A 57,671-nucleotide genomic window follows, 5' to 3' on the forward strand; every position below is an offset into this window, starting at 1 on the left:
AACCGCAGGCGGGGTTTCTTTTCTATTAATGCGCTTTGGAAAAATAAAATTGCCGTTCTTATCGGTGATTTTTTATTGTCTAAAGGACTGCTGCTCTCCATTGATAATAATGATTTTGATCTCTTAAAAATTATTTCTGTTGCGGTAAGAGAAATGAGTGAAGGCGAATTACTTCAAATCGAAAAAGCTAGACAACTAGATATCACTGAAGCTGTTTATTACGAAATTATCCGACAAAAAACAGCCACCTTAATTGCCGCTTGCTGTAGTTTGGGTGCCGCTTCTGTAAAGCCTAATTCACCAGAAGTAGAAACCATGCGAAAGTTTGGTGAATTGATAGGGATGGCATTTCAGATTAAAGATGACCTATTTGATTACGGAGATGATGCCATAGGAAAACCTACCGGAATAGATATTAAAGAACAGAAAATGACCTTGCCGCTGATCTATGTGCTTAATCATTGCACAAAAAAGGAAAAGTCTTGGCTAATTAACTCCGTTAAAAACCATAATATGGATAAGAAGCGGGTTAAAGAAGTCATTGCTTTTGTAAAAGAAAAAGGAGGCTTAGAATATGCCGTTGCAAAAATGAAAGCATTTCAGAAAGAGGCTTTAGATATCTTGGCCGCCTATCCAAATTCAGCTTATAAAGCGTCACTAAAACTTATGGTGGACTACGTAATTGATAGAAAAAAATAAACTTTATATTTCTGTATTACAGGGTTTTGCTTTTTATTTTGATCTTTTTTTTATACCCTAGGCAACCTTTGATCCTTAAATTGCGTCTTTATAAATAGAAGCGTAATTGTACTGACAGAAAATGAAAGTTATTCAACTTTATAAAGATGAAACTCAACTCTTAAAAAGGGCAGCGAAAAACAATCGTGAAGCGCAACATCTGCTTTTTGAGTTGCATGCTCCTAAAATGCTTAGTGTCTGTCGGTATTATATTAAAGACGTACATCAGGCGGAAGAGGTCATGTTAAATGGTTTTTTTAAAGTGTTTCAATCTTTAAAAAAGTTTAAGAATACTGGGAGCTTTGAAGGTTGGGTAAGACGTATTATGGTCAGAGAAGCCATTTCGTACTTAAGGCAGAAAAAAAATCTTGAGTTTCCTGTAGAGGCTGATTATTTAGAAACAGATCAAACTTCAAATAATATAAATACACGTATTGAGTTGGCTGAAATTCAACAACTCATTGATAATTTACCTGAAGGGTATCGGATTGTGTTTGTAATGTACGCTATAGAGGGGTATAAGCATCAAGAAATTGCCAGCCTATTAGAAATTTCTTTAGGAACCTCTAAGTCGCAATTATTTAAAGCGCGACAAATGCTTCAAAAACGAATTATTGAATTAAATAACCCAAATTATGGCACCCCTTAAGTTTGAAGATACTATAAAATCTAAGCTTGAAGAGCGTAGCTTAAGTCCTTCGGCTGAAGCATGGACAAAATTGTCTGATCGGCTCGATGCGGAAACGCAGTCCACTAAAAAATCGAAGTATTGGTGGTGGAGTATCGCTGCAAGTTTACTTATAATGCTTGCTGTTTCTGTGCAGTGGTTGCAAAAAGAGGAAACTAAGCAATTGGCTCCGGTGGTTGTGCAAGAAACAATAGCGATACCAACACAAGAGACGCCTAAGGCTTTAAGTTTTGAGCAAATTCCAGTAGATGTCACAGAGGATGCTAAACTAAAGCAGGCTAAAAAAGTGCGTATCAACCGTGAGCAACCTTCAAATTTAGAAAGGAAGACTCCGGCAGCTCTAAAAGCGTCTTCGTCTTTAGAATTGACCTCCGAAACTCAAACGTCTCCCGTTGACGATAGCTTACTTTACGATGAAACAGAAGCTTTGTTAAGAGCAGCGCAAATAGAAATGGCTATAGGAAGCGCTAAGGAGGCTATAAAGTTAGAGCATAGTGCGGTTTCAGATGCTGAAATAGATGCTTTGTTAAGTCTAGCCAGTCAAGAACTCTTTAAGGAGCAATTGGAACCTGAAAGGATTCAAACTGCAGATGCCACGCGTTTGTTAGAGCTTGTAGAAGCTGAAATGGGACAGTCGTTTAGAACCAAGGTTTTTGAAGCTTTAAAGGAAAGTTTTGAAACGGTACGTACAGCGGTGGCACAACGTAATCACTAATAAGCTTTTTCTTAAGGATTATAATATGGAACTCGGACTGTAGTTCGATAAGCAATTCAATCAAAATTCATCATAATCATCATCATTAATCAAAAAACGAACATTTATGAACACCATTACAAAAGTTGTAGCCTACGTCATCTTAATAACCCTTTTTGGAAAATTACAGGCGCAAACGATCCCGTTAGATAGTATTAGATCGGCAGAAGTTTCAGTTAAAATTCAACATTTAAAACAGCAAAAATCGACGATAGAAGAAGAAGAACGGGAGATTTTAAAAGGCAAAATTGCTAAAATAAATAAGCAATTAGATCTTAAAGAAATTACGGCTGAAACAGCAGAAACATTAAAGAAAGAGGCAGCCAAGGTCGCAGTCTTAAATATTGAAAATCGCATTGATATTTTAAATAAAAGAATAGCCTTATTAGAACGCAATGGATACGGAGGAGATCACTCGGTTGAGACTATAGATGAAGGCTATACCCTGAGAATAGGAGGCAATGAGGAAATAAGTGATAGTTTTATTTATCTTGGCAAACCTTCAGGCGATGAAAATAGAAAATACGACAAGCGGACTTCTACAGATATTGTCTTTGCATTCGGATTTAATAATACCTTAATTGAAGGCGAATCACTTAGCGATTCTCCTTACAAAATTGGTGGGTCTGGTTTTATAGAACTCGGCTATGCATGGAAAACAAGAATTTTTGAGAATACTAATTTTTGGCGATTAAAGTATGGATTTTCATTTCAGTGGAATAAATTAAATATTAAAAACAATAAGTATTTAGTGAACACGGATGGTGTTATTGCCTTACAAGAGTATCCAACTGATGTTAATAAAGTGAAATTTAGAACTACAAACTTAGTGTTCCCAATGCACTTAGAATTTGGGCCTTCTACTAAGATTGAAAAAGAAAATTACTTTAGATATTCTACCCGTGAACACTTGAAAATAGGTTTAGGAGGTTATGCCGGAGTTAATTTAGGGAACATGCAAAAAGTAAAATATAAGGATAATGGTAAGCGTGAGAAAGATAAGCAACGTAATAAATTTGAAGTGAATGAATTTGTCTACGGGGTCAGTGGCTACATCTCATTAGGCGGGGTTGCTTTATATGCTAAATACGATCTTAATCCGTTATTTAATAATCAAACTGTAGATCAGAATAATATTTCTGTGGGTTTGCGTTTTGATATGGATTAAGCTCATCAATCAATCAATCAATCAATCAATCAATCAATCAATCAATCAATTTTTGAGTAGGAAAAGGCCTTTATCTATTATAGATAAAGGCCTTTTTTGTTTTAAGACGTTACTAATTTTAATCCCACTATTGAAATAATAAGGGTAGACATAAAGAAAAGGCGCCAAAATGTGGCAGGCTCTTTAAATATAAAAATACCCACAAGCACGGTGCCTACAGCGCCAATACCAGTCCAAACAGCATAAGCAGTTCCTATAGGAAGTTGTTGCGTCGCTTTTACTAAGAGAAGTATACTCATGGTTAAACAGGCTAAAAATCCAAGATACCAATAGGTTGTCTCTAGGCCTGTAGAGCCTTTGGCTTTTCCGAGGCAGGTGGCGAAGGCTACCTCAAACAGTCCTGCGATAATTAGTAAAATCCAACTCATAAAATTTAGAGGTTTTAAAATAAAGGTTCTAATTTATGCCTTTAAGATAAAAATACGTGTTTATTAAGAGTATAAATTTTTAAAACAATTTCTTTAGCTTAAATTTGTTTTTTACGAGTCTTTTAGGGGTTAAAAATCCCCACAAAGACGCCGTTAAATTTCTGCTTCTAAAGGAATAACCAAACCTATGATATCACAAAATTCTATAGCAAAAGTATTTGAAACCGCTCGTGTGGAAGAGGTGATAGGCGATTTTGTTCAGCTTAAAAAAGCCGGGACAAATTTTAAAGGCTTAAGTCCGTTTAGTGAGGAACGTTCTCCGAGTTTTGTGGTTTCTCCTGTAAAGCAAATTTGGAAGGATTTCTCTAGTGGAAAAGGCGGGAATGCGGTGACATTTTTAATGGAGCACGAGCATTTTACCTACCCAGAGGCCATAAAATACCTCGCCAAAAAATACAATATTGAGATTGAAGAAACGGAGCGTACAGACCAAGAGAAAGCTCAAGCAGATACTCGCGAAAGTTTGTATTTGGTCAGTGAGTATGCCAGTAGTTATTTTCAAAATGTATTACATAAAACAAACCCTGGTAAAGCCATAGGTTTAAGCTATTTTAAAGAGCGTGGTTTTACTGAAGAGACCATAAAAAAGTTTGATCTTGGTTATGCCTTAGATGAGTGGCAAGGCTTTACAGATGATGCTTTGGGTAAAGGTTATAAGCTTAAGTTTTTAGAGCAAACAGGTTTAACGATTGTTAAAGGCGAAAAGCGTTTTGATCGTTTTAAAGGCCGTGTCATGTTTCCTATTCATAGTATGAGTGGGCGTGTTCTTGGTTTTGGAGGACGAATTTTAACCAATGATAAAAAAGCAGCTAAATACCTTAACTCACCTGAGAGTGAAATTTACCATAAAAGTAAAATTCTGTATGGGTTGTACCATGCCAAACAAAGCATAGCAAAAGAAGATAATTGTTATTTGGTTGAAGGCTATACGGATGTTATTCAGTTTTCTCAAACCGGAATTACCAATGTGGTTTCTTCTTCTGGGACGGCTTTGTCTCCTGATCAAATACGATTAATCAATAGGTTAACCAACAATATTACCGTGCTTTTTGATGGAGATGCCGCTGGAATTAGAGCCTCAATTCGTGGAATTGACTTGATCCTAGAGCAAGGGGTTAATGTGAAGATTTGTACATTTCCTGATGGTGAAGATCCTGATAGCTTTTCAAAATCTAATACCTTAGAAGAACTCAAAGCCTATTTAGAGGAGAACGCTAAAGATTTTATTCAGTTTAAAGCGTCTTTATTGGTGCGAGAAGCCAATAACGATCCTATTAAAAAAGCGGAGACTATTCGCGAAATTGTTAATAGCATTGCTAAAATTCCAGATCAAATAAAACGTGAAATCTACATTCAAGAATGTGCACGTATTATGGATATTAGTGAGAACGTACTGTTCACCACTTTAGCGCAAATTAATAATAAAGGTGCGCAAGTGAATTCTGGAAAATCAAGGTCTTTTAATGCTGAACAGCCACCACCATTTGAAGTGGTTAAAAACGAGCCTACTCATAAACCAAAAATAGATGTTCAGTATGAACTTGAACGCAAAATAATTGAGATCCTGATGCTTTACGGCGATCGAGTAGAGCAGTTTGAAGATGTGGTCTTGCAGGTCGATGAAGCCACTGGCGATTTGGTGTCTAAACCGACCCAACATGAGGCTAGAGTTTTTGAAAAAATATACTTAGACCTTCAAGAGGATGAAATGCAATTTTCTAACCCACAGTTTAAGGCCCTTTATTACGCGATTATTGATAAATTAAATCAAGATGAAAATTTTTCAACTAAAAACTTTATCAATCAACTCGATCAAGATTCGGCCAGTGCTGTAACCAGTATTTTAATGGAAGACGAGCGCTATTACCTCCATGATTGGGAACGCAATCTAATTATTCCTAAGAATAAAAAAGATTCCGTAGCACAACTGGTGAGTCAGACTATTTTGAGTTTACGTTGTCATCTTATTGACAAGAAGGTGATAGAGTATAAAAATGAGACCTTAAAAGAAAATGTAGACACACGGGCTATTATAGAAGATGTAAAAGACTACGTAGGTCTTAAAATGTTATTATCGCGTAAATTGGGGAAAGTAGTAGGTTAAATAGGTGATTAGGGTTAAGCTAAATTATGATGTTTAGCTTGGTGTATTAAATCGACAACATTAGTGACATTTAATTTTTTGAATAAGCGCGCTTTATAGGTGCTTACCGTTTTTTCATTAATGTCTAGTTCCTCGGCAATCTCTTTGTTTTTTCTACCAATAGAAAGTAGTTTTAAAACTTCAACTTCTCTCGTAGATAGTTTTTTAAACATACGGCTTCGGCTTTTCCTGGTGTCTTCATAACGGAAATGTTTATCCATTTTCTCGCTAAGTGACGTTTCACCGTTGCTAATTTTTCGGATAGCCGCTTCAATGTCTTCTACGCTGGCTTCCTTATTTAAGTAGCCTGAAGCTCCCGCTTTTATAGTACTTATAGCATAAATTTCTTCAGGTTGATGACTGAACATCAAAACCTGGACGGATTTGTTCTCCTTTTTTATGGCTCTAAGAGCGGTTATTCCGTTAAGTTCTGGTAAATCTATTTCAGAAATAATAACGTCTACATTGTGGCGGCGTACAAATTCGAAAATTTCTATTCCACTACTTAGACTACCAATAACCTTGAGGTCTGGCTTACTATTTAAAAATAATTCTAATCCGGTTCTGACAATGGGGTGGTTGTCAACAATCAAAATCTGTATCATGACAATTGTATTATGGGTTTAAATGCTTAGGGTAATTTATAATCTCAATACAATGCAAGGGGATATGTATAAAAATAGTAATAAATTAACTAATTTTATTAAATTTACTCTTTTTATTAATAAAAAGCAATAATTATTTTAAATTTTTAGGAATATCGCAAACGGGGATCGCGATCATCTTGTGTTTATTAGCGGTATTGTAGCGTTTGAAAATCTCAAAAACCTCACGTTGACGTCCTTCAAAGTCGTTGGCAGTTTTACCTTCGTCTTTCATTTGCATAGCCCATTCTAACTCTGGGTAGGTCGCTCCAATTTGATCTTCGTCCGTTCTGTCATCACCCCACAACCCATCGGTAGGGGCAGCGTCTATAATTTCTTGGTTAATTCCTAAGAACTTAGCGATTTCGTAAACTTCACTTTTTAGTAAATCGGCAATAGGACTTAAATCTACACCGCCATCGCCATATTTAGTGTAAAAACCAACACCGAAATCTTCAACTTTATTTCCGGTACCAGCAACAAGATATTTTTTTAACGCAGCAAAATAATAGAGTGTGGTCATTCGTAATCGTGCTCTAGTATTCGCTAAGGCCATAAAACGACTCTCTTCATTGTCTACACCTGGTAATTCAGAAATTAATTGATCAAATACTGGAGTAAGATTTACGGGAGTCATGCTAACAGCAGGGTATTTGGCTTTTAACCATTCAATATGATTTAAGGCACGGTTAACCTGACTTGGAGCTTGGTGAATAGGCATTTCTAAACACAACAAGTCCAAACCTGTCATAGCACACAAAGCAGATGTTACAGCAGAATCTATTCCGCCAGATACGCCTATTACAAATCCATTCATTTTTGCACTGTTTGCATAATCTTTTAGCCAATCTACAATATGTTCTACAACCTTTTCTGTCTGCATAATTTTTAATTTTTAATACAAAGAAGTGTACCTTTGCGTAACAAAAATAGCGGAAACGTATTAAGTTTAAAAATGTTTTACCAAATGAAAGTAAGAATTTATATTATTTTATGCCTGGCGTTTACTTTTATGGCTTGTGAAGAGGAATCTAAAGTAGAAGCCGCGATTGCCAACATTGAGGTTGATTTTAAGGTGGAGCGTTTTGATACTGATTTCTATAAGGCTAAAGCCGAGGATTTACCACAATTGAAAACCGACTATCCGTTTCTGTTTTCTAAACGTATTCCAGATTCTGTTTGGGTAGAGCAGTTAAATGATACGCTACATGATGAAATTTTAACGGAGGTGAACCGTAAGTATGCTAACTTTGATAAAACGAGTTCAGAGCTTAAAAGTTTATTTCAGCATTTGAAGTACTATGACCCTGTATTCTCTGTGCCTCGAGTAGTCACCTTAACCAATTATGTACAATATAGAGATAAGGTTGTTGTAACGGATACCATAGCGCTTATTGCATTGGATAATTATTTAGGAGAAGATCACCGATTTTATCGCGATGGTAACATCCCCTTATATTTATCTAAGAATTTTAGACAAGAACAGATTGTGGTGGATTTGGCAGAAGCTTATGCTGAAAAATACACCTTTCAGCAACAAAGAAAGTTTTTGCTAGATGAAATGATCTACTATGGTAAATTACTCTACTTTAAAGATAAAATGATTCCTTTTAAATCTGATGCTGAAAAAATAGGTTATACTAATGATCAGCTGGGTTGGGCAGAAGCTAATGAAAGTCCTATGTGGAGTTATTTTATAGAGAAAGAATTATTGTACAATACCGATAATAAACTTCTAAGTCGTTTTATAACGGATGCACCTTTTTCTAAATTTTATTTAGAATTAGATAACGAATCTCCTGGTCAAGTGGGGCAATATATAGGCTGGCAAATTGTAAGAGCTTATGCCGATGCCACAGGTGAAGATCTCATGACCATTTTACAAAAAGAACCTGAAGAAATTTTTACAAAATCTAAATTTAAACCAAAGAAATAATGTCTAAAGTTATAAAATCTAAAATCGTACTCAACGTGGAACTTGATGAAAACCGAGTGCCAGAAAAATTAAATTGGTCGGCTCAAGATGGAGGCGTCAATAACGAAGAGGCAAAGGCCGTTATGTTATCCGTATGGGATAGTAAGGCTCAAGAGACCTTAAAGATTGACTTGTGGACTAAAGATATGCCCGTAGATGAAATGAAATTATTTTTTCATCAAACCTTAGTAACCATGAGTGATTCGTTTTTTAGAGCGACTCAAGATCAGAAAATGACCGATACTATGAAGGATTTTTGTGATTATTTCGCGGAAAAATTAGAGCTTAAAAAGCAATAATTACTCTAAGTCTTTACGCAACGCATTAGTCACCTTGTAATAAGGTTGAATATCAAAACTATCTGAATTTACATTCAAATAGTTTTTTTTATGCCTTCTTTTATGGATGAAAAAATTAGTAGGGTCGTAAATTTGCCAAACGGTTAGTTCATTATTGCGCCCTGTGGTCGTTTTCATGTCCGTTTCTATTTTCAGGATTAAACGATCTACCGTCTTTTGGTCTGCCATTTTTAATAAGGTCTCCGAGCTAGAACCATTGTTCACTTTATAAAGAATCCAATATTTAACAGCGGATACTTTTGGTTTAGCAGGCGTCGCCAAGTGTTTTGAATTTAGAACATTGGCTTTTTTTCCAGCTAACCTTAAATCGCTGGTATATGTCGCGTTTTCAGAACCATAAGCCTTGGTTTTAGGAGCTGTAAGATCATTAGGTAAGGCTGTTGTTGTCTTTTGTTTATGAGAGGTATTAGGTTTATTCGGTTTAAAGGAGCTATTGCTAGCTAAGAGATCCGGATTTTCTATTTGTAACTCTGGAGCTGGAGGAATATTAGAGAAAATCTCGTGTCTTAGTAAAGTGATAACAATCAGTTTGTCTCTTAAAACGGCTTCTATAGCATAACGTCCCACAGGAATATCTCCAATAAGTAGCTTTGCTTTAGAGTCTTTAACTTTAATAATACGCTCAAAATCATCATTAAAAATCATGACCTCGTAAATAGTGCGTTCGCCTTCAAAAACAATACTGTCTTGTGAGATATTTAAATAATGTTTTAATTCTAATGCTCTTGAATTGGTGTTTTTAAGCAATACCGATTTTTGACCATACAAAAATGTGGTCAAAAGTAGGAACACCGATGTATATAATAGTTTCATGAGTAGGATTTTAAGTGTTTGGTTAACAAATGAATACTATGCCGTTATCTTTTGTAATTTTAATAGGTTACAAAAGTAGGGGGTAAAGGGTTAAGCGCATTGTAAATCAGATGTGTAACCCCTTTTTATGGTTAAGTTGTTGGGGCTATCGATGTAACTCAAAAATCTAGGCAGAAATGTAAGCCGTCTGTTGACATTAAGTATTATCGTTTATAAAGCCGTTGCGATGATAAGGGCATTACCGCCTACAAGAACAAGATTACATTCTGGATACTTGGGTTTTCTAAAATTATAAATTAATAGATTTTGTACGCGTTTTGTAATATGGCGTAGGGTTAAATACTTCAGTAGATTGTGAATACACAAAATTTGAATTAGTCATTTGATGCTCTATAAATTTTCTAGTATTGTAAACTTCCCATACCGTTAGTGTATTTTGTTTCCCGGTATAACATTTTATTTCTAGTTGATGCTTTAAAATCAATTTGTCTACGAGTTGTTGATCGGCGAGTTTCATGGTTTTGCTCGAGCCCACTTCATTTACCGTTAGGCTTTCAATCCAAAAATATTTTTTTGCTTTTGGCGCCTGAGGCGATTTTTTAGTCCGTGTTAGCAGAAACTCTATACTTTTATGGGGAGAGGCTTTAACGATTTTCAAATTCTCGTCAAGCATCATGCCCATGCCTTCTGCTATAGGTTCAGATTTGAAGGCTGATAAAGGGCCTTCATTACCCCGATTTACCAGATTCATGCTAATAATTTTATCCGGAAGTTGTACTTCAATTACAAATTTCCCAGAAGGAAGATCATTTAGGGGAACTTTAGTATTCATGGTGTTTACTATAATACTGCTATCGTATTCTTCATTGAAAATATCCACTTTTGTTAAGGCGCTCGAGCAGCGTAATATTAAACTATCTTTAGTCGCATTTAAAGCATGATGCAACTCTTTAGCTTTAGGATTTGTGTTTTTTAATAAAATGGCGTTCTGGCTAAAGCTAAATACAGAACATAACAGAATAAGTAGCGTGCTTATGTTTTTAATCATAACGTTCACTTTTAGGGGTTAGAGAATAGAGGTATGAAACGCCCACTGTAGGGGTTTATATTAGTTTATATCCTAAGTTACAAAACAATAGGCTAAATGTTAAATTTTAAAGATGTTCGGTTTATTTAATAGATAACCGACTGTTTATGACCTAATAATGACTAAAAAAGAGGGGTGTTTAGACGATTTTAAGATAATTTCACTCCTAATTTTAGTACATTCGCTTATGCGAAAAATACTACTAGGTGTTATTATTAGTCTCGTTGTTGTATTCACATTTAGATATTGTGAAAACAAACAAGAAGATAAAATTATGCTCAAAGAAAGCAGTGCGCTCATTCAAGAGCAAATAAAAAATGTTGGTAAATTGGTGGTTACAGAAGGTCACTTCAGTGAGGTGTTTACCTATAAGAATTCTAAAGGTGTTTTTGGAGATTTAATTTCAGCAGAAAAGAAAGCCGTTGTCATTGTCAATGCAGAGGTGACTATAGGTTACGATTTAAGTAAAATTGAATACCATATTGATGAGGTGAATAAAACACTTCAAATTCTAAGGATTCCTGAAGAAGAAATAAAAATTAGTCCAGATTTTGAATATTACGATATGCAGGCCGATTACCTTAATCCGTTTGAAGCTAAAGACTACAATAGTATTAAGAAGACCGTCCGAGAGTCTTTAATGAAAAAGGTCGTAGCGTCCGAGTTAAAATCTAACGCTCAAAATCGGCTTATCAGTGAACTTTCCAAGTTTTTTATAGTAACGCGTTCGCTGGGTTGGACGCTAGAATACAACCAAAAACCGATTTCTAATTTAACTGAACTTAATAATATAGACGCTATACTTCAGTAAGGGTTAGGCTAATTTTCTCTGTAAGCTACCAATTCCTCCTCCGTTTATAGCATCAACAGCTTTAGATTTTAATAAACTAGCTGCACTAGCAGAACGCATACCACTGGCACAATAGGTAATCACGGGTTTGTTTAATTTTTTCACTTCGTTAATGCGCTGTCCTAACTCCTGAACCGGAATATGAATGGCATTCTTTATATGGCCACCTTGGTATTCACTTGCCGTTCTTACATCTAACAGCACTGCACCTTTTGCAACATATTCCGCAACGTTATTTGTCGATTTTCCAAATAGAGCATTTAATAATCCCATAGTATTTATTTTTTGGCAAACTTCTGAAAAGTTCACGGAAGCATTGGTAACCAAAGTTACATTATTATAACGTGGCACATAAATTTCTTGCTATTTTAGTGGTTTAAATAGTTATGGAAAACGAAACACGACAAGAGGAGATTATAAGAGTTGCTGCGAAGCTTTTTAAGGAAAAAGGCTATAGTGCGGTGACCATGCGCGATTTAGCGACGACCATGAATATGAAAGCCGCGAGTCTTTATAATCATATCAACTCTAAGCAAGAGATTTTAGAAAAGATTATCATGAGGATTGCTCGCAAATTTTCAGTCGGAATGACCACTGTAAAATCTAGTAATGATTCGTGTATCGTAAAATTAAAAAAAATCATAGCACTTCATGTTGAGGTGTCGAGTCAGAATATCTATGGTATGGCAGCTCTAAATCATGATTGGGTGCATCTAGAGGCGCAATTGGGGCCTTATAAAAAGTTGCGTAGTGATTACGAAAATGATTTTAAAGAGATTTTAAAGGAAGGCATAGCGGCAGGAGAAATTAGCCCTATTAAACCTGATGTTATGATGTTCTCCATACTCACAACCCTACGTTCCTTATACCTATGGATTCCTAAAAAGGAGGTGATTCATCTTGAAGAATTAACAAATAACCTGAGTGAAATTCTCATAAACGGCATCATAAAGGAGAATTAAATTTATTTCTTAACTTTGTCTAATAGACTAACAAGTGTTAGTTTTATGTTTTAAACATTCGTATGGCAGAGTTCTATAAACTAAAGATTAAAGAAATATATAAGGAAACCAAAGACACTTCGGTGATTACTTTTGATGTTCCTCAAGCATTATATGAGACTTTTAAGTTTCGTCAAGGGCAACATTTAACCTTAAAGGCAGACCTTAATGGACAAGATGTTCGTCGTTCGTACTCGCTTTGTTCAAGCCCTTATGAACAAGAATGGAAAGTCGCAGTAAAGGCAATTCCAGAGGGTAAATTTTCAACCTATATTAATGAAAGCTTAACGGCAGGAGATGAACTAGAAGTGATGTCGCCAAGCGGAACTTTTGGTGTGGAATGCAATCCTAATAAAGCAAAAAACTATCTCTTTTTTGCAGCAGGAAGTGGTATTACACCTGTTTTATCCATGTTAAAAGCGCATTTACAAGCCGAACCGAATGCAACTTGTAAGTTGTTTTATGTCAATAAAACCGCAAAATCCATTATCTTTAAAGAAGAACTAGAGCAATTGCGTAATACCTTTTTTGGTCGATTAGAAATCTATTATTTCTTAACCAAAGAGCGTAGAGATATCGAGTTGTTTAACGGAAGATTTGACGACGATAAAATGCAAGTCCTCACAAAAACCTTTATCGATATTCCAGATACAAGTGAAGTGTTTTTATGTGGACCAGAAAAGATGGTCAACTACGTGAGCGAGTATCTTATAAATGCAGGATTGCCAAAAGAATTAGTGCATTTTGAACTCTTTATAACTGGGCTTTCAGAAGAAGACATTAAAAGAGCTGAGCGCTTATCGCAGCAAAATGTAGAAGGAACAGAAGTTGTCATTGTAGATGGTGGAAAAGAATTTGCGTTCACCATGACCACAGCATATGATAATATTCTCGACGCAGCCTTAGGCGCAGGAGCGGACTTGCCATTTGCCTGTAAAGGCGGTGTGTGTAGCACCTGTAAATGTGAAGTCAAAGAAGGTAGCGTTGAAATGAAAATAAATTACGCACTAGATGATAAAGAAGTATCACAAAACCTAGTGCTCAGCTGTCAGGCTGTACCAACATCAGATAAAGTCGTTGTTGATTTTGATGTATAATAAATTCTTTAGAAACAAGGAGTTTCAACAATTTGTCATTTCTGTGTAAGCAGGAATCCACTAATCATGAAATACGATTCACTAACAACTATATATTATGAGTGAAGAACAAATAAAAAATCTAGAAGCGCAATTCGAAGCACGTATTGCTAGAGACGAGAAGATCGAACCAAAAGATTGGATGCCAGAAAAATATCGTAAAACGCACATTAGGCAAATGTCGCAACACGCACATTCCGAAATTGTAGGGATGCTTCCAGAAGGCAATTGGATTACAAGAGCACCTTCCTTACGTCGTAAAGTAGCTTTATTGGCAAAAGTACAAGACGAAGCAGGACATGGCTTGTATCTCTATTCTGCATGCGAAACCTTAGGGGTTTCTCGTGAAGAACTTTATGAACAATTACATTCTGGTAAAGCTAAATATTCTTCTATTTTCAATTATCCAACAGTAACTTGGGCAGATATGGGAGCTATAGGTTGGTTAGTAGATGGTGCAGCAATTATCAACCAAGTGCCTTTGTGTAATACCTCTTACGGACCTTACGCTAGAGCCATGGTGCGTGTGTGCAAAGAAGAAAGCTTTCACCAACGTCAAGGTTATGAAATCATGATAAAATTGGCAAACGGAACAGCAGAACAAAAGGAAATGGCGCAAGACGCTTTAAACCGTTGGTGGTGGCCAAGTCTTATGATGTTAGGCCCAACAGATGCCGAGTCTATTCATACTGAACAATCCATGAAATGGAAATTAAAACGTAAGTCAAATGACGATTTACGTCAGCAATTTATAGATCAAACCGTACCACAAGCCGAGTTAATCGGTCTTACCATTCCAGATCCAGATTTAAAATGGAACGAAGAAAAAGGCGTTTACGATTTTGGTGAAATCAATTGGGATGAGTTTTGGCAAGTGGTAAAAGGGCATGGCCCAATGAATAAAGAACGTATGAAAGCAAGAGTTGATGCCTGGGAAGAAGGGCAATGGGTACGTGATGCCGCTATGGCTTATGCCGAAAAGAAACAAGAACGAAAAGAAAAACGAGTAGTTTAAAAGTGTTGTCAGTTCGAGTGAAATTGCCTTTTAGCAATTTTATATCGAGAACAATATCTTATCAAATAACAATAATATTATGTCAAACAAAAAAAACTGGCCACTTTGGGAAGTCTTCGTAAGAAGTAAAAACGGATTAGAACACAGGCACTGCGGAAGTTTACATGCCGCAGATGAAGAAATGGCATTAGAAAATGCTCGAGATGTTTACACAAGACGTAGTGAAGGCGTCAGTATTTGGGTGGTAGAATCTAAACACATCACAGCATCTAATCCAGAACATAACGGCGAACTATTTGAGCCCGCTCAAGACAAAGTCTATCGTCATCCCACGTTTTACGATTTACCAGATGAGGTAAAACACATGTAAAATTCCTGCGAACGCAGAAATCTCATAAATTGAAACTAAACGTCACTTCGAGTGATTTGTGAGAAACGAACAAATCGTATCGAGAAGTAATTAAAAAGATATCCACTTTCGTGGGCCATTAAGATGAATAACAATTTATACAAATACATCCTTGGCATTGCCGATAATTCTCTAATCCTAGGACAAAGATTAGGAGAACTAACAGGTCATGAACCAAGCCTAGAAACAGATATTGCTTGTACCAATATATCATTAGATTTATTTGGTCAAGTACGAAGCTATTTTCAATACGCAGCAAAAATTGCAGGAGACCAGAGAACCGAAGATGATATCGCTATGCTTCGTAAAGAAAGAGAATACGTCAACGTTTTATTGGTAGAACAACCCAATAGAAATTTTGCCTATACCATGGCACGTCAGTTTTTATTTGATGTATATCACTTGCTTTTTTTACAAGAATTACAGAAAAGCAAAGATTTAACATTGGCAGCAATAGCTAATAAATCTATAAAAGAAGTGAGTTATCATTTGCGTTTTTCTACCGATTGGATCAAACGATTAGGTGATGGTACCGAAGAAAGCAAAGCAAAAATGCAAGACGCTATAGATAGTTTATGGACCTATACCGACGAGCTATTTCATCAAACCGAAGCCGATAAAGTTATGGTTCAAGAAGGGATAGGTGTAGATGTTACGGTATTAAAGAAAGCTTATTATGAAAAAGTAAATGCTGTTTTAGAAGAGGCAACACTTGAAATACCAGAATCTAAATGGTTTCAAAAAGGTGGGAAACAAGGGATTCATACCGAACATTTAGGGTATTTGCTAGCAGAATTACAATACATGCAACGTGCATATCCTAATATGGAATGGTAGAAATCGACTTTTTTGTCGTTTCCGCGAAAGCGGAAATCTCATAATTGAAGCTAAACGTCACTTCGAGTGATTTGTGAAGCATGAGCAAATTGTATCGAGAAGCAATAAAACAAGATTCCCGTTTTCACGGGAAATGAATATGACAACAGAACAAAACATAGACGATATCTTAATTCCAATCTTGGAAAAAGTTTCAGATCCCGAAATTCCAGTATTATCCATTATGGATATGGGCGTTGTTCGTACAGCTGTTATAGAAAATGAGTTGGTAAAGGTGCAAATCACACCCACTTATAGTGGTTGTCCTGCAATGGATGTTATTGGGGATGATATCAAAGCAGCATTAAAACAAGCAGGATATGATGCTGAAATAGAATTAATTCTCGCACCAGCATGGACAACCGATTGGATAACACCAAGAGGTAGAAAAGCTTTAGAGGAATACGGTATTGCAGCACCTTTAGATGCCGAAGCAGATAAAAGTGTATTGTTAGAAGGAAAAAAAATGGTAAAGTGTCCACAATGCGGATCCACAAATACCAGATTAGTAAGTCAGTTTGGTTCTACAGCATGTAAAGCACAATTTCAGTGCGACGATTGCCAGGAGCCTTTTGATTATTTTAAATGTTTAAAATAAATTAACGTCAGTTCGAGTGAAATTGCCTTTTGCAATTTTGTATCGAGAACATATCAAAGCATTGTCATTCCTACGAAAGCAGGAATCTTATAAATAGAAATAAAATGTCACCTTGAGCGCAGTCGAAAGGTCTCAATATAAAGAAATATGAACAAAAGTATTCAGCTTAAAATTGAAAACAAAATAGCAACCATATCGCTAAACCGACCAGAAGTATTCAATAGTTTCAATCGTGAAATGGCATTTTTACTGCAAGACACTTTAGATGCCTGTGAGAAAAATGAAGACATAAGAGCGATTGTGCTTACAGGAAATGGAAAAGCATTTTGCGCTGGTCAAGATTTAAAAGAAGTTACAGACCCAGAATTAAACCCTGGATTCAAAAAAATACTAGAAGAACATTACAACCCAATTATCACCAGAATTCGTGCTATTAAAAAACCCGTTATTGCAGCAGTCAACGGAGTGGCTGCAGGAGCAGGAGCCAATATTGCTTTAGCTTGTGATATTGTGGTAGCGCACGAAAAAGTGAGCTTTATTCAAGCCTTTAGTTTAATAGGTTTAGTTCCAGATAGCGCTGGAACCTTCTTTTTACCTAGACTTATCGGATTTCAAAAAGCATTAGCATTAGCCATGCTCGGCGATAAGATTTCTGCAGAAGAGGCCGAGAACATGGGCATGATTTATAAATGTGTACCAACTGAAGAATTTGAAGAAACAATTACTATGCTTGCTGTAAAAATGGCAAATATGCCTACTAAGGCTTTAGGTTTAATCAAAGAATTGTTTAATAAGTCCATGACTAACGATTTAGAATCGCAATTAGCCTTAGAATCTAAATTACAAATCGAAGCAGCACAAAGCAATGATTATGCAGAAGGTGTTGCAGCCTTTATAGAAAAACGCAAACCAAATTTTAAAGGAAATTGATTATCATTCAGAACGAAGCGTAAATTCTGATTACATTTAAATGAACGTCAGTTCGAGTGAAATTGCTTTTTTGCAATTTTGTATCGAGAACAATATGAACAAACAAACCCTCATACAAACCCACAACCGAATAAAACCCTTTATTCACAAAACACCCGTCTTAAGTTCAAGCTTAATAAATAAAATGATAGGAGCTACTATCGTGTTTAAATGCGAAAACTTTCAAAAAATGGGCGCCTTCAAAATGCGAGGCGCAGCAAACGCCATTCTATCGCTTTCTGAAGAGGAACGCCAACGAGGAGTCGTAACCCATTCTTCAGGGAATTTCGCACAAGCAGTATCATTAGCGGCTCAGACCTTAGGTGTGAAGGCATATATTGTGATGCCAGAAAATGCACCACAAGTCAAAAAAAATGCCGTGAAAACCTATGGTGGTGAAATTATTGAATGCGAGGCGACCCCTCAAGCAAGAGAAGCTACAGCCAATCAAATAAAAGAAGATAAAGGCGCAACATTTTTACATCCCTCGAACCAAAAGGAGGTTATTTATGGCAACAGTACAGCAGCCATAGAATTCCTAGAAGAACAACCGAATTTAGAGGTGATGATAACACCAGTTGGTGGTGGTGGACTCATTGCCGGAACAGCATTAGCGGCGCATCATTTTGCTAAAAACTGTAAGGTTATCGGAGCCGAACCCAAAGCGGTTGATGATGCCTATCGGTCGTTGATTTCGGGTCATATTGAAATGAATAGCAGCTTTAACACCGTTGCAGATGGTCTAAGAACGCATTTAGGAGATTGTAATTTTCCCATCATTCAAAAACACGTTGAGAAGATTATTTGTGTTGAAGAAGATGAAATTATAACGGCAATGCAATTAATCTGGGAACGCATGAAGATTATTGTGGAACCCTCAAGTGCCGTGGCTTTAGCAGCCGTATTAAAACATAAAGAAGAATTTAAAAATCAGAATGTCGGCATTATAGTCTCTGGCGGCAATGTAGATGTTAGAAATTTACCATTTTGATTAACGATTGAAGATTTATGATTATTGAACTTAAACAGAATAAAGATGAAACCTAATCAATTAGAAGAACGATTGATTCAATTGTCAATTGAGATTATTCTGTTGTGTAAAACAATAGATAAATCTTTTGCATCAGAACATTTAGCTAAACAATTAATACGTTCGGCAACGTCTTCAGCTTTAAATTATGGAGAAGCTAGAAGTGGAGAATCTACAAGAGATTTTCTTCATAAAATGAAAATTTGCTTAAAAGAATTAAGAGAGTCTTTTATAAACTTAAGAATATTAAAAGGAGCTAATCTTATCAAAGACTTTGAATTTTTAGAAAAAATATTAAAAGAAAATGATGAATTAATTTCAATTTTTGTTGTTAGTATTAAAACAGCTTCAAACAAGTCGAAATCATAAAATATAGATGGAATATCAGGTATGAGTAAAAATCAAAGATCAGAAATCGTTAATCCACAATCTCAAATCAATAGAGTTGGAATAATAGGCTCAGGAACCATGGGGAGCGGCATTGCACAAGTTGCTGCAACTTCGGGTTGCCTAGTGAAATTATACGATACCAATCAAGCAGCTTTAGATAAAGCAAAAAGCGGTTTAGAGAAAATATTAAATCGTTTAATCGAAAAAGGACGCATAGATGCTACTGAAAAAGATAGAATTCAATCTAACATTTCATACGTCAGCAACTTAAAAGATTTAGCAGACTCTAACTTGACTATTGAAGCTATTGTTGAAAATTTAGAGATTAAAAAGAAAGTATTTTCAGAATTAGAAAGTTATGTTGCTGAGGATTGTATTATCGCCTCAAACACGTCTAGTTTATCTATAGCATCTATTGCAGCATCGCTAAAAAAACCAGAACGATGTGTAGGGATTCATTTTTTCAATCCAGCACCTTTAATGAAATTGGTTGAGGTTATTCCTGCCATTCAAACTTCCAAAGCAGTATTAGAAAAGTCGATTCAAACCATCAAGGATTGGAAAAAAGTAGTCGCAGTCGCTAAAGACACACCTGGTTTTATTGTTAACCGTGTAGCAAGACCTTTTTATGGGGAAGCATTACGTATTTACGAAGAAGGAATAGCCGATTTTGCGACCATCGATAACAGTTTAAAAAGCTTAGGTGGTTTCCGAATGGGACCATTTGAATTGATGGATTTTATAGGAAACGATGTCAATTACACCGTAACAGAAACCGTCTTTACCGCTTTTTATTTCGACCCAAGATACAAACCAAGCTTTACTCAGAAACGATTAAGTGAAGCAGGTTATTTAGGACGAAAATCAGGTAAAGGCTTTTATGATTATGATGAAAATGGAAAGCGTGTCATTCAGAACGATAGTGTAGAATCTCATGATGAAAAGTTATTAGAAACCATTTTCAATCGTGTCCTCGTCATGCTCATCAACGAAGCAGCAGATGCCTTATTTTTAAATATCGCTTCCGCGGAAGACATAGACAATGCCATGACCAAAGGCGTTAACTATCCAAAAGGCTTATTAGCTTGGGCAGACGAAAAAGGTATCGATTGGTGTGTGTCTACATTAGATGCATTATATAACGAATATCATGAAGATAGATACCGTTGTAGTCCTTTGTTACGTAAAATGAATAAAGAAAATAAAACGTTTTTTTAATATAACGTCAGTTCGAGTGAAATTGCTTTTTCTGCAATTTTGTATCGAGAACAAGTGAGGCTTCTCGATACAATTTGCTCGAAACTCACAAATCACTCGAAGTGACGAAAGAATACATATGACAGGAGAACAAATCCCACATAAAATGTTAAGGCAAGACGCCTACAGCACCTGGCTAGGCATAGAAATTCTAGAATGTGAAATCGGACGCTGTAAAGTCGGAATGACCATTAGAAAGGAAATGCTAAACAGTATGGGAAAAGCACATGGTGGTATCAGTTATTCATTAGCAGATACAGCTTTCGGATTTGCAGCAAATACACATGGTAAATATGCCGTGTCTATAGAAACAAGTATTAATCATATCGAAGCTTTGGATGAAGGTGATTATATAGTTGCAGAATCTGTAATAGAATCTGTAAAAAATAGATTAGGCTTTAATATTATTGAAGTAAAACGAGGAGAAGAATTAGTGGCACTTTTTAAGGGTGTCGTTTATAGAACTCAAAAAGATTGGGAATAAAATAAAAATATTAAATTATGAAATGGCAAGGTAGAAGAAAAAGCGGGAATCTTGAAGATCAACGTGGAATGGGAAACAAGGGCAAGTTAGCTGCAGGTGGAGGAGTCATTGCTGTTGTCGTTATTCTATTGCAACTTTTTGGAGGTGAAACAGGACAACAATTAGCGCCAATTATAGAGCAAGTAGCCAATAGTCAAACGACACAACAAGTTGAGCAACGAGATCTAACGAGTCAAGAAGTTGAAATGGGTAATTTTATGAACGCAGTCTTGGTAGATACAGAAGATGTTTGGAATCGACTTTTTAGGGAATATAACCTAGGTGATTATAAAGAACCAAAACTTGTTTTATTTACAGATGCCGTAAGTACAGGTTGTGGAAATGCAAGTGCAGCTTCAGGTCCTTTTTATTGTCCAGCAGATCAAAAATTATATATGGATATGTCTTTCTTTGATGAACTAAAAACACGTTTCGGAGCAAAAGGTGGCGATTTTGCCATCGCTTATGTAACAGCGCATGAGGTCGGACATCATATTCAAACCATTCTTGGTACATCTAATAAAGTGAGACAATTACAAAGTCAGACCAACCAAACAGGAGCCAATAAATTATCGGTAGCTCAAGAGTTGCAAGCCGATTTCTATGCTGGTGTTTGGGCACACCACAATAAAGAATATTTACAAGAAGGCGATATAGAAGAAGCGTTAAGTGCAGCCAATGCAGTGGGAGACGATGCCATTCAAAAACGAATGAGCGGAAGTGTCAATTCAGACAGTTTCACACACGGAACATCAGAGCAGCGTATGGAGTGGTTTATGAAAGGCTACAACACTGGCGATATTAGAAATGGAGATACATTTTCGGCCTTATTAAACTAAAAATTTCTGCGAAGGCAGAATTCTCTTAGCAAATAAAAAATGAGTTTGGAATAAGAAACAAGATTGCAAGCAAGTGCGTTAGGGATTACTCATTTATTCTATTTTATTAAATAAGAATTCGTGAGTGTTGCACAATTGTAACGGCATCCTTTTTTACGTCAGTTCGAGTGAAATTGCTTTTTGGCAATTTTGTATCGAGAACAAGTAAAAAAGATATAGTGGATAGCCCGACCTTTAGGTAACGCCAAAATAAATAATTAGGAATTAATAAGATACCTGTTTGGGCAGGCATTAATTATGAAAGAAGCATATATAATAGACGGCATAAGAACAGCAATAGGAAATTACAAAGGCACCTTATCGGCGGTTCGTACAGACGATTTAGGTGCATTAGTCATCAAAGAAATTGTAAAACGAAACCCAAACATTCCAAAAGAAGCATATGATGATGTGATAATGGGTTGTGCAAATCAAGCTGGAGAAGACAATCGTAACGTAGCGCGTATGTCATCTTTATTAGCAGGATTGCCATTTACCGTTCCTGGAGAAACCGTAAACAGATTGTGTAGTTCAGGACTATCGGCAATTATTCACGCAAACAGAGCCATAAAAGCTGGCGATGGCGATGTGTTTATTTCTGGTGGAGTAGAAAACATGACTCGCGGACCCTACGTCATGGCAAAACCATCATCGGCATTTGGAGGTGATTCTAAACTATACGATTCTACTTTTGGATGGCGATTTGTAAATCCGAAAATGCACGAGATGTATGGTACAGATGGTATGGGAATGACTGCCGAAAACCTAGTAGAAAAATATAATATCTCTCGCGAAGACCAAGATAAATTTGCGCTTTGGAGTCAGCAAAAGGCAAGCAAAGCACAAGAAAACGGAAGATTAGCAAAAGAAATTGTAACCGTTGAAATTCCGCAACGTAAAAAAGACCCTATCCTTTTTTCAAAAGATGAGTTTGTAAAACCAACGTCTTCTTTAGAAGTTTTAGGAAAACTAAGAGCAGCCTTTAAAAAAGAAGGCGGAAGCGTAACCGCAGGGAATTCTTCCGGATTAAACGATGGCGCAGCAGCAACCATTATTGCTAGTGAAGATGCCGTGAAAAAATACAATTTAAAACCATTAGCAAAAATTGTAAGTTCTGCAGTGGTTGGTGTCGAACCAAGAATCATGGGAATTGGACCTGTACAAGCCTCTAATAAAGCCTTAGAAAAAGCAGGTTTAACCATGGACGATATGGATATTATCGAGCTTAACGAAGCTTTTGCAGCACAAGCTTTAGCGTGCATTCGCGCTTGGGGATTGGCAGACAACGACCCAAGAATTAACCCCAACGGAGGCGCTATTGCTATTGGTCATCCGCTAGGTGTGACAGGAGCAAGAGTTGCCTATTCAGCAGCTTTAGAATTGCAGACACAGAACAAAAAATACGCTTTAATTACCATGTGTATTGGCGTTGGTCAAGGTTACGCTTGCGTAATAGAAAATGCGAATAAATAGAAAAACTCGACACGGAGTATTGTCTCCTTGAGGGGACTTTAGGGGTGTAAAGAAAATAGGTTTCCGATGTCTCGGGAACGATAAGAAAATAGCTTGGGTTAGTTAATAACGATAGCAAATTAGTGCGTTAGGGATTACTCATTTATTCTATTTTATTAAATAGGAATTCGTGAGTGTTGCACAATTAAAGTGGCATCCTTTTTTACGTCAGTTCGAGTGAAATTGCTTTTTGGCAATTTTGTATCGAGAACAAGTAAAAAAGATATAGCGGAAAGCCCGACCTTTAGGTAACGTCATAAAAGAATAGAAGTCTAATTTAACAGATACCCACTTTCGTGGGCATTAAGATGAAAAAAGTAGAACACATTGTTTCCGTGAAAACGGAAATCTTATCAAATGAAACACTAAGTTTATGAGAAAGATTGAACATTATGTAAACGGACAATGGACCACAGGAAAAGAAGAAGGACAGTCAATTTTTGATGCTGTAACAGGTGAGGAATTTGCAAGTATTGCTGTTGAAGGATTAGATATTCCCGAAATTCTAAATTACGGAAGAACCAAAGGAGGAGAAGTCCTTCGTAAAATGACCTTTCAAGAGCGTGGAAACATGCTTAAAAAATTAGCATTATATCTTACCAAAAGAAAAGACCAGTTTTATGAGCTAAGCTATAGAACAGGAGCAACGCGTGTTGATAGTTGGATAGATATTGAAGGTGGTTTTGGAAACTTATTCGCCAACGCATCCTTACGTAAATTATTCCCTAATCAACCCTATCATGTAGAAGGCGATGCTATCGATTTGTCTCGTGGTGGACGTTTTATGGCGCATCATATTATGGTGCCTAAAAAAGGGGTTGCTGTGCATATTAATGCATTCAACTTCCCAGTTTGGGGAATGTTAGAAAAATGCGCAGTAAACTGGATGGCAGGAGTTCCTGCTGTGGTGTTGCCTGCACCTTCGTCTTCGTATTTAGCAGAAGCCGTTGCAAGAACCATTATAGATTCCGGGATTTTACCCGAAGGGGCTTTACAAATCATAAACGGAACAGTTAAAAATATTCTCGATACTGTAGAGTCTCAAGATGTAGTAACCTTTACAGGTTCTGCACAAACTGGACGATTACTAAAAGCGCATCCAAGATTAATTCAAGAATCGGTACCTTTTACTATGGAAGCCGATTCTTTAAACGCTTCCATTTTAGGAGAAGATGCGGTTCCTGGAACACCAGAATTCGACTTGTTCATCAAAGAAGTTAGAAAGGAAATGACCGTTAAAGCTGGACAAAAATGTACAGCCATTAGACGCATCATTGTTCCTGAGAAATTAGTAGATGACGTACAAACTGCATTAGCAAAACAATTAGATAAAGTAACTATTGGAGACCCAAGATTAAAAGAGGTTAGAATGGGTTCTTTAGTGAGTCGTCAACAAGTACAAGCCGTTCGAGATTCGGTAAACGATTTATCAAAAGAAGCACAAATTGTATATGGTAATTTAAACGAAATTAATACCATTGGAGCAGATGCCAAAAAAGGCGCATTTATGAGTCCGATTGTATTACGAGCAGACCATCCATTTCAAAATACCGTTATTCATGAGCGTGAAGCATTTGGTCCTGTAAGTACCATCATGCCTTATAAAAATCTGGATGAAGCTATAACTTTAGCGCAAATGGGTAAAGGTTCACTAGTGTCTTCCATTGCAACCAACGATGATAAAATTGCTAAAGACTATGTTATAAATGCAGCATCGCATCATGGTAGAATTTTAGTTCTAAATAGAGAAAGTGCAAAGCAAAGTACAGGACATGGTTCGCCATTACCATATTTAGTACATGGTGGTCCAGGACGTGCTGGTGGTGGAGAAGAAATGGGAGGTATGCGTGGAATTAAACATTATTTACAACGTACAGCCATTCAAGGTTCGCCAACAACTATTACTGAAATTACTGGAGTTTACCAACAAAATGCAAAATATAAGGAAGCAGAAAAGCATCCGTTTCAATACCATTGGGAAGATATTCAACCAGGAATGTCTTTAAAAACCCACAAGCGTACCTTAACAGATACGGATATTCAGAATTTTGCCAATTTAACTTGGGATCACTTTTATGCACATACCGATATTACATCTTTAGACGGAAGTATTTTCGAAAAAAGAACAGCGCATGGTTATTTTATAATTTCTGCAGCAGCAGGATTATTTGTGTATCCAAATAAAGGACCTGTAGCAGCTAATTATGGTTTAGATAGTATCCGTTTTTTACGACCTTTATATCATAACGATACTATTTATGTGCGTTTAACCTGTAAAGAAAAAGTAGATAGAGATGTCGCTTCAGCAGAACATCCTAGCGGCATTGTAAAATGGCATGTGGAAGTTTTTGACGCTAATTTTGAAAACCGTCCCGAAAGTCAGAAAACCGAAAAAGATAGTCCGTTAGTAGCTGTTGCAACCATTCTTACGATGGTAGAGAAAAAGCAAGAAACTTTTGTGGAAATGACAGAAGAAAAAATAGAGAAATGTCTTTCTAAATTACAAGAAGATGCAAAACCAAAATGGGGAATTATGACGCCTCAGCATATGATTGAGCATTTAGAATATACTTATAAAATTGCATCTGGAGAAATTCAAGATTTTGAAATTGCAACACCTTCAACCATTTTAGATAAAGTGCATCATAGTTTATATAACTACTATAAATTTCCGAAGAACAGTCAATTTCCACAATTAGAAAAAGATACTTTAGAGCCTTTAAAACATCCTGATTTAGCAACAGCTATTGAGAAGTTTAAGGAACAAAGAAAAAAATATATAGAATATTATAAAGAGCATCCAGAAGCTAGATTGAAAAATTTGGTTTTCGGAGAATTAAACAAATATGAAGCGTACCTTTTAGAGCGAAAGCATTTGAATCATCACTTTGAGCAGTTTGGTCTCTTATAAGGTCAATGCGCACGCGTTGCGCATTCGCTTAAATTGAAACGCAATGTCTAAAAAATATTATACATACATTTTAACTCACGAAAGAAATCACATCTTTTATGTTGGTGTAACAAATAATATAGAACGACGAATGAGTGAACATAAAGCAGCAACTTTTGGAACTCATGTTAGACATTATAACATTAAAAAATTAGTTTATTTTGAAGCGCATTCCGATATACGAATCGCCATCAAAAGAGAAAAGACCATTAAGAAATGGAAAAAAGTTTGGAAGAGAAACCTAATAACGAAAATGAATCCTGAATGGATGTATTTAAGTTTAGGTTGGAATCTTTCTAAATATAATAAGAACAAAGATTAATACGAATGCGCAACACTTGCGCATTGACATACTAAAAATAGATTCCTGCCTTCGCAGGAGTGATAGTAAAAAATAAAAATATGAGAGACCCTTATGTTAAGTTAGAAATAATAAAAGAAGTAGGCTACATCGAATTCTTTCATCCTGCACACAATTCTCTTCCAGGAGATATATTAGCAGAACTAGCACAAACCATTACAGCTGCTGGAGACAACGATGCTATTAAAGTAATCGTTCTTAAAAGTGGAGGCGATAGAACCTTTTGTGCAGGAGCAAGTTTTAATGAACTTATCAATATTAATGACGAAGCTACAGGTAAAGTATTCTTTTCAGGATTCGCAAACGTAATTAATGCCATGCGTAAATGTCCAAAATTCATCATTGGTCGCGTACAAGGAAAAACCGTTGGTGGAGGTGTTGGTTTAGCCGCTGCAACCGATTATTGTATGGCTACTAAATTTGCTTCTATTAAACTTAGCGAACTAAATATTGGTATCGGACCATTTGTTGTCGGACCAGCCATCGAGCGTAAAATGGGATTAAGCGCCATGTCGCAAATCGCCATAGATGCGAATACATTTTATTCACCGGAATTTGCTAAAGACAAAGGTTTATATACTCATGTTTTTGATAGCACTGAAGCTTTAGACGAAGCTGTAAAAACAACAGCAGAACATTTATGTACTTACAATACCGAAGCGATGCTAGAAATGAAAAAAGTATTCTGGAAAGGAACAGACCATTGGGATACTTTATTGGCAGAACGCGCAGCAACTAGTGGACGATTGGTGCTGAGTGATTTTACAAAAGAGAAATTGAAAGGGTTTAAGTAGTGATGAGGTTTGAGCTATGAGTTGAGAGAAGTTTTATTCAAAAACAATTATAATATGGAATTTGAAAGCAAGTATCATTTTAGTTTTGAAAATTTAATTGTCTATCAAAAAGCAATTACTTTTGGAGAAGATATTGATAAGTTAGTAGAAACTTTTCCAAAAAAAAGAAATGTTTAGGTTAACGTCTCAATTTTCACGAGCAGCAGATTCTATAGCAGCAAATATATCTGAAGGTTCGGCAAGTACGGATGCTAATTTTAATAGGTATTTAAAAATGGCTTGGGATAGTAGTCATGAGTGTGTAACATGGAATACAAAAGCCTATTTAAGAGCTTATATTTCTAAAGAAGAATTTGAATCAAACCGTGCTATGTTAACAGAAATAGGAAAAATGATTTCCGCTTTAAGAAGAAAACTGAATTTAAAAAAGTAATCCAACTCACAGCTAATAACTCACAGCTCAAAACTTATGATTTACAGTTTCAAAAAATACACACCAGTCGTACACCAATCCAGTTTCGTACATCCTTTAGCCGCAGTAACAGGCAATGTCATCATTGGAAAAAATTGCTATGTTGGTCCAGGAGCAGCTATTCGAGGAGATTGGGGACAAATTATTTTAGAAGATGGCGTCAACGTACAAGAAAATTGTACCGTACATATGTTTCCTGGCAAGTCCATCACGTTAAAAGAAAGTGCACATGTTGGTCATGGAGCGATAATTCATGGTGCTAATTTGGGTAAAAATTGCCTTGTTGGTATGAACACGGTAATCATGGATGATGCAGAAATAGGTGATGAATGTATCATTGGAGCCATGTCTTTTGTAAAAGCTGAAACTAAAATTCCATATCGAAGTTTGGTTGTAGGAAATCCTGCAAAAATCATCCGTGGTGTTACCGACGAAATGATAGCATGGAAAACAAAAGGCACACAATTATATCAGCAATTACCTTCAGATTGTCATGAATCTCTAAAGGAAGTAGAACCACTTCGTGAAGTTCCTGAAAACATGAAAGTTCAAGATGAGGTGTATAAAACGCTTCGTGAAACGTTTAAGAAATAGCATCACGTCACTTCGAGTGATTCCGATTTTTTATCGGAATTGTATCGAGAAGCGGTAATTTAATATTCAAAAATAAAGACTGTTAGGTTTTGAAAGCTTCCAAGACTACAACACCTGACTCAAATCAATAGCATTAGTTGCCTTACTGGTAGACATCGCAATCAAACTTTGTACATTGCCCAAATAAGGAAGTAAGGTTAGTTTCGAAATAATAAAAGTCTCATAAGCTTCAATATCTTCAACCACCAATTTTAGGAGATAATCAAAATTACCACTCACCCTGTGACACTCTACAACCTCTGGAAAACCATTGATTTCTTTTACAAATTTTTCCAAGTAACTTCGGGTATGCCCTTGTAAGGTAATCCCGATAAAAACGGTCAATTTTAATCCAATTTTCTTAGGGTTTAAAACCGCCACATATTTTTCAATATAACCTTCTTTTTCCAATTTTTTAATGCGTTCAAATATTGGTGAAGTACTCATACCGAGTTCTTCAGCAATACTTTTCGTCGTTCTATTGCTGTCTTTTTGAAGGATATCTAAGAGTTGCGTGTCTATTTTATCGAGCGTATGCGGCATGAGGAAATTATTTGGTTTACAGGGTAAATTTAAGAATTAAAAGTTATATTTTCTGTAGTTATATTATTTTAAAGAATATAATCCTTTTTAAAGTGATAAATATAGATTTTAACAATTGTTAATAAGGGTATGTATTATCTTTAATTCTTGAATTATAAATTTATATAGCCTAATGACTTTTGAATTAAAAATGCCTAAAATGGGCGAAAGTATAACCGAAGGTACCCTCATCAATTGGTTAATTGCTGAAGGGGAAACCTTTGAAGAAGGCGATATTATTCTAGAAGTCGCTACAGATAAAGTCGATAACGAAGTCCCTGCACCAGCCTCTGGTACATTAGTAAAAACTTTATTCCAAGCTAAAGATGTGGTGCCTGTTGGAGAAGTTTTGGCAATTCTTGAAATATCAGAGGAAAAGAAATCGAATTCGAATATGAACTCGAAAGCAGAGACTAAAGCTGTCAGTTCGGGCGCAGTTGAGAACAAAGCCAATAAAAAAAGACCAAAACCAGTTCCGCAAACTTCAACGTCTTTTTCAACTTCAAACACCAACACTTTCTTTTCACCATTAATCATTAAAATAGCAAAAGAACACCACATAAGTTTTGAAGAATTAGCCCGAATTCCTGCCACAGGTCACGAAGGTAGACTACGCAAAAGCGATGTATTCAACTATATAGAAGACGGTAGACCGTACAAATTCGCACAACCAGTTGCCGAAAAAGACCCAACAGCCTATCGCATTCCACAATTACAATTCGATAAGGGCAAAGGCAAAGTCATTGAAATGGATCGCATGCGTCAAATGATTGCCGATCATATGGTGTATTCTAAACACACCTCACCTCATGTGACCGCTTATGTAGAAGCAGATTTAACCAATATGGTCAATTGGCGTAATGCCAACAAAGTGGCCTTTCAAGAAAAGTATGGCGAACGCTTAACCTTTACGCCGTTATTTGTAGAGGCTGTTGCTAAAGCTGTAAAAGATTTTCCTAACATCAATGCCTCGGTAGATGGGAATAATATTATTGTAAAAGAAGACATCAATATTGGAATGGCAACGGCATTACCAAGTGGAAACTTAATTGTTCCTGTGGTAAAAAATGCAGATACTAAAGATTTAAAAACGATTGCTAGTAACGTCAATGAATTAGCAGGAAAAGCAAGAGAAAATAAATTAGCGGGAGACGATATTAAAGGAAGCACCTTCACCATTTCAAACGTAGGCACCTTTGGTAGTGTAATGGGAACGCCAATCATCAACCAACCCGAAGTGGCCATTTTAGCTTTAGGAATCATAAAGAAACGACCAGAAGTTATCGAAACCGAAAATGGCGACGAAATCGCTATTCGTAGTATGATGTATTTATCATTATCATTCGACCACAGAGTTGTTGATGGCTTTTTAGGCGGAAGCTTCGTAAGACGCGTCGCTGATTATTTCGAACAGTTTGATGTAAACCGAGAAATATAAGATGTATCGTCACTTCGAGTGATTCCGATTTTTTCATCGGAATTGTATCGAGAAGCACATGATAAACTTCGCGATATAAAATTGTAAAAAAAACAATTCCACTCGAATCAATAAAATTTAAATAATACTGGTATTCCGCGTGTATTACGGAATCAAAAAAAATCAAATTAATAAAATAGATTCCTGCTTCTGCAAGAATGATATAGATTATGAAACACAACATTTCAATCACAAAAGTAACCGAATCACAAGTTAAAAACTTAGACTTCAGTAATATACCGTTAGGAACCACATTCACCGATCACATGTTTATTTGCGATTATGATAATGGCGAATGGGTAAACCCAAGGATTGTGCCTATGGGACCAATACCAACACATCCAGCAGCTATGGCCTTGCATTACGGACAAGCTATTTTTGAAGGGATGAAGGCTACCGTAGATGAAGAAGGAAATCCAATGTTGTTCAGAGCCGATAAGAATGCGGCACGATTAAATACTAGTGCAGACCGTATGGGAATGCCCCATTTTCCGGAAGATTTATTTGTCGAGGGTTTAAAACAGTTGGTCGATTTAGAGCGTCAGTGGATTCCCCCAACAGACGGAAGTGCACTTTATTTACGACCTTTTATGTATGCCGATGAGCCTTTTATTGGGATGCGTGCCGCCACCCATTATAAGTTTATAATCATGGCCTCACCAGCAGGACCTTTTTTTAGTAAGCGTATTAAATTATGGGCAGAAAAGCAGTATATCCGTGCCGTCAATGGTGGTACAGGTGAAGCTAAAGCAGCTGGAAATTATGCGGCGGCCATACGTCCAACAGAATTAGCAAAAGCGAAAGGTTTTGACCAAGTTTTATGGTTAGATGCTGTGGAGCATAAGTACATTCAAGAAGTTGGGACCATGAATATTTTCTTTAAAATTGACGGTAAATTTATAACCCCAAAGCGCGATGGTTCCATTTTAGACGGGATTACGCGTATGAGTGTTATTACCATTTTAAGAGATAAAGGTTACGAGGTTACAGAACGCGCCATTACGCTCGATGAGATTCAAGAAGCAGCCGAAAATAACACCTTAGAAGAAGCCTTCGGAACCGGTACAGCAGTCGGGATTGCCTATATTCAAGATATCGGTGTGGGTGAAACTATCATTCATGTGTCTGATGAGAGTCCGGTAGGATTAGAGATAAATGAAACTTTAAACGCCATTAAAACTGGAAAGATTGAAGATAAATTTAATTGGGTTACTAAAGTAGAAAGTGTTTTAGTTTAAAATAATTTGGGCGTTACCACAAGGGTCGCGCTTTCCGTTATATCTTTTTTGCTTTTAAGGGCAAAAAAGGATGCCACATCAATCGCTAACGCGGAAGTAACGGTCCAGCAGTAAATAACGTCACTTCGAGTGATTTGTGAAGCATGAGCAAATTGTATCGAGAAGCTAATCAAAAAGTTCTCGATACAAAATTGCAGAAAAAGCAATTTCACTCGAACTGACGAGAAGTTGTCATTCTAGCTAGGACTGGCGGCCAGAATAGAAGAATAAGTATAATTAAAGGGATTCCCACTGTCATGGGAAATGAATATGAAAAAAGAAACACTAAGAAAAGGATTTTCAAAACTCTGCACAGCAAAAGCGATGGCAGAATTATACGAAGCTAATTTTAAACAAGTTTCAAAATATGTGCATGCCACATCCAGAGGTCACGAAGCTATTCAAATCGCTTTAGGAATGCAATTACTACCTCAAGATTATGCGTTTCCGTATTATAGAGATGATGCCATGTTATTATCGTTCGGCTTAGAACCATACGATTTAATGTTGCAATTATTGGCCAAAAAAGACGATCCTTTTTCTGGTGGACGCACCTATTATTCACACCCAAGTTTAAAGGATGCCGATAAGCCTAAAATTCCACATCAATCTTCGGCAACAGGTATGCAGGCTATTCCTGCAACAGGAGTGGCGATGGGGATGCAGTACAAAGAATTACAAGGTTTAGATGATGAAAACCTAAAAGACTTGCCATTTGTCGTGTGTTCTCTAGGCGACGCTTCCGTAACCGAAGGCGAAATTGCAGAAGCATTGCAAATGGCTGCATTAAAACAAATGCCAATTTTGTATTTGGTACAAGACAACGGTTGGGATATTTCTGCAAACGCCGCAGAAACAAGAGCACAAAGTGCTTTTGAATATGCACAAGGTTTTAAAGGCCTTGAAGCGATTTCTATAGATGGCGCTAATTTTATAGAAAGCTATGAAGCTTTAGAAAACGTAATAGAAACCATTCGTAAAGAACGCAGACCATTTTTAGTACACGCTAAAGTGCCTTTACTAAACCATCATACATCAGGTGTAAGAATGGAATGGTATCGTGACGATTTAGACGAAGCACGTTCTCGTGATCCTTATCCTGTAATTAAACAGCAATTATTAGACGCTGGTTTTTTGGAGGGTGAGGTCAAAGAGATTGAGACCTCCGCCTACGCGGAAGTACAATCCGATTTCGAAAAAGCCTTACAGGCCGAAGACCCAAAACCGGAAGATTTATTTACTAACGATTTTGTACCAACACCCATAACCGAAGAACAAGGTACACGCGCACCAGAAGGTGTCGAAAAAGTAGTCATGGTAGATTGTGCTTTATTCGCGGTAGAAGAACTGATGAAAAAGCATAAAGAATGCTTATTATACGGACAAGATGTCGGTGGACGTCTAGGAGGCGTTTTTAGAGAAGCAGCAACTTTGGCACAAAAATTTGGTGACGACCGCGTTTTTAATACACCCATACAAGAAGCGTTTATTGTTGGTTCAACGGTGGGGATGAGTGCAGTAGGATTAAAGCCTATTGTTGAGGTGCAATTTGCCGATTATATTTGGCCTGGCTTAAACCAGCTATTTACCGAAGTGAGTAGAAGTTGCTATTTGTCTAACGGAAAATGGCCAGTGTCTATGATTTTACGTGTGCCAATTGGTGCGTATGGAAGTGGCGGACCTTACCATTCATCTTCTGTAGAATCTGTGATTACCAATATTAGAGGTATTAAAATTGCTTACCCAAGTAATGGAGCCGATTTAAAAGGTTTAATGAAAGCAGCTTATTACGATCCCAATCCGGTGGTGATTTTAGAACACAAAGGTTTGTATTGGTCTAAAGTACCAGGTACCCAAGGCGCAACCTCTGTAGAGCCAAGTGAAGATTATGTCTTACCTTTTGGAAAAGCATGGGTGTTACAAGAAATTTGGAAGCAAGAAAATGTAGAAACCTTAACCATTGTGACTTATGGTATGGGCGTACATTGGGCAATGAATGCTTGTGAAGAATTAGGCATGAAAGACCAAATTGAAGTCATCGATTTACGTACCTTATTTCCTTTAGACGAAGACACGATTATGACATCGGTAAAGAAAACAGGAAAGTGTTTAGTGGTGACAGAAGAACCTTCTAATAATAGTTTTGCTAGGGCCTTATCAGGGAAAATTCAAGAAGAATGCTTTAAGTATTTAGACGCGCCAGTGATGACAATAGGTAGTGAGAATATGCCAGCCATTCCATTGAATTCTACTTTAGAACAAACCATGATTCCTTCAACAGAAAAAGTTAAAGCTAAAATTGAAACTTTGCTGAATTATTAATTGTCAATAGTATAACGACTTTTAATTAAGAGATGTTAAAGGGCTTCATCACTGTGATCTACAATGATGAAGCCCTTTTGTAGAGCCTTAAATGATTAGAATGGTTACGGTCATAGCGGGACCTAGAATTGGGGTTTTCAAAAACCGACGATTTTAAAAATTAACTAAAAAGCATTTTAAAGTCCTAAATAATCTTCTATATTTGGAGTGTAAACTTTAGGAGTAGCTATTAAATTAGTTTGAGAAACATCCTTAGAACCTGATTTGGTTAATACCAACGTAGGAAAAAGTTATGTTCGATCTTATATCGAGATACTACCATTTTGGTTTACAGTAATATTTTATAAATATGATTGCTATAAAAGTAAACCAAGAAGTCCACCACATTTTAGAAAACACCACCTTACAAGCCTTTGTTGAAAATTTAAAAATTCAAACAAACGGAATCGCTATTGCTATAAATAATGCTGTAGTGAGAAAAACAGATTGGTCTTCAAGATTACTTCAGAATAACGATGATATTTTAATTATAAAATCTACTCAAGGAGGATGATTTTTATTTTAAAAAGAAACCACTTATCAAATGAAGAACAAAGACACTGCACCAAAACAAAACGGTATTACAAGACAGCCGTTTCCGAATTCTAAGAAAATCTATGTGAGCGGAAAAATTTATCCGCAAATTAAAGTGGCCATGCGCGAGATTAGCTTAAGCGATACGGTAGATGCCATGACCAAAAAGAAAACCTCAAATGAACCGGTTACGGTTTATGATACCTCCGGACCGTACACAGATCCTAACAAAACCATAGATGTACACAGCGGTATAGAGCGCATCCGTGAACCGTGGATTAAAGAGCGTGGGGATGTAGAAGAATTAGACTCCTTTTCTTCTCAGTATTGCAATGAGCGTTTAAATGATGCGAGCTTAGATCATATGCGTTTTAAGCTTCTAAAAAAACCATTACGTGCCAAAAAAGGTAAGAATGTAACGCAGTTGCATTACGCCAAACAAGGGATTATCACACCAGAAATGGAATACATCGCTATTCGTGAAAACCAGCGTATCGATGAAATGACCGAAATACGTAAGCAACATAAAGGGGAACATTTTGGAGCGGCTATTCCGGCAAAAATAACACCAGAATTTGTTCGGGAGGAAGTCGCAAGAGGTCGTGCTGTAATTCCATCAAATATTAATCACCCCGAAGCAGAACCTATGATTTTAGGTCGTAATTTCTTGGTGAAAATAAACGCGAATATTGGTAATTCTGCCGTCACCTCGTCTATTGAAGAGGAAGTAGAAAAAGCTGTTTGGGCCTGCCGTTGGGGGGCTGATAATATTATGGATTTATCTACTGGAGAAAATATTCATGAAACACGCGAGTGGATTATCCGTAACTCACCTGTCCCAGTAGGAACCGTACCTATTTACCAAGCTTTAGAAAAAGTAAACGGAGTTGCAGAAGATTTAACTTGGGAAATTTTCCGTGATACCCTAATCGAGCAAGCCGAACAAGGTGTGGATTACTTTACCATTCACGCAGGAGTTTTGTTACGTTATGTGCCAATGACCGCGAATCGTGTTACCGGGATTGTATCTCGTGGGGGTTCCATTATGGCGAAATGGTGTTTGGCACATCATAAAGAAAGTTTCTTATATACCCATTTTGAAGATATTTGCGAAATCTTAAAATCTTATGATGTGGCATTTTCTTTAGGAGATGGTTTACGTCCAGGTTCTGTGGCCGATGCTAATGACGAAGCCCAATTTGCAGAATTAGAAACCTTAGGAGAATTAACGCAGATTGCGCGTAAACACGAGGTACAGTGTTTTATAGAAGGTCCAGGTCACGTGCCAATGCATATGATAAAAGAAAACATGGAAAAACAAATTGAAGTTTGTGATGAGGCGCCTTTTTACACTTTAGGGCCTTTAACCACAGATATTGCTCCGGGTTACGATCATATTACATCGGGAATTGGTGCTGCCATGATTGGTTGGTACGGTTGCGCTATGTTGTGCTACGTGACTCCAAAAGAGCATTTAGGTTTGCCTAATAAAGAGGATGTTCGTGTAGGTGTGGTGACTTATAAATTGGCAGCGCATGCGGCCGATTTGGCTAAAGGTCATCCCGGAGCGCAACATAGAGACAACGCCTTGAGTATGGCGCGTTTTGAATTCCGTTGGGAAGATCAGTTCAACTTAGGTTTAGATCCCGAACGTGCACGTGAGTATCATGATGAAACTCTACCGGCAGCAGGAGCTAAAATTGCGCATTTCTGTTCTATGTGTGGTCCAAAATTCTGTTCCATGAAAATCTCTCAAGAGGTACGTGATTTTGCGGCTGTTAACAATATTGTGGATAACGAGGTTATTGCAAAAGGAATGGAGGAGAAATCTAAAGAGTTTAAAGAAAAAGGATCTGAAGTCTATTTGTAAAATGATTAGGACGTTCCCGCGCTTATAGAAAAAGCGTGGGTGACTTTCCTTGGTAGCACGACGTTGTTATTGGTGCTTTTAATAATAGAAATTATGATAATTCTTATTGCTCCAGAAAATGACATTCCCAATGAGATTGAAATGTTACATCAATTGTTTCAAGAAGGATTAGCCTGCTATCATTTACGAAAACCGGGTAAAAACGACAACCAATTGTTGTCGTATTTAAATGATATTGATAGTGCTTACCACAATAGAATTGTGGTGCATCAATGTCATGAACTTATTAACGATTTTAATTTAAAAGGCATTCATTTTAAAGAACAAACAAGAAAAAATCATGGAGATCATCTCGATGCTTATTTAAAAAATTTAAACCTATTGCATAAAACAATCAGCGCTTCATTTCATGACCCGGAAGATTTAGAGACTTGCCCTTTTCAATTTGATTACCATCTGTTAAGTCCTGTTTTTTCATCCATTTCTAAAGAAGGGTATAAGGGAAGGGGTTTTGATGTTGAGGCTATAAATAAAACCATCATAGGTCTTGGAGGTATCGTTCCAGAAACCATAGCTCCAACTTTAAAATTAGGTTATATGGGGATTGCGGTTTTAGGTGGTGTTTGGAATTCAAAACAGCCCTTAGAGCGTTTCAAACAGATAAAAGAAACCTATCAAAATAACACCAAGACATAAAAGGAATTAGTAACCGATTAAGGTTTAAAACGAAAACAGTTGAATCAAAAACAATACATTTTAACAATAGCAGGTTTAGACCCATCGAGTGGTGCCGGAATTACTTCAGATATTAAAACCTTTGAAGCCCATGGTCTGTACGGTTTATCCGTTTGTACCGCCATTACGGTCCAGAATGATATCGAATTCAAAGATTGTATTTGGGTTGAAAAAGAAACTATTTTAAATCAGATAGCACTCTTGTTTCAACGGTTTAGCATTACTGCGGTAAAAATAGGAATCATTGAATCTTGGTCTGTTTTAAGGGAGGTTGTTACGAGCTTAAAAACCTACAATCCTAGTATCAAAATTATATTAGATCCGGTGTTGAAAGCGAGTGCAGGCTTTAGTTTTCATAATGATCAAGATTTAGAAGTTTTAGAAGAGGTTTTAAAAAACTGTGATTTTATCACGCCAAATTACGAGGAGATTCGAGCTTTATTTCCGGAGAAATCTATTGAAGCGACCATCGAATTTATTTCAGAGCGAACCAATATCTATTTGAAAGGAGGTCATAGAACCGATAAACAAGGATGGGATGAGGTTTATTACAGTAAAATCGTAAAACTTAATATTCCGCCTTTCGCCGAATCGGTCTATCAAAAACATGGAAGCGGTTGTGTTTTATCGGCAGCATTAGTTTCAAATATACTTCAAGAACGTCCTATAGAGGAGGCTTGTAAAAATGTAAAATGGTATACCGAACAGTTTTTAAATTCAAACCAATCCTTGCTAGGAACACATAAATACACAGATAATGCTTAGTAAATTACATTATATCTCTCAGGGAGAAACCCCAAAAGATCATTTAGAACACATACAAAAAGCATGTGAACACGGTGCAGAATGGGTACAACTTCGTTTAAAAGAATTGCCAACGGAAAGCATTTTAGAAACCGCTAAAATAGCTAAAGACATGACGCGGAAATTTAAAGTAAAACTTATTATAAACGATCATTATAAAATAGCGAAAGCGGTGGATGCCGATGGTGTGCATTTAGGAAAAACAGACACATGTCCGTTAATTGCAAGAGCTTATTTAGGAAATGATTTTATCATAGGAGGAACGGCCAATACTTTAGAGGATTGTAGAACCTTAGTGAAAAAGAATGTCGATTATATGGGCGTTGGGCCATTCCGATTTACGGAAACAAAAAAGAATTTAAGTCCCATTTTAGGCATTGAAGGGTATAAGGAGCTTCTCACTAATTTAAATGAGACGACGCCTATAATTGCTATTGGAGGTATTGGTTTAGAAGATGTGTCGGGCCTTCTTAAAACGGGTATTTATGGCGTAGCTGTTTCGGGGAGCATTACCAAGGATATGACCTGCATTTCTAAATTTAAAGCGCTGTTAAACTAAGTCATACATTAAGTAAGCCCCATTTCAAGTAAAGCTCAAAATTTATACGATACCCATAGTAGTAAGGGCTGATTAGGGCATAATTATGAATCCGAATTCAAAAAAGGGTGTCGGAATTCAGAACTAAAAATAAAATGAATAAGAGATTAAAAATAGCAGATAAAGAATTTACCTCACGATTGTTTACAGGAACAGGGAAATTTAGCACTTCAGGCTTAATGAAGGATGCCTTATTGGCGTCTGAAAGTGAACTTGTAACGGTGGCTTTAAAACGGGTGGATGTTCAAAATAAAGACGATGATATTTTAACCCATTTAAAACAACCTCATATCAATTTATTACCCAATACCTCTGGGGTTAGAACCGCTAAGGAAGCCATTTTTGCGGCAGAATTATCGAGAGAAGCTTTAGGAACCCATTGGGTGAAATTAGAAATTCATCCTGACCCTAGATACTTATTACCCGATCCTATAGAAACGCTAAAAGCCGCAGAAGCTTTAGTGAAATTAGGATTTGTTGTGATGCCGTATATTCATGCAGATCCGGTGTTATGTAAACGTTTAGAAGATGTGGGGACGCAATGTGTTATGCCTTTAGGCGCGCCTATAGGTAGTAATAAAGGTTTAAAAACACAAGACTTTTTAGAGATTATTATAGAACAGTCTAATGTGCCAGTGATTGTAGATGCGGGTATTGGGGCGCCCTCGCATGCGGCTTATGCGATGGAATTAGGAGCCGATGCCGTTTTGGTCAACACCGCAATTGCTGTGTCTCAAGATCCAGTGGCTATGGCAAAAGCTTTTAAAATGGCCGTGGAAGCAGGGCGTATGGCTTACGAAGCTAAACTAGCTCCGATTCAAAATAAAGCAGAGGCTAGTAGTCCTCTAACAAGTTTCTTAAACTAAAATTATGGCTCATTTTAAAACACTTTTTGATACCTATAATTGGGATAATACCCTAGAAAGTATCTTTAGTAAAACTACAGCTGAGGTAGAAAGTGCCTTGGCAAAAGAAAAGCTAGATTTAGAAGATTTTAAAGCCTTAATTTCTCCGGCTGCTCAGCCCTTTTTAGAGCAAATGGCACAGAAAAGTCGTAGGTTAACTAAAAAACGATTTGGTAATACCATACAAATGTATGCCCCAATGTACTTAAGTAATGAGTGCCAAAATATATGTACCTATTGTGGGTTTAGTATGACCAATAAAATACCTAGGCGCACGTTGACGGATGCTGAAATTTTAAAAGAAGTCGCGTTTCTAAAAGCCAAAGGCTATGATCATATTTTGTTGGTAACTGGGGAAGCTAATAGAACGGTTGGCGTGGAGTATATTAAGAATGCAATAGCATTAATTCGTGATCAATTTTCTAATATTACTATAGAAGTGCAGCCTTTAGATCAGGAGGATTATGAGTTGTTAATAGAACATGGATTGTATGCGGTTTTAGTGTACCAAGAAACCTATCATAGAGACGAATATAAAAAACATCATCCTAAAGGAAAGAAATCTAATTTTAATTATCGTTTAGATACGCCAGATCGGTTAGGAAAAGCGGGAATTCATAAAATAGGTTTAGGCGCTTTGTTTGGTTTGGAAGATTGGCGTGCCGATAGCTTTTTTACCGCCTTACATTTAAAATATTTACAGAGAACCTATTGGAAGACAAAGTACTCTATTTCCTTTCCGAGATTACGACCGCATTCAGGTGGTTTAGACCCCAAAGTGGAAATGACGGATAAGGATTTGGTGCAGTTAATTTGTGCTTTTCGTCTTCTCGATGAGGATGTAGAGTTGTCTTTATCTACACGGGAAAATGAAATATTTAGGAACAATGTGGTTCAATTGGGGGCGACTTCCATTAGTGCCGAATCTAAAACAAACCCTGGAGGTTATACGGTAGAACCTCAGTCGTTAGAGCAGTTTGAAATTTCAGATGAACGCAGTACGGAAGCCATTGTTAACATGTTAAAAAATCAAGGCTTGGAAGTTGTTTGGAAAGATTGGGAACACTTTGAAAACATATAATGATCATGACGCTTAGTAGTGACGAACAAAAACAATACAACCGCCATCTTATTCTGAAAGAAATTGGGGAATCCGGGCAATTAAAACTTAAACAAGCTAAGGTTTTAGTTATTGGAGCGGGTGGTTTAGGCTGTCCGGTATTACAATATCTAACGGCTGCTGGTGTAGGCACCATTGGGATTATAGACCATGATGTTGTTGATCAAAGTAATTTACAACGTCAAATTCTATATACCATGGAGGATATTGGATGCTCCAAAGCAGGAACTGCAGCTAAACGTTTATCGAAATTAAATCCCTTTGTACACTTTAATACCTATGCCAAAAAACTTAGTATTGGCAATGCCTTGTCCTTATGTGGTGAATATGATATTATCGTAGACGGAAGTGATAATTTTGCTACACGTTATTTAGTCAATGATGCGGCAGTGCTAACCAATAAACCCTTGGTCTACGGCGCTATTTTTAAGTTTGAAGGGCAGGTGAGTGTCTTTAATTATTTAGGAAGTGCTACTTACAGGTGTTTATACCCAACGCCACCGAAACCGGAAGATTCGCCTAACTGTTCAGAGATAGGGGTCTTAGGGGTGCTACCAGGGATTATAGGAAGTTTACAGGCTAATGAAGTCCTTAAAATGATTACAGGACTAGGTACGGTAATGACCAATAAATTGTTGCTGTTTGATGCCTTAAGTATGCAGCAGCAGGTTTTAAATTTTGAAAAAGATACGACTATACGTATTACGGATTTAAAGCAAGATTATGAGGGGTTCTGCGGAATTGTCCCGGTACAGCATATCACGTATGGTGAATTAGAAAAAAACCGAGCACACTATAACGTATTAGATGTAAGAGAAGATGCTGAAAGAGAAGTACACCATATAGGTGGGCAACATATTCCTTTAGGCGATTTGCCACAACGGTATCAAGATATTAATACAGCTTTGCCCGTGGTGGTGTATTGTAAAACCGGAAAGCGAAGTGGTGTTGCCATTTCATATTTAAAAGATCGACTTAAAGATGCTGTCTTTTATAATCTACAGAATGGCCTGCCGTTGTAAATGAAAATGCTGTATGGTCTTTAAGCCAAAGCATAAAAAAAGCCTATCTAAAATAGATAGGCTTTTATTCTTAAAAAGATTGTAAGATATATGCTTAGATAACTTTTACGTTAACTGCGTTTAAACCCTTTTTTCCTTCAGCTAAATCGAATTCTACATTATCACCTTCTCTAATCTCATCGACTAAACCAGAAATATGTACAAAATGCTCTTTATTGTTTCCTTCTTCTGTTATGAATCCAAAACCTTTAGAGTCATTAAAAAATTTTACTGTACCAGTATTCATATTAAAATATATTAAATTAAGGCTCAAAGGTAGTGTAATTAATTGAAATTCAATTATTTTAATAGGTTTATTTTAAATTTGCAGAACCTGCACTCTAGCCTATTTAAAGGCGGTTTTAATCTTAAACGTTATATTCAGATAAGGGTTTTGTAAATTTTTCTGGGTTAGCTGCTAAATGATAACGCGGATCATCAATAGCTTCAACAATAACATCTTTGAATTTAGGATTGGCTTTATAGAGTAATATTTTACAATCTTCACTCAAGTGTTTTAATCGAATGGTTTTACCTTCAGCCTGATATTTTTCAACAATAATAAAGATGGCTTCAATAGCCGAGTGGTCGGAAACACGCGCTTCAACAAAATCGATCTCTACATTATCGGGATCATTTTTAATATCAAATTTCTCGTTAAACGCAGTAATACTTCCGAAGAATAAAGGACCCCAGATTTCATAGGTTTTAGTGCCATCATTTTGAATACGTTTACGCGCTCTAATCTTTTTAGCATTTTCCCAAGCGAAGGCTAATGCCGAGATAATAACCCCAACGAAAACAGCAATGGCTAAATCGAAAATTACAGTAACCACGGATACAATGACTAACACTACAGCATCTGAAACCGGTATTTTTTTCATGATACGGAAACTAGACCAAGCAAAAGTTTCAATCACCATCATAAACATCACCCCAACTAGGGCGGCAATAGGGACTTGTTCAATATATTTATCCGCAAATAAAATAAATGTTAGAAGTGTCACGGCCATCATAACACCAGATAAACGGCCTCGGCCACCAGCGTTGATGTTAATAACAGTTTGTCCAATCATTCCACAACCACCAGTACCACCAAAAATACCACTAACCATGTTTCCTGCGCCTTGAGCCACACACTCTCTGTTTCCATCACCTCTTGTATCGGTAAGTTCGTCTACAAGATTCATGGTCATTAAGGTTTCAATAAGTCCTACAGAAGCCGCTAAAAAAGCATAAGGAGCAATAAATTTTAAGGTATCTAAATTGAATGGAAGGTGGCTCCAAAGTTCTCCTAGGTTAAGTTTGCTAGATAATTCATCAAAACCATTTAAACCAGCACCTCCACCATCTCTAATGAAATCACCAACATTAATGGATTCTAAACCACCAAAAATTGAAATTAAGGTCACAATTAAAATAGCGGTTAATGCCGCTGGCATTTTCTTAGTAAGTCGTGGTAGACCCCAAATAATAAGCATCGTTAAGAGTACTAAGCCTATCATAATATATAATTTTTTACCCTGCATCGTTGATTTTACAACCCCGCTGTCTTTTACAGAATAAAAACCATTGTCTTCATAATTAAACACCACTTTTTTAGTGTTTACATCGTAGACTTGATGGTCTGAAATGATAAACACCGCTTCGCCGGTAGTACTATTTTTTACAGTTTGGCCGTCAATAGAGAATAACTGTGTGTCTGAAATTAAATCGTTTACACTGTTGTTGTTAACATTATAAATTAATTCTTGAGACTCGGTCTGGCGCATGTTCTGACCAAAGAGGTCTTTGGTATTTTCTTTAAACATACCTAACTGTGCCATAAAGATGACGATAGCTAAACCGTTAACAAAACCTAGCATTACGGGATGCGGAATTAAGCGTACAAATTTACCAAGCTTAAAAACACCGGCTAATATTTGAATTATTCCCATAAGGACAACGGCGGCAAGGAGGTAGAAATAACCCATGTTTTCCACAGGCGAATCAAATAATAAGCCTTTCGCATGTCCTTCTTGAATCATATGAACAAAAATAACAGCAACGGCTCCAGCGGCTCCAGAGATTAATCCAGGTCTTCCACCAAAAAGTGCAGAAATCATACCGATGATAAAGGCACCAAAAAGGGCCACAATAGGGCTTATTTGCGCCACAAAGGCGAAGGCAACCACCTCAGGAATCATTGCTAAAGATACCGTGATACCCGCTAGAATATCGTTTTTAGGGTTTTTGGTGAAGGTTTTCAGGGTGTTTTGACCGAACATAATTTTTGCTTTTAAAAGTCGGCAAAGGTAGACTTTTTGAATTTAATCTAAAATAACTGATGTCTTCAAATAAAAAAAGCATTGGATGGTTCCAATGCTTTATTTAAAAATAGTGTGTATCATTACTGTTTGTCTGGAGGGAAAAGGAGCATCATTTCTGAGACAAACTCTTTAATCCGTGCTTCCTTCTTTTCCATATTTCTGGTTTCAAGAGACCCTGTTCCAGAGCCTTGCCAGATTAATTCCTTTTTATCGGCGTCTATAAGATCTATAAAAAGCATGCCTTCCGTAGTTGTAGAAACTTGGTTGTTGTTCCAACCGGTACGCCAGCCCCAACCGCCATAACCACCCCAGCCCCAAGCTCCACGGCCCCAAGCGTTGTTGTAGATATCTACACGTTGGTTAGATTTGGTAAAAATACTAACAAGCATATCTGGATTTTGAGATTTGGTATACCCCTTTGCCATGAGTTCTGCTTCAATGGCTCTTAAGATGCGGCGTTTATCAATATCATTTATTTCGGCCTTATCAATACCCGGTTTAAAAAAAGCAAAGGTCTTATAATTATCAAAATTAGCTTCTCGGTCGTAGTCTGCAGCCACTTTAACGGAGCTACACGAGGCTAATCCTATGAATAAAAGAAACATTGGAGTGAATTTGAGTAGTTTTTTCATAATGGGTTTGAATTTAATTATACTTAATTTAAGAGTCCATCATCAACGAAATTAGGCAAAGTAACTTTTAAGTTTGGTTCAATCTCCATGGCGCGTTTTATTGCAAAAACAGCCCCTTCATTTCTAGCCCAACTTCGTCTAGAAATTCCGTTATTAACGTCCCAAAACAGCATTTGTTTTAATTTTTTTGATGCTTCCATAGTACCATCAAGAACCATACCAAAACCTCCATTAATGACCTCGCCCCAGCCTACACCACCACCGTTGTGAATACTCACCCAAGTCGCACCTCTAAAACTATCGCCTATCACATTTTGAATGGCCATATCTGCTGTAAAACGCGAGCCATCATAAATGTTACTGGTTTCGCGATAAGGAGAGTCGGTTCCTGAGACATCGTGGTGATCACGACCCAAAATAACCATGCCTATTTCACCTTTTTCAATTGCATCGTTAAAGGCTTGTGCAATTTTCATACGTCCCTCGGCATCAGCATAGAGAATTCTAGCTTGTGAGCCTACGACGAGTTTATTTTCCTGAGCGCCTTTAATCCACTGAATATTATCAGCCATTTGTTGCTGAATTTCTTCAGGTGAATTTTTCTTAATCTCTTCTAAAACGGCACAAGCAATAGCATCTGTTTTGGCTAGATCTTCTGGTTTTCCTGAAGCACATACCCAACGGAAGGGTCCAAAACCGTAATCAAAACACATTGGGCCCATAATATCTTGAACATAGCTTGGGTATTTAAAATCAATACCATTTTCAGCCATGATATCTGCACCTGCGCGTGAAGCTTCTAAGAGAAAAGCATTTCCATAATCGAAAAAATAGGTCCCCTTAGCGGTGTGTTTATTGATGGCATCGGTATGGCGGCGCAAAGAGTTTTGTACGGCTTCTTTGAATTGATCAGGGTCTTGCGCCATCATTTCATTGGCCGCTTCAAAAGAAAGACCAACCGGATAATAGCCACCGGCCCATGGATTGTGTAAAGAGGTTTGATCACTTCCTAAGTCGATATGAATCTCTGCCTCATCAAATTTTTCCCAAACTTCTACAACATTACCTAAGTAAGCAATAGAAATGGTTTCTTTTTGAGCTTTCGCTGTTTTTACTCGGGCGACAAGCGCATCTAAATCTGTAATTTTTTCGTCTATCCAACCTTGATCGAGTCGTACTTGTGTGATTTTAGGATTCACTTCAGCACAAACCGTAATACAGCCGGCAATGTTTCCGGATTTGGGTTGTGCACCGGACATACCACCTAAACCAGAGGTAACAAAAAGATGGCCTTTGGTGGGTTTTTTAATTTTTCTGAAACCATTTAGTACAGTAATGGTTGTTCCATGTACAATACCTTGCGGTCCAATATACATATAACTTCCTGCCGTCATTTGGCCGTATTGTGTAACGCCTAAGGCATTGAACTTTTCCCAATCATCGGGTTGCGAATAGTTAGGAATCATCATCCCGTTAGTGACCACAACTCTAGGCGCATCTTTATGCGATGGAAACAGTCCCATGGGATGACCAGAATACATCACCAAGGTTTGTTCGTCATTCATTTCCGCTAAATACTTCATCGTTAAGCGGTATTGCGCCCAATTTGAAAACACCGCACCGTTACCACCATAGGTAATCAATTCATGCGGGTGTTGTGCAACGGCATAATCCAGATTATTCTGAATCATAAGCATAATGGCTGCCGCTTGAGAGGATTGTGCAGGATATTCAGAAATAGGTCTCGCATACATCTTGTAATCCGGTCTTAATCGGTACATGTAAATACGACCATAGGTCTCTAATTCTGCTTTAAATTCTGGTAATAAGGTTTTATGATCTTTCTTGGCAAAATAACGTAAGGCATTTTTAAGAGCTAATTTTTTCTCTTCAGCAGATAAAATAGCCTTGCGCTTAGGCGCGTGGTTCATAGCAGCGTCATAAGGTTTTGGCGCTGGTAAGATGTTAGGAATGCCTTCTAATATTTGGTCTTTAAAAGATAATTTGGTGCTTTGCATTACTTCTTTTTTATGGTATTTTTATTGGCCTTGAGTGTCGTCGATGGATTAAACCCGTACGGACAATGTCTACAACCGCTTTCACAGCAATACCCGCGTTTTAAGTGGTATTGTTCTGTAAAGCAACGGTAGCCTTCAGGGGTTAAATAATAGTCGCCGTCTTCAATAGGAACATATTTTTTCATAGGTAAACAAAGATACGCTAATTATAAGAAAAAATGGAGGGCGTCTTAGACAGGTATTTACAGGGCTTTAGCTTGTTTTTTAGAGAATGGTTTAATTTTTGAAGTCTGAAGTGTATGATTGTAATTTCAAAATTTTTGGTGCCACGAGGGTATGTGGGGATTACACTATTTCCATTTATTGTTTTAAAAGATAGGAGCTTAAAACAAAATAAGGTTCTTCTTAATCATGAACGGATTCATCTTAGGCAACAATTGGAATTATTGGTATTGCCTTTTTATTTAATCTATTCGTTGGAATTTTTAATACGATTAATCCGTTACAAAAATGGGGAGCGTGCTTACAAGAATTTAAGCTTTGAGCGTGAGGCTTATGCCCATGAAAAAGATTTTGAGTATCTAAAATCTAGACCTGTTTTCAAATTTAAATCTTATTTTTAAGGCGAAAAATAATTGAGTTTTAATCCTGAGGTTGTATTGGGTTCAGATGGTGTTACAAGGTTACAGCATTGAAGATTCAAGTGCCGTAAAATACTAATAGTTTGTTTCACTTTCCCATTCAAAATCAAGCTTTAAAGCTTAAGCACTCGTCTATAGAACTTGTTATTAAACGTGAAGATTTAATTCACCCTTTTATATCCGGAAATAAATTTCGAAAATTAAAATACAATTTAGAGGCCCTTAAAGCTACAGGCGCAACAGCGATGCTCACTTTTGGTGGCGCCTTCTCTAATCATATTGCGGCCGTTGCCTATGCTGGTAAAACCTACGGCGTAAAAACCATAGGGATTATCCGTGGAGAGGAATTAGCGACCAAGCGTAAGTTAAATGCTACTTTAGAATTTGCACAATCTTGTGGGATGCAATTAAAGTATGTGACGCGTGAGGTCTATAAAAATAAAATGAATCCTGAGTTTTTACAGGAATTAGAACAAGAATTTAAAGGCGTGTATATACTTCCTGAGGGTGGAACCAATAGCTTGGCCGTAAAAGGATGCGAAGAAATTTTAACGCCCGAAGATGCACAATTTGATTATATCTGTAGTGCGGTTGGTACTGGTGGTACGATAGCAGGACTGATAAATGCTTCTCAAAAGCATCAGAAAATATTGGGTTTTCCGGCTTTAAAAGGTGATTTTTTGCAAGAAGATATTCGTAAGTTTGCAACGCAAAAAAATTGGACCCTGATCAAGGATTATCATTTTGGAGGTTATGGTAAAATAAAGCCTGAATTGGTAACGTTTATTAATAACTTTAAGAAGGCCCATCAGTTGCCTTTAGATCCTATTTATACAGGTAAAATGCTCTTCGGTATTTTCGATTTAATAGATCGCGGATATTTCCCTGAGGATTCTAAAATATTGGCTATTCATACCGGAGGTTTACAAGGAATAGCTGGTGTTAATAACATGTTGAAACGTAAAAATCGCCCCTTAATTGAAGTATAAAATATGAAATTGAAGTCTGTAATCTTAGTGATGGCTGTTTTAGCCATGAGTTGTGGTCCTAAGAAAGGAATTGTAACCAAAAAGAAACAAAGTAGCTCGTCTCAGCGAACCGTTGCTAAAGAAACGAATAATACTGTGGAACCTACAGCGCCAAAAGAAACCGTTGTTACCACATCAAAACCACCAAGTAGTGTAGAGAAGTATATTAGTCTTTATGCTGAGATCGCTAAGTCTAAAATGCACAGTCATAAGATACCGGCAAGTATTACACTTGCTCAAGGAATTTTAGAGTCGGGATCGGGTAGTGGGCGCTTGGCTGTAAAAGCAAATAACCATTTCGGAATTAAATGTCACGGATGGAAAGGGGCAAAAATTTACCATGATGATGATCGCTCCCAAGAGTGTTTTAGAAAATATGATAAAGCCGAAATGTCTTATGAGGATCATTCTTTATTTCTTACCGGGCGCAGTCGTTATGCTAAACTCTTTCAATTAGATCAAGACGATTATAAAGGTTGGGCTAAAGGCCTAAGAGCGGCGGGATATGCTACCGATAGAAAATACCCAGAAAAGTTAATCAGTTTAATTGAACGCTATAAGTTATATCAATATGACCAAGAAGTGTTGAGTGGAACTAAGAGAACTTCAAGTCGGAAATCAACAACCCTTATTGAAGGGTCTAAAAAGGATAAAACGTCGAGTCATATTGTTGCCAAAGGCGATACCTTATATTCGCTTTCGCGTTTATATAAGACAACAGTTGAGGCTTTAAAATCCAAAAACAATTTAAAATCAAATGACCTAACCATAGGTCAGAAACTTATTATTCCTAATTAATTTATGTTATATCAAAGAAGTAGTGCTTTATTTAAAGCGGCTCAAGAAGTTATTCCTGGAGGTGTGAATTCTCCGGTTCGAGCGTTTAATGCTGTTGGTGGAACTCCGATTTTTGCGAAGTCTGCAAAAGGGGCTTATGTTTACGATGAAGATGGTAACCGTTTTATAGATTATATAAACTCTTGGGGACCTATGTTATTAGGGCATGCTTTTCCACCTGTTGTCGATGCTGTTGTAGAAAAAACAAAACAAGGAACTTCTTTTGGAATGCCTACAGCGATAGAAACTGAAATTGCTGAGTTAGCCGTTTCTATGGTTCCTAATATTGATAAAATTCGCTTTGTAAATTCGGGTACAGAGGCTTGTATGAGTGCTATTAGATTGGCGCGTGGCTATACGAAAAGAGATAAAATTATAAAATTTTCAGGTTGTTACCATGGGCATAGCGATTCGTTCTTAATTGCTGCCGGAAGTGGTGCGGTAACCTTTGGGACGCCTAATAGTCCTGGTGTGACTGAAGGCACAGCTAAAGATACGTTATTGGCAAGATATAATGATCTGGATAATGTAAAGACGCTTGTAGAAGGAAATAAAGATGAAATTGCAGCCATTATTATAGAACCTGTTGCGGGTAATATGGGTTGTATTCCACCTGTAGATGGCTTTTTAGAAGGGTTAAGAGCCCTTTGCGATGCTCATAATATTTTATTAATTTTTGATGAGGTCATGACCGGTTTTAGATTGGCTAAAGGTGGGGTGCAAGAATTAATGCAAGTAGATGCCGATATCGTTTGTTTTGGTAAAGTTGTTGGTGGTGGCCTACCAGTAGGAGCTTTTGCTGCTAGGAATGAAATTATGAATCATTTGGCGCCTTTGGGTCCGGTTTATCAAGCCGGAACATTAAGTGGTAACCCATTGGCTATAGCAGCCGGATTGGCAATGCTAAAATCGATTCATGCGGATGCTGATTTAATGACAAGGCTAGAAGCAAAAACCAAATACCTTCATGAAGGGATGGCTCAGGCCTTAGATAAAAATAATGTTACCTATACCATTAACCGTATAGGTTCAATGATCTCGGTTCATTTTGCTGAAACGGCAGTCACGGATTTTGACTCCGCAGCAGAAGGCAATAATGAGACGTTTAAAGCTTTCTTTCATGGAATGCTTGATCGTGGTATTTATATTGCACCGAGTGCCTTTGAAACTTGGTTTATAACCGATGCCTTATCGTATGAGGATTTAAATGAAACCATAGCGGCCGTAGAGGATATTGCTAAAACCTTGTAACAAAAAAAGTCTCGCCATTGGCGAGACTTTTTTTTATGAGTGAAACGACAATTAGTGGTTCACTAAATTTTTATAACGTTTGTATTGTGTTGGTGTTAATACCTCTTCCATACCAGAGTCAAACTGTGCTTCAACAGCAGCAATCGCTTCTCTATTATCTTCGTTTTTAGTTTGATGAATCATGTAAGAATCGTAAGTGTAAGTTCTTACAACATCGTAAACATCATCTAACTGCTCTTTTTCAAGCTCAATCATTTTTGCTAAACTTTCTGTTTTCTGAACAGCTTTAGCATTGATTATAGAATTTAATTCCGTGTTTTTTTTTAATTTACTGTTTTGTGCCACAGCAGATTGTGTTCCTAATAAAAGTGCAAAAGCAAATAGGCAAAGCGTAATTATTTTTCTCATTATGGATTAATTATTTGAAATTAGAAGACTAAAGTAACAATTTAATTCAATAAAATGAAAAAGTATCGCCATTGACGATACTTTTTTCTTTTAGCTTAATGGGCTATACCTTATTTTCTATCTCCTCGATCCTTGCGATCGCCGTCATGCTTTCTTCTTTTTTGATCACGTTGTGGTTTCATTTTTTCGAATTTAGCATATTGTTCTTCGGTTAAGATAGATTTCATTTCACGCTTCATGGCAATCATCTGATCGAGTCTGTGATTTTCACGAGCAACTCTCTCTTCAGCTGTAGGTTTTTGTTTTCCTTCTGCTCTTGCCGCTTTATGAGCAGCTCTTAACTTCTCATTAGCTTCAGCTTGCTTAAAAATAACCTTTTGTACTTTGGATTGTTGGGCCTCGGTTAAATCTAGCTTTAAGGTGAGTTTTTTAGATTTAAGGTCCGCAATATCTTTAGCAGACATTGTTTCTCTCATTTCTGAACGTGTTCCTTTATCGTTGTTCTTACGGTCTTTTCTCTGTGCAAACCCGGTAGCAGTAACCAATACTAGGGCAATAATTACTAATTTTTTCATGTTGTTTTATTTTATTGTTATATCTGTTTAGATGTTATAAATGTTAAAACGTTTAATGCGTTACTGTATTTTAACAATGAATTTAACAGTCTGTAATAAATTAGAACCGGCTAGTAGGGGCGTTTTTATGAGGTTTGTGGCACGTACAAAAAGACGTAAATAAAAAAGACTCCAAGCGAACTTGAAGTCTTTATATAAAGTAAATAAGGTATTAAATCTATTTAGGGTCTAAAATGAGGTTGATACGTTCTATAGCATCTGCGATATGGATTTTACTCATTGTATCTCCACCACGAGCTGAACGTAATTGATTCTTTAAAGTCGTTAACTCTGCTCTAACAACGGCTCTAATATCAGATTGACTTGTGTTTACTGGTGTTACTTTTACATAAGCACTAGATCTTCTACTTTGTCTTGGAGATTCCGCAGTCATTAAATATTCTAAACGGTCAATATAAGCACGTTGTAAATTACGTCTGTAAGTATCTATTTTTTTACCAGTTCGTAATTCACTCCACACCCCTTGACGAAGATCACTCATCATATCGGTTAAAGCGTAAGCTTTATTATCGTAAGTATAAGCTTCAATTAAACGTTGCATTTTTCCTAGACTTAAAATGTTGTCTAAGGTTCTTGCTTGCATCGCTCTTACACGTTCAACAGAACCTGTAAACTCTATACGGTCAAAAATGTTTTTGTCTATTAACCATTCTGGTGTTTCGAACAATTGCTTCTGAATAAAAGCCATCGCTTTTTTCTGGTGTGCTTTAGGTACAGCAGTGTAAACTACACCTTCTTGCTCTGAGGTTTTGTAGTGTTCATAAACACCACCAATATTGTTAGAAACATGTCCCATATAACGGTTAAACTGAGAAACAACGTGTCCGTACATTTCATCTAAATCGTCATAATCTTCACCAGCTTCAGTAGTCCATTCAATAAGATTAGGTACAATACGTTTTAAGTTTTTAATTCCGTATTCACTAGCTAACATAGCATCATCACCTAAATCTTCTGTTTGTGAGCTAGGGTCTACTACATCACCAGCTTGTTGGTGTCCAAAACGGTACATTGGGTCACCTTCATGCTTAGTGATCCATTCGTTTAGAACAGGCTTTTCTTCTTCTGATGTTTTGTCTAAAATTGGTCGGTAACCCCAAGAAATAGCATACTTGTCATAGGTTCCTATTTCTGGCATTAAAGCAACACCTTCATCACCAGGTTGTGCCACGTAGTTAAAACGAGCATAATCCATAATAGATGGTGCTGTTCCGTATTTTTTAGTGAATTCAGCATCACGTAATTTTTCAACAGGATAAGCAACACTACTTCCCATGTTGTGTGGTAAACCTAATGTATGACCTACCTCATGGGCAGATACAAAACGAATAAGACGTCCCATAACTTCATCTTTAAACTGTGGACTCTGTGCATCAGGGTTTATAGCCGCTGTTTGTACAAAGAACCATCCGCGTAGTAAAGACATAACATTATGGTACCAGTTGATATCACTTTCTAAGATTTCACCAGTTCTTGGGTCACTAACGTGAGGCCCATTGGCATTTGGAATAGGTGAAGCTAAATAACGTACTACAGAGTAACGTGCATCTTCAGGGCTCCATTCTGGATCTTCTTCTATAGAAGGTGGGTCTTTAGCGATAATAGCCTCTTTAAAACCAGCAGCTTCAAAGGCAACTTGCCAATCTTCAATACCTTGCTTCAGGTACTTTCTCCATTTTTCTGGAGTGGCTCTATCAATGTAGTAAACAATTTGTTTCTTAGGAACAACAAGTTCTCCGCGCTTAAATTTTTCAATATCTTCATCTTTAACTTCTAGTCTCCAACGGTCTAAGAACGCAACAGATTTACTCTTCTGGTCTTCTAATCCGTAATCAGTTTGGCTACTTGTAAACCAACCTACACGTTCGTCAAAATAACGGCGCTTCATTGGGTTAGCCGGTAAAAGAATCATTGAATTATTAATTTCTACTGAGATAGCACCGGTGTTAGAATTTGATGGTGGTGATCCTGCAGAATACGTTTTTACCGTTCTAGATTCAATATTAGTTGGGTAAGATTTAATAGATTCAATAAATGAAAGCTGAGCATCTAAACGTGAAATTTTATATTGTTTTCTGGCACGTTGTGGAAACCCTAGTGGCTTTACATCCTTTGCAAATAAGTCTGTTACATCAATAACAGTATTTAAAGAATCTGTACTAAAAGCTTTAATTGGGAAGGTTGCAATAACAGGTTCAAAATTAGAGTTTTCAACAGCTTCATGTACAGGTAAAGAATCGGCTGCTACAACTTGGTGAGATACCATACGTAAAAGCACTTTTTTGTTTTTCTTTTCCCATCGTAAGACTTGCTCACTTAGTTTTCCTCCACCAAAACCAAGTCCTGATGCAGTTTTAGAAATACGAGTCACCATAAGCATTTCTCTATCGAAAAGTGAGTCTGGGATCTCGTAGAAGAATTTGTCGTCTACAGTATGTACTGTAAATAAACCTTGGTCGCTTTTAGCATCTTTAGTGATGACTTTAGCATAAGGTTGAGGGTCGTTTTTTCCAGGTTTTTTACCTGAGTGTTGGGTGGTTGCGGTGGCATCTTTTTTAGATTTGCCAGCTTTTTTAGCCGTAGAACACGAAAATGCTAAAAAAGTAGTAACTACAAGGAGTAGCCTTAAGTTTAGGTGTTTCAAGATAGTCAATTTTTTTAAATTCGGTTGAAAATACATATTCTATTAATGTTATGTTAATAACGGGCCTGACTTTAGTATTTTTTTAACGCGGTTTAATCTAAGGTATTGAGGTAAGATTGAATAAGATCTACGCCTTTAGTGTGCTGCATAGAGGTGCCTATTAGTGGCATGCTAATTCCGTCTAAATAGAAGCTCATTCTATAATCAATAAGAAAAGCTTGTTCTACAATATCACTATCCTCTAAAGGGGTTTCATAAGCCAGATTGAGTGTTGATAAATCTTCACAATGCCCACCAGGAATATGGCAGTGGGCACAATTAATATCCATATACGCTCTCGCTCTTTCTTCTAGGGAAACACTAGTGTTGTCCCATTTAGGAAGGCTTCGTACGGAAGCACTACTTGAAACTCCTGATAGCTGCTGATTGCTTATCCATTGTTCTAATTGATTAGTACCATCAATGTCAAAATTTAATGATCTTAATTTTGGACCTATAGGCTTCACCGTATTGGCATTAGCGTGGCAGGTAAAACAATCTGTGTTTGATGGAATTTTATAGTTCGCTGTTTGGGAGGTTCCTTCTAGATCTATCCAAGATACGGGAAGGGTGCTGCCTTCTGAGTCTAATGTAGCGTCTGTTTGTTCCTCATTCCAAATATAATTTCCGGTTTGCCAAGTGCCGTTAATTTTAATTAAAATTCGTGTTTCAATAATGTGTTGGCCTAAGCTGAGGTCGCGTTCGTCATTATTGTAAAAAAAGGTTTTAGCAATAACTGTTTGGTCCGGGAAAATAGGGAGTCCGTCACCGTTAAATGCCATCGTTGTACCCGCGGGCAAGGCGATGAGGCGTTGTTTATGGGCATAATCGGTAAATAACGGTGTGCTAAGTTCGTATGGAATGGCTTGTGGTGATATACTGAGTGAGTTTAAAGGCCCCAGAAATAAATTTAATTCAGATAATTGGGGTTTAAACTCAGGAATTACAGGAGCTGCTGTGGTACTTAAATTATATAATGCGGTACGCAGACTTTCATTATCGGTGTCGCATAGGTTTTGCACATAAACATTATAAGAAGTATTAGGTTCTAGTTGGTCAATGAGAACGGTAGTATTGCTGGTTATGAGTGCCGTTCCATTACCTACGGTAAACCCAGAAAGGCCATATTCTACCCGGTAAGATGAAGAGGTGTCGTTTGCCGCCCAAGTGATTGTTATGGAATGATGAGAAATGGCTGTGGCAGTAACATCGGTAGGGGCATCGCAAGCTGCAATAAGTTGGTCGGCATCGTCATTAGAGCAAGCGCTTAGTAAAACAAAAAGCAGAGATAATAAGCCAATTTTTCTAATCATGAGTGGTGAGTTGTTGATCTATAGTGTGTTGCTAAGTTAGTAAAAACTTTATCAACAGCGGCGTACAGGTGAGGTGAGACCAAAAAAAAGAGAATCGTTTGAAGGATTCTCTTTTTGTAATGGATATATTATTTAGACTTTAGACCAACGCAACAAATAAGCCGTCGTCGGTTTTTTCTACTTTAGTTAGTCCGTGTTTTCCTAGACCTTTAATGCCTTTATCCCAACCTTTGTTACTTAATCCTGATTGTGATTTTAAAACGTTAAGATCCATGCGTTTTTCAGATTTTAAAACCTCTAAGATGGCTTTTTCATTATCGCTAAGATCTACCTTTTTCTTTTCTGGTCGCATCTGTGGGAAGAATAATACTTCTTGGATACTTTGGTTATTGGTTAAGAACATAATTAAACGATCCATTCCAATTCCCATTCCAGATGTAGGAGGCATTCCGTATTCTAAAGCACGTAAAAAGTCATGATCGATAAATTCTGTGGCTTCATCATCCCCTTTTTTAGCTAATTTTAATTGGTGCTCAAAACGCGCTCTCTGATCAATTGGATCATTTAATTCTGAATACGCATTGGCAATTTCCTTACCACAAACCATTAACTCAAAACGTTCCGTTAATTCTGGGTTTTCTCTGTGCTCTTTACATAACGGGCTCATTTCCTTAGGGTAGTCCGTAATAAAGGTCGGTTGAATATAATTACCTTCACATTTCTCCCCAAAGATTTCATCGATAAGTTTACCTTTCCCCATCGTTTCATCCACTTCAATGTGCATGGCTTTAGCAGCGGCTCTTATTTCATCTTCCGTCTTATTATAAATATCAAATCCTGTAAATTCTAGGATAGAATCGCGCATTGTGATACGCTTATAAGGGGCTTTAAAATTAATTTTATGTTCTCCAAAAGTCGCTTCAGAAGTTCCGTTTACAGCAACAGCACAATGCTCTAAAAGTTGCTCACAGAAATTCATCATCCAGTTGTAATCTTTATAAGAAACGTAGATTTCCATAGCGGTAAACTCTGGATTGTGCGTACGGTCCATACCCTCGTTTCTAAAGTTTTTAGAAAACTCATAAACCCCATCAAAACCTCCTACAATAAGACGTTTTAAATACAACTCATTAGCAATTCTCATATATAATGGAATGTCTAAACTGTTGTGGTGTGTTATAAATGGGCGTGCTGCAGCGCCTCCAGGAATGGGTTGAAGTACTGGTGTTTCCACTTCAAAATACCCAGCGTCGTTAAAAAATTGACGCATAGCATTAAAAAGTTTAGTACGCTTTATAAAAACTTCTTTTACGTGCGGATTTACAGCCAAATCAGCATATCGCTGGCGGTAACGTTGCTCCGGATCCGTAAAAGCATCATAGGTTTTTCCATCTTTTTGCTTCGGAATAGGTAAAGGCTTTAAAGCTTTGCTTAAAAGTTTAAAATCTTTAACCATTACTGTTTTTTCCCCAACTTGGGTTGTGAAAAGTGTGCCTTCAATACCCACGAAATCACCTAAATCTAAAAGCTTTTTAAAAACGTCGTTGTAAAGTGATTTGTCTTCTCCTTCACAGATTTCATCACGGTTAAAATAAACTTGAATACGACCTTCACTATCTTGTAGTTGAGCAAAAGAAGCTTTACCTTGAATATTAATAGCCATTAGACGACCAGCAATGATAACCTGTTTACCTTCTTCGTAATCAGATTTAATCTGTTTGGAAGTATGGTTAACCGGATATAAATCCGCTGGATAAGGGTTAATCCCTAAAGCTCTTAGCTTTTCTAACTTTTGGCGTCTTACCAATTCTTGTTCTGAAAGTTGCATTCTTATTGATTTTTAATGGCTTATCTCCACTTTTTTGATAAGCAGGTGCAAAATTACAATTTTTAGAAAAATTAATGAGCTCCTTTTGGTTTTGATTTAGCTCTAGGTTCATTTTTTTTAAGTTGCTAAGGCCAATGGTGAGGTTAAAGGTTCTTAATTCGGGGTTTCTTATTCAGATATGTAACAATTAACGATCACCTTCGTCTAAATAGTTATAACAATCTTATTAATCCCTAGATATGAGTTTTTGGCG

The 57,671-nt window shown here is 37.0% G+C and carries 60 protein-coding genes and 1 riboswitch (2 of these 61 only partly in view); of the genes, 43 read left to right on the plus strand and 17 right to left on the minus strand.

Translation table 11 applies throughout. The features are described from left to right. From DFQ08_RS04400 to DFQ08_RS04415, 4 genes are all read left to right on the plus strand, one after another. Window positions 1-699 carry the 3' portion of a polyprenyl synthetase family protein gene (locus DFQ08_RS04400; protein WP_114308561.1) on the plus strand. It extends 279 nt beyond the left edge of the window, so the window shows 699 of its 978 coding nt (coding positions 280-978); its start codon lies off the left edge, out of view; it ends in the stop codon at window positions 697-699. A gap of 121 nt (window positions 700-820) precedes the next feature. After that, window positions 821-1,387, plus strand: a complete 567-nt coding sequence (locus DFQ08_RS04405; RefSeq protein WP_114308562.1) for an RNA polymerase sigma factor — start codon at window positions 821-823, stop codon at window positions 1,385-1,387. Continuing rightward, a complete protein-coding gene (locus tag DFQ08_RS04410; protein ID WP_114308563.1) occupies window positions 1,374-2,141 on the plus strand; it encodes a hypothetical protein in 768 nt (255 codons plus the stop codon). Before DFQ08_RS04405 ends, DFQ08_RS04410 begins: the two co-directional genes overlap by 14 nt. Before the next feature lie 106 nt (window positions 2,142-2,247). After that, window positions 2,248-3,348, plus strand: coding sequence for a hypothetical protein (locus tag DFQ08_RS04415; protein ID WP_114308564.1), 1,101 nt, complete (start codon window positions 2,248-2,250; stop codon window positions 3,346-3,348). 101 nt (window positions 3,349-3,449) lie between these two features. Here the strand turns inward: DFQ08_RS04415 and DFQ08_RS04420 are convergent, their stop codons facing one another. Then, window positions 3,450-3,776: a DMT family transporter gene (locus tag DFQ08_RS04420; protein ID WP_114308565.1), complete on the minus strand. Its 327-nt coding sequence runs from the start codon at window positions 3,774-3,776 to the stop codon at window positions 3,450-3,452. 187 nt (window positions 3,777-3,963) lie between these two features. Between DFQ08_RS04420 and dnaG the strand changes: the two genes are divergently transcribed. After that, window positions 3,964-5,940, plus strand: coding sequence for a DNA primase (gene dnaG, locus DFQ08_RS04425; protein WP_114308566.1), 1,977 nt, complete (start codon window positions 3,964-3,966; stop codon window positions 5,938-5,940). Window positions 5,941-5,954: 14 nt separating this feature from the next. Here the strand turns inward: dnaG and DFQ08_RS04430 are convergent, their stop codons facing one another. Together DFQ08_RS04430 and nadE are read right to left on the minus strand one after the other, a co-directional pair. Continuing rightward, complete coding sequence (locus DFQ08_RS04430; RefSeq protein WP_114308567.1) at window positions 5,955-6,584, minus strand: response regulator; 630 nt, start codon at window positions 6,582-6,584, stop codon at window positions 5,955-5,957. Window positions 6,585-6,717: 133 nt separating this feature from the next. After that, window positions 6,718-7,506 carry an NAD(+) synthase gene (gene nadE / locus DFQ08_RS04435; protein ID WP_114308568.1) on the minus strand — a complete coding sequence of 263 codons (789 nt, stop codon included), beginning with the start codon at window positions 7,504-7,506 and terminating at the stop codon, window positions 6,718-6,720. Window positions 7,507-7,590: 84 nt separating this feature from the next. On the opposite strand from nadE, the gene gldB reads away from it, so the two are divergent. Both gldB and gldC read left to right on the plus strand, forming a co-directional pair. Then, the gene (gene gldB / locus DFQ08_RS04440; protein WP_114308678.1) at window positions 7,591-8,559 is read left to right on the plus strand and encodes a gliding motility lipoprotein GldB; all 969 of its coding nucleotides are present in this window, start codon (window positions 7,591-7,593) and stop codon (window positions 8,557-8,559) included. Next, entirely contained in the window at window positions 8,559-8,897 is a 339-nt protein-coding gene (gene gldC / locus DFQ08_RS04445; RefSeq protein ID WP_114308569.1) for a gliding motility protein GldC, read from the plus strand. Before gldB ends, gldC begins: the two co-directional genes overlap by 1 nt. On the opposite strand, the gene DFQ08_RS04450 is transcribed toward gldC, so the two are convergent. Together DFQ08_RS04450 and DFQ08_RS04455 are read right to left on the minus strand one after the other, a co-directional pair. After that, window positions 8,898-9,770 carry a hypothetical protein gene (locus tag DFQ08_RS04450; RefSeq protein WP_147269440.1) on the minus strand — a complete coding sequence of 291 codons (873 nt, stop codon included), beginning with the start codon at window positions 9,768-9,770 and terminating at the stop codon, window positions 8,898-8,900. 289 nt (window positions 9,771-10,059) lie between these two features. Next, window positions 10,060-10,818, minus strand: a complete 759-nt coding sequence (locus tag DFQ08_RS04455; protein ID WP_114308571.1) for a hypothetical protein — start codon at window positions 10,816-10,818, stop codon at window positions 10,060-10,062. A gap of 226 nt (window positions 10,819-11,044) precedes the next feature. Here DFQ08_RS04455 and DFQ08_RS04460 point away from each other — a divergent pair, with 226 nt between their 5' ends. Beyond that, window positions 11,045-11,668, plus strand: a complete 624-nt coding sequence (locus tag DFQ08_RS04460; RefSeq protein WP_114308679.1) for a DUF4230 domain-containing protein — start codon at window positions 11,045-11,047, stop codon at window positions 11,666-11,668. A 3-nt stretch (window positions 11,669-11,671) separates the two neighbouring features. Here the strand turns inward: DFQ08_RS04460 and DFQ08_RS04465 are convergent, their stop codons facing one another. After that, window positions 11,672-11,980 (minus strand): rhodanese-like domain-containing protein, encoded by a 309-nt coding sequence (locus DFQ08_RS04465; protein WP_114308572.1) that lies wholly within the window; start codon window positions 11,978-11,980, stop codon window positions 11,672-11,674. Window positions 11,981-12,093: 113 nt separating this feature from the next. Here DFQ08_RS04465 and DFQ08_RS04470 point away from each other — a divergent pair, with 113 nt between their 5' ends. The 19 genes from DFQ08_RS04470 to DFQ08_RS04555 all read left to right on the plus strand — a co-directional run bounded on the left by DFQ08_RS04470 (window position 12,094) and on the right by DFQ08_RS04555 (window position 28,472). Next, complete coding sequence (locus DFQ08_RS04470; protein WP_114308573.1) at window positions 12,094-12,669, plus strand: TetR/AcrR family transcriptional regulator; 576 nt, start codon at window positions 12,094-12,096, stop codon at window positions 12,667-12,669. A 62-nt stretch (window positions 12,670-12,731) separates the two neighbouring features. After that, entirely contained in the window at window positions 12,732-13,805 is a 1,074-nt protein-coding gene (locus DFQ08_RS04475) for a 2Fe-2S iron-sulfur cluster-binding protein (protein WP_114308574.1), read from the plus strand. A gap of 97 nt (window positions 13,806-13,902) precedes the next feature. Next, on the plus strand, window positions 13,903-14,859 hold the full coding sequence (paaA, locus tag DFQ08_RS04480; RefSeq protein ID WP_114308575.1) for a 1,2-phenylacetyl-CoA epoxidase subunit PaaA: 957 nt from the start codon (window positions 13,903-13,905) through the stop codon (window positions 14,857-14,859). Between the two features lie 79 nt (window positions 14,860-14,938). Then, complete coding sequence (paaB, locus tag DFQ08_RS04485; RefSeq protein WP_114308576.1) at window positions 14,939-15,229, plus strand: 1,2-phenylacetyl-CoA epoxidase subunit PaaB; 291 nt, start codon at window positions 14,939-14,941, stop codon at window positions 15,227-15,229. A gap of 123 nt (window positions 15,230-15,352) precedes the next feature. After that, window positions 15,353-16,105 carry a 1,2-phenylacetyl-CoA epoxidase subunit PaaC gene (gene paaC / locus DFQ08_RS04490; RefSeq protein WP_114308577.1) on the plus strand — a complete coding sequence of 251 codons (753 nt, stop codon included), beginning with the start codon at window positions 15,353-15,355 and terminating at the stop codon, window positions 16,103-16,105. 139 nt (window positions 16,106-16,244) lie between these two features. Continuing rightward, window positions 16,245-16,742, plus strand: a complete 498-nt coding sequence (gene paaD, locus DFQ08_RS04495) for a 1,2-phenylacetyl-CoA epoxidase subunit PaaD (protein WP_114308578.1) — start codon at window positions 16,245-16,247, stop codon at window positions 16,740-16,742. Window positions 16,743-16,889: 147 nt separating this feature from the next. Then, a complete protein-coding gene (locus DFQ08_RS04500; RefSeq protein WP_114308579.1) occupies window positions 16,890-17,672 on the plus strand; it encodes an enoyl-CoA hydratase-related protein in 783 nt (260 codons plus the stop codon). A gap of 94 nt (window positions 17,673-17,766) precedes the next feature. Then, the gene (locus tag DFQ08_RS04505) at window positions 17,767-18,702 is read left to right on the plus strand and encodes a pyridoxal-phosphate dependent enzyme (protein ID WP_114308580.1); all 936 of its coding nucleotides are present in this window, start codon (window positions 17,767-17,769) and stop codon (window positions 18,700-18,702) included. 45 nt (window positions 18,703-18,747) lie between these two features. Continuing rightward, a complete protein-coding gene (locus DFQ08_RS04510) occupies window positions 18,748-19,110 on the plus strand; it encodes a four helix bundle protein (RefSeq protein ID WP_114308581.1) in 363 nt (120 codons plus the stop codon). A gap of 21 nt (window positions 19,111-19,131) precedes the next feature. Further along, window positions 19,132-20,349 carry a 3-hydroxyacyl-CoA dehydrogenase NAD-binding domain-containing protein gene (locus tag DFQ08_RS04515; protein ID WP_114308582.1) on the plus strand — a complete coding sequence of 406 codons (1,218 nt, stop codon included), beginning with the start codon at window positions 19,132-19,134 and terminating at the stop codon, window positions 20,347-20,349. 118 nt (window positions 20,350-20,467) lie between these two features. Further along, complete coding sequence (locus DFQ08_RS04520) at window positions 20,468-20,872, plus strand: PaaI family thioesterase (protein ID WP_114308583.1); 405 nt, start codon at window positions 20,468-20,470, stop codon at window positions 20,870-20,872. 17 nt (window positions 20,873-20,889) lie between these two features. Continuing rightward, the gene (ypfJ, locus tag DFQ08_RS04525) at window positions 20,890-21,750 is read left to right on the plus strand and encodes a KPN_02809 family neutral zinc metallopeptidase (RefSeq protein ID WP_114308584.1); all 861 of its coding nucleotides are present in this window, start codon (window positions 20,890-20,892) and stop codon (window positions 21,748-21,750) included. Window positions 21,751-22,047: 297 nt separating this feature from the next. Further along, a complete protein-coding gene (gene pcaF, locus DFQ08_RS04530; RefSeq protein WP_114308585.1) occupies window positions 22,048-23,262 on the plus strand; it encodes a 3-oxoadipyl-CoA thiolase in 1,215 nt (404 codons plus the stop codon). Between the two features lie 412 nt (window positions 23,263-23,674). After that, on the plus strand, window positions 23,675-26,212 hold the full coding sequence (gene paaZ / locus DFQ08_RS04535) for a phenylacetic acid degradation bifunctional protein PaaZ (protein ID WP_114308586.1): 2,538 nt from the start codon (window positions 23,675-23,677) through the stop codon (window positions 26,210-26,212). 43 nt (window positions 26,213-26,255) lie between these two features. Continuing rightward, window positions 26,256-26,573 carry a GIY-YIG nuclease family protein gene (locus tag DFQ08_RS04540; protein WP_114308587.1) on the plus strand — a complete coding sequence of 106 codons (318 nt, stop codon included), beginning with the start codon at window positions 26,256-26,258 and terminating at the stop codon, window positions 26,571-26,573. An 80-nt stretch (window positions 26,574-26,653) separates the two neighbouring features. Beyond that, window positions 26,654-27,406, plus strand: coding sequence for an enoyl-CoA hydratase/isomerase family protein (locus tag DFQ08_RS04545; protein ID WP_114308588.1), 753 nt, complete (start codon window positions 26,654-26,656; stop codon window positions 27,404-27,406). 54 nt (window positions 27,407-27,460) lie between these two features. Continuing rightward, window positions 27,461-27,583: a four helix bundle protein gene (locus tag DFQ08_RS16305; RefSeq protein WP_245935365.1), complete on the plus strand. Its 123-nt coding sequence runs from the start codon at window positions 27,461-27,463 to the stop codon at window positions 27,581-27,583. Then, complete coding sequence (locus DFQ08_RS04550) at window positions 27,576-27,839, plus strand: four helix bundle protein (protein WP_245935366.1); 264 nt, start codon at window positions 27,576-27,578, stop codon at window positions 27,837-27,839. Before DFQ08_RS16305 ends, DFQ08_RS04550 begins: the two co-directional genes overlap by 8 nt. A 36-nt stretch (window positions 27,840-27,875) precedes the next feature. After that, on the plus strand, window positions 27,876-28,472 hold the full coding sequence (locus DFQ08_RS04555) for an acyltransferase (protein ID WP_114308589.1): 597 nt from the start codon (window positions 27,876-27,878) through the stop codon (window positions 28,470-28,472). A gap of 105 nt (window positions 28,473-28,577) precedes the next feature. Here the strand turns inward: DFQ08_RS04555 and DFQ08_RS04560 are convergent, their stop codons facing one another. After that, on the minus strand, window positions 28,578-29,054 hold the full coding sequence (locus DFQ08_RS04560; protein WP_114308590.1) for an Lrp/AsnC family transcriptional regulator: 477 nt from the start codon (window positions 29,052-29,054) through the stop codon (window positions 28,578-28,580). Between the two features lie 172 nt (window positions 29,055-29,226). Between DFQ08_RS04560 and DFQ08_RS04565 the strand changes: the two genes are divergently transcribed. The 11 genes from DFQ08_RS04565 (at window position 29,227) to moeB (ending at window position 41,796) form a co-directional block, all read left to right on the plus strand. After that, window positions 29,227-30,531, plus strand: a complete 1,305-nt coding sequence (locus DFQ08_RS04565) for a dihydrolipoamide acetyltransferase family protein (protein ID WP_114308591.1) — start codon at window positions 29,227-29,229, stop codon at window positions 30,529-30,531. 209 nt (window positions 30,532-30,740) lie between these two features. Beyond that, the gene (locus DFQ08_RS04570; protein WP_114308592.1) at window positions 30,741-31,808 is read left to right on the plus strand and encodes a branched-chain amino acid aminotransferase; all 1,068 of its coding nucleotides are present in this window, start codon (window positions 30,741-30,743) and stop codon (window positions 31,806-31,808) included. Between the two features lie 303 nt (window positions 31,809-32,111). Beyond that, a complete protein-coding gene (locus DFQ08_RS04575; RefSeq protein WP_114308593.1) occupies window positions 32,112-34,169 on the plus strand; it encodes an alpha-ketoacid dehydrogenase subunit alpha/beta in 2,058 nt (685 codons plus the stop codon). Between the two features lie 208 nt (window positions 34,170-34,377). After that, window positions 34,378-34,472, plus strand: a riboswitch (TPP riboswitch). A gap of 46 nt (window positions 34,473-34,518) precedes the next feature. Further along, window positions 34,519-34,722, plus strand: a complete 204-nt coding sequence (gene thiS / locus DFQ08_RS04580) for a sulfur carrier protein ThiS (RefSeq protein WP_114308594.1) — start codon at window positions 34,519-34,521, stop codon at window positions 34,720-34,722. Window positions 34,723-34,752: 30 nt separating this feature from the next. Beyond that, window positions 34,753-36,612 carry a phosphomethylpyrimidine synthase ThiC gene (gene thiC, locus DFQ08_RS04585; protein WP_114308595.1) on the plus strand — a complete coding sequence of 620 codons (1,860 nt, stop codon included), beginning with the start codon at window positions 34,753-34,755 and terminating at the stop codon, window positions 36,610-36,612. A 93-nt stretch (window positions 36,613-36,705) separates the two neighbouring features. Then, the gene (locus DFQ08_RS04590) at window positions 36,706-37,308 is read left to right on the plus strand and encodes a thiamine phosphate synthase (protein WP_114308596.1); all 603 of its coding nucleotides are present in this window, start codon (window positions 36,706-36,708) and stop codon (window positions 37,306-37,308) included. Between the two features lie 39 nt (window positions 37,309-37,347). Then, the gene (locus tag DFQ08_RS04595) at window positions 37,348-38,112 is read left to right on the plus strand and encodes a hydroxymethylpyrimidine/phosphomethylpyrimidine kinase (RefSeq protein WP_114308597.1); all 765 of its coding nucleotides are present in this window, start codon (window positions 37,348-37,350) and stop codon (window positions 38,110-38,112) included. Beyond that, window positions 38,105-38,710, plus strand: a complete 606-nt coding sequence (thiE, locus tag DFQ08_RS04600; protein ID WP_114308598.1) for a thiamine phosphate synthase — start codon at window positions 38,105-38,107, stop codon at window positions 38,708-38,710. The genes DFQ08_RS04595 and thiE overlap by 8 nt, the downstream gene beginning before the upstream one ends. A gap of 134 nt (window positions 38,711-38,844) precedes the next feature. Further along, window positions 38,845-39,615, plus strand: a complete 771-nt coding sequence (locus DFQ08_RS04605) for a thiazole synthase (RefSeq protein WP_114308599.1) — start codon at window positions 38,845-38,847, stop codon at window positions 39,613-39,615. A gap of 4 nt (window positions 39,616-39,619) precedes the next feature. Continuing rightward, the gene (thiH, locus tag DFQ08_RS04610; protein ID WP_114308600.1) at window positions 39,620-40,735 is read left to right on the plus strand and encodes a 2-iminoacetate synthase ThiH; all 1,116 of its coding nucleotides are present in this window, start codon (window positions 39,620-39,622) and stop codon (window positions 40,733-40,735) included. A 5-nt stretch (window positions 40,736-40,740) separates the two neighbouring features. After that, window positions 40,741-41,796, plus strand: coding sequence for a HesA/MoeB/ThiF family protein (gene moeB, locus DFQ08_RS04615; protein WP_114308680.1), 1,056 nt, complete (start codon window positions 40,741-40,743; stop codon window positions 41,794-41,796). 94 nt (window positions 41,797-41,890) lie between these two features. Here moeB and DFQ08_RS04620 read toward each other — a convergent pair whose 3' ends face one another. From DFQ08_RS04620 to DFQ08_RS04640, 5 genes are all read right to left on the minus strand, one after another. Then, window positions 41,891-42,082, minus strand: coding sequence for a cold-shock protein (locus DFQ08_RS04620; RefSeq protein WP_114308601.1), 192 nt, complete (start codon window positions 42,080-42,082; stop codon window positions 41,891-41,893). A gap of 121 nt (window positions 42,083-42,203) precedes the next feature. Continuing rightward, window positions 42,204-44,102: a SulP family inorganic anion transporter gene (locus tag DFQ08_RS04625; RefSeq protein WP_114308602.1), complete on the minus strand. Its 1,899-nt coding sequence runs from the start codon at window positions 44,100-44,102 to the stop codon at window positions 42,204-42,206. Between the two features lie 122 nt (window positions 44,103-44,224). Then, window positions 44,225-44,776, minus strand: coding sequence for a DUF4136 domain-containing protein (locus DFQ08_RS04630; RefSeq protein WP_114308603.1), 552 nt, complete (start codon window positions 44,774-44,776; stop codon window positions 44,225-44,227). A gap of 23 nt (window positions 44,777-44,799) precedes the next feature. Next, window positions 44,800-46,794: a urocanate hydratase gene (locus DFQ08_RS04635; protein WP_114308604.1), complete on the minus strand. Its 1,995-nt coding sequence runs from the start codon at window positions 46,792-46,794 to the stop codon at window positions 44,800-44,802. Continuing rightward, the gene (locus DFQ08_RS04640) at window positions 46,794-46,979 is read right to left on the minus strand and encodes a DUF5522 domain-containing protein (protein WP_114308605.1); all 186 of its coding nucleotides are present in this window, start codon (window positions 46,977-46,979) and stop codon (window positions 46,794-46,796) included. The genes DFQ08_RS04635 and DFQ08_RS04640 overlap by 1 nt, the downstream gene beginning before the upstream one ends. 114 nt (window positions 46,980-47,093) lie before the next feature. Here DFQ08_RS04640 and DFQ08_RS04645 point away from each other — a divergent pair, with 114 nt between their 5' ends. From DFQ08_RS04645 to hemL, 4 genes are all read left to right on the plus strand, one after another. After that, on the plus strand, window positions 47,094-47,417 hold the full coding sequence (locus tag DFQ08_RS04645) for a hypothetical protein (RefSeq protein WP_114308606.1): 324 nt from the start codon (window positions 47,094-47,096) through the stop codon (window positions 47,415-47,417). A gap of 101 nt (window positions 47,418-47,518) precedes the next feature. Next, window positions 47,519-48,424, plus strand: a complete 906-nt coding sequence (locus DFQ08_RS04650) for a 1-aminocyclopropane-1-carboxylate deaminase/D-cysteine desulfhydrase (protein WP_114308607.1) — start codon at window positions 47,519-47,521, stop codon at window positions 48,422-48,424. 3 nt (window positions 48,425-48,427) lie between these two features. Then, on the plus strand, window positions 48,428-49,261 hold the full coding sequence (locus DFQ08_RS04655; protein ID WP_114308608.1) for a glucosaminidase domain-containing protein: 834 nt from the start codon (window positions 48,428-48,430) through the stop codon (window positions 49,259-49,261). Between the two features lie 3 nt (window positions 49,262-49,264). Beyond that, window positions 49,265-50,551 carry a glutamate-1-semialdehyde 2,1-aminomutase gene (gene hemL / locus DFQ08_RS04660; protein ID WP_114308609.1) on the plus strand — a complete coding sequence of 429 codons (1,287 nt, stop codon included), beginning with the start codon at window positions 49,265-49,267 and terminating at the stop codon, window positions 50,549-50,551. 51 nt (window positions 50,552-50,602) lie between these two features. Here hemL and DFQ08_RS04665 read toward each other — a convergent pair whose 3' ends face one another. From DFQ08_RS04665 to lysS, 5 genes are all read right to left on the minus strand, one after another. Next, window positions 50,603-50,959 (minus strand): hypothetical protein, encoded by a 357-nt coding sequence (locus tag DFQ08_RS04665; RefSeq protein ID WP_114308610.1) that lies wholly within the window; start codon window positions 50,957-50,959, stop codon window positions 50,603-50,605. Window positions 50,960-51,069: 110 nt separating this feature from the next. Beyond that, window positions 51,070-51,534 carry a Spy/CpxP family protein refolding chaperone gene (locus tag DFQ08_RS04670; RefSeq protein ID WP_114308611.1) on the minus strand — a complete coding sequence of 155 codons (465 nt, stop codon included), beginning with the start codon at window positions 51,532-51,534 and terminating at the stop codon, window positions 51,070-51,072. Between the two features lie 217 nt (window positions 51,535-51,751). After that, window positions 51,752-54,241 carry a zinc-dependent metalloprotease gene (locus DFQ08_RS04675; RefSeq protein ID WP_394347172.1) on the minus strand — a complete coding sequence of 830 codons (2,490 nt, stop codon included), beginning with the start codon at window positions 54,239-54,241 and terminating at the stop codon, window positions 51,752-51,754. Window positions 54,242-54,330: 89 nt separating this feature from the next. Continuing rightward, complete coding sequence (locus DFQ08_RS04680; RefSeq protein WP_114308613.1) at window positions 54,331-55,590, minus strand: fibronectin type III domain-containing protein; 1,260 nt, start codon at window positions 55,588-55,590, stop codon at window positions 54,331-54,333. Between the two features lie 139 nt (window positions 55,591-55,729). Further along, window positions 55,730-57,418 (minus strand): lysine--tRNA ligase, encoded by a 1,689-nt coding sequence (gene lysS / locus DFQ08_RS04685; protein ID WP_114308614.1) that lies wholly within the window; start codon window positions 57,416-57,418, stop codon window positions 55,730-55,732. A gap of 239 nt (window positions 57,419-57,657) precedes the next feature. Here lysS and DFQ08_RS04690 point away from each other — a divergent pair, with 239 nt between their 5' ends. Beyond that, window positions 57,658-57,671 carry the 5' portion of a YqaE/Pmp3 family membrane protein gene (locus tag DFQ08_RS04690; protein WP_114308615.1) on the plus strand. The gene runs 145 nt beyond the window's last position, so the window shows 14 of its 159 coding nt (coding positions 1-14); its start codon is at window positions 57,658-57,660; its stop codon lies off the right edge, out of view.

Source organism: Winogradskyella arenosi, from assembly GCF_003337305.1.
Taxonomy (GTDB): domain Bacteria; phylum Bacteroidota; class Bacteroidia; order Flavobacteriales; family Flavobacteriaceae; genus Winogradskyella; species Winogradskyella arenosi.

Coding starts and splice junctions, on each gene's coding strand:
- DFQ08_RS04405 (WP_114308562.1), top strand. CDS start 821: ATGAAAGTTATTCAACTTTATAAAGATGAAACTCAACTCTTAAAAAGG.
- DFQ08_RS04410 (WP_114308563.1), top strand. CDS start 1,374: ATGGCACCCCTTAAGTTTGAAGATACTATAAAATCTAAGCTTGAAGAG.
- DFQ08_RS04415 (WP_114308564.1), top strand. CDS start 2,248: ATGAACACCATTACAAAAGTTGTAGCCTACGTCATCTTAATAACCCTT.
- DFQ08_RS04420 (WP_114308565.1), bottom strand. CDS start 3,776: ATGAGTTGGATTTTACTAATTATCGCAGGACTGTTTGAGGTAGCCTTC.
- dnaG (WP_114308566.1), top strand. CDS start 3,964: ATGATATCACAAAATTCTATAGCAAAAGTATTTGAAACCGCTCGTGTG.
- DFQ08_RS04430 (WP_114308567.1), bottom strand. CDS start 6,584: ATGATACAGATTTTGATTGTTGACAACCACCCCATTGTCAGAACCGGA.
- nadE (WP_114308568.1), bottom strand. CDS start 7,506: ATGCAGACAGAAAAGGTTGTAGAACATATTGTAGATTGGCTAAAAGAT.
- gldB (WP_114308678.1), top strand. CDS start 7,591: ATGAAAGTAAGAATTTATATTATTTTATGCCTGGCGTTTACTTTTATG.
- gldC (WP_114308569.1), top strand. CDS start 8,559: ATGTCTAAAGTTATAAAATCTAAAATCGTACTCAACGTGGAACTTGAT.
- DFQ08_RS04450 (WP_147269440.1), bottom strand. CDS start 9,770: ATGAAACTATTATATACATCGGTGTTCCTACTTTTGACCACATTTTTG.
- DFQ08_RS04455 (WP_114308571.1), bottom strand. CDS start 10,818: ATGATTAAAAACATAAGCACGCTACTTATTCTGTTATGTTCTGTATTT.
- DFQ08_RS04460 (WP_114308679.1), top strand. CDS start 11,045: ATGCGAAAAATACTACTAGGTGTTATTATTAGTCTCGTTGTTGTATTC.
- DFQ08_RS04465 (WP_114308572.1), bottom strand. CDS start 11,980: ATGGGATTATTAAATGCTCTATTTGGAAAATCGACAAATAACGTTGCG.
- DFQ08_RS04470 (WP_114308573.1), top strand. CDS start 12,094: ATGGAAAACGAAACACGACAAGAGGAGATTATAAGAGTTGCTGCGAAG.
- DFQ08_RS04475 (WP_114308574.1), top strand. CDS start 12,732: ATGGCAGAGTTCTATAAACTAAAGATTAAAGAAATATATAAGGAAACC.
- paaA (WP_114308575.1), top strand. CDS start 13,903: ATGAGTGAAGAACAAATAAAAAATCTAGAAGCGCAATTCGAAGCACGT.
- paaB (WP_114308576.1), top strand. CDS start 14,939: ATGTCAAACAAAAAAAACTGGCCACTTTGGGAAGTCTTCGTAAGAAGT.
- paaC (WP_114308577.1), top strand. CDS start 15,353: ATGAATAACAATTTATACAAATACATCCTTGGCATTGCCGATAATTCT.
- paaD (WP_114308578.1), top strand. CDS start 16,245: ATGACAACAGAACAAAACATAGACGATATCTTAATTCCAATCTTGGAA.
- DFQ08_RS04500 (WP_114308579.1), top strand. CDS start 16,890: ATGAACAAAAGTATTCAGCTTAAAATTGAAAACAAAATAGCAACCATA.
- DFQ08_RS04505 (WP_114308580.1), top strand. CDS start 17,767: ATGAACAAACAAACCCTCATACAAACCCACAACCGAATAAAACCCTTT.
- DFQ08_RS04510 (WP_114308581.1), top strand. CDS start 18,748: ATGAAACCTAATCAATTAGAAGAACGATTGATTCAATTGTCAATTGAG.
- DFQ08_RS04515 (WP_114308582.1), top strand. CDS start 19,132: ATGAGTAAAAATCAAAGATCAGAAATCGTTAATCCACAATCTCAAATC.
- DFQ08_RS04520 (WP_114308583.1), top strand. CDS start 20,468: ATGACAGGAGAACAAATCCCACATAAAATGTTAAGGCAAGACGCCTAC.
- ypfJ (WP_114308584.1), top strand. CDS start 20,890: ATGAAATGGCAAGGTAGAAGAAAAAGCGGGAATCTTGAAGATCAACGT.
- pcaF (WP_114308585.1), top strand. CDS start 22,048: ATGAAAGAAGCATATATAATAGACGGCATAAGAACAGCAATAGGAAAT.
- paaZ (WP_114308586.1), top strand. CDS start 23,675: ATGAGAAAGATTGAACATTATGTAAACGGACAATGGACCACAGGAAAA.
- DFQ08_RS04540 (WP_114308587.1), top strand. CDS start 26,256: ATGTCTAAAAAATATTATACATACATTTTAACTCACGAAAGAAATCAC.
- DFQ08_RS04545 (WP_114308588.1), top strand. CDS start 26,654: ATGAGAGACCCTTATGTTAAGTTAGAAATAATAAAAGAAGTAGGCTAC.
- DFQ08_RS16305 (WP_245935365.1), top strand. CDS start 27,461: ATGGAATTTGAAAGCAAGTATCATTTTAGTTTTGAAAATTTAATTGTC.
- DFQ08_RS04550 (WP_245935366.1), top strand. CDS start 27,576: ATGTTTAGGTTAACGTCTCAATTTTCACGAGCAGCAGATTCTATAGCA.
- DFQ08_RS04555 (WP_114308589.1), top strand. CDS start 27,876: ATGATTTACAGTTTCAAAAAATACACACCAGTCGTACACCAATCCAGT.
- DFQ08_RS04560 (WP_114308590.1), bottom strand. CDS start 29,054: ATGCCGCATACGCTCGATAAAATAGACACGCAACTCTTAGATATCCTT.
- DFQ08_RS04565 (WP_114308591.1), top strand. CDS start 29,227: ATGACTTTTGAATTAAAAATGCCTAAAATGGGCGAAAGTATAACCGAA.
- DFQ08_RS04570 (WP_114308592.1), top strand. CDS start 30,741: ATGAAACACAACATTTCAATCACAAAAGTAACCGAATCACAAGTTAAA.
- DFQ08_RS04575 (WP_114308593.1), top strand. CDS start 32,112: ATGAATATGAAAAAAGAAACACTAAGAAAAGGATTTTCAAAACTCTGC.
- thiS (WP_114308594.1), top strand. CDS start 34,519: ATGATTGCTATAAAAGTAAACCAAGAAGTCCACCACATTTTAGAAAAC.
- thiC (WP_114308595.1), top strand. CDS start 34,753: ATGAAGAACAAAGACACTGCACCAAAACAAAACGGTATTACAAGACAG.
- DFQ08_RS04590 (WP_114308596.1), top strand. CDS start 36,706: ATGATAATTCTTATTGCTCCAGAAAATGACATTCCCAATGAGATTGAA.
- thiE (WP_114308598.1), top strand. CDS start 38,105: ATGCTTAGTAAATTACATTATATCTCTCAGGGAGAAACCCCAAAAGAT.
- DFQ08_RS04605 (WP_114308599.1), top strand. CDS start 38,845: ATGAATAAGAGATTAAAAATAGCAGATAAAGAATTTACCTCACGATTG.
- thiH (WP_114308600.1), top strand. CDS start 39,620: ATGGCTCATTTTAAAACACTTTTTGATACCTATAATTGGGATAATACC.
- moeB (WP_114308680.1), top strand. CDS start 40,741: ATGACGCTTAGTAGTGACGAACAAAAACAATACAACCGCCATCTTATT.
- DFQ08_RS04620 (WP_114308601.1), bottom strand. CDS start 42,082: ATGAATACTGGTACAGTAAAATTTTTTAATGACTCTAAAGGTTTTGGA.
- DFQ08_RS04625 (WP_114308602.1), bottom strand. CDS start 44,102: ATGTTCGGTCAAAACACCCTGAAAACCTTCACCAAAAACCCTAAAAAC.
- DFQ08_RS04630 (WP_114308603.1), bottom strand. CDS start 44,776: ATGAAAAAACTACTCAAATTCACTCCAATGTTTCTTTTATTCATAGGA.
- DFQ08_RS04635 (WP_114308604.1), bottom strand. CDS start 46,794: ATGCAAAGCACCAAATTATCTTTTAAAGACCAAATATTAGAAGGCATT.
- DFQ08_RS04640 (WP_114308605.1), bottom strand. CDS start 46,979: ATGAAAAAATATGTTCCTATTGAAGACGGCGACTATTATTTAACCCCT.
- DFQ08_RS04645 (WP_114308606.1), top strand. CDS start 47,094: ATGATTGTAATTTCAAAATTTTTGGTGCCACGAGGGTATGTGGGGATT.
- DFQ08_RS04655 (WP_114308608.1), top strand. CDS start 48,428: ATGAAATTGAAGTCTGTAATCTTAGTGATGGCTGTTTTAGCCATGAGT.
- hemL (WP_114308609.1), top strand. CDS start 49,265: ATGTTATATCAAAGAAGTAGTGCTTTATTTAAAGCGGCTCAAGAAGTT.
- DFQ08_RS04665 (WP_114308610.1), bottom strand. CDS start 50,959: ATGAGAAAAATAATTACGCTTTGCCTATTTGCTTTTGCACTTTTATTA.
- DFQ08_RS04670 (WP_114308611.1), bottom strand. CDS start 51,534: ATGAAAAAATTAGTAATTATTGCCCTAGTATTGGTTACTGCTACCGGG.
- DFQ08_RS04680 (WP_114308613.1), bottom strand. CDS start 55,590: ATGATTAGAAAAATTGGCTTATTATCTCTGCTTTTTGTTTTACTAAGC.
- lysS (WP_114308614.1), bottom strand. CDS start 57,418: ATGCAACTTTCAGAACAAGAATTGGTAAGACGCCAAAAGTTAGAAAAG.